The organism is Aeromonas sp. 55A (assembly GCF_051919665.1).
GTDB lineage: Bacteria > Pseudomonadota > Gammaproteobacteria > Enterobacterales > Aeromonadaceae > Aeromonas > Aeromonas veronii.
On sequence record NZ_JBQBEH010000008.1, the window covers coordinates 2,274,229 to 2,329,750 of the forward strand.

The 55,522-nt window shown below is 51.9% G+C and carries 59 protein-coding genes (2 of these 59 running past the window's edge); 41 read left to right on the forward strand and 18 right to left on the reverse strand.

Features of this window, described 5'->3' with window-relative positions; genetic code table 11:
* The 9 genes from ACTG2G_RS14600 to ACTG2G_RS14640 all read left to right on the forward strand — a co-directional run.
* Positions 1-666 carry the 3' portion of a DsbC family protein gene (locus ACTG2G_RS14600; RefSeq protein ID WP_001228924.1) on the forward strand. The gene continues 27 nt to the left of window position 1, outside the view, so only the last 666 of its 693 coding nucleotides appear in the window; the start codon falls outside the window, past its left edge; it ends in the stop codon at positions 664-666.
* Positions 666-3,065 (forward strand): type IV secretion system protein TraC, encoded by a 2,400-nt coding sequence (gene traC, locus ACTG2G_RS14605; RefSeq protein WP_000648043.1) that lies wholly within the window; start codon positions 666-668, stop codon positions 3,063-3,065. The genes ACTG2G_RS14600 and traC overlap by 1 nt, the downstream gene beginning before the upstream one ends.
* Entirely contained in the window at positions 3,058-3,405 is a 348-nt protein-coding gene (locus ACTG2G_RS14610) for a hypothetical protein (RefSeq protein ID WP_001044649.1), read from the forward strand. The genes traC and ACTG2G_RS14610 overlap by 8 nt, the downstream gene beginning before the upstream one ends.
* Positions 3,389-3,901 (forward strand): S26 family signal peptidase, encoded by a 513-nt coding sequence (locus tag ACTG2G_RS14615; protein ID WP_002040537.1) that lies wholly within the window; start codon positions 3,389-3,391, stop codon positions 3,899-3,901. The genes ACTG2G_RS14610 and ACTG2G_RS14615 overlap by 17 nt, the downstream gene beginning before the upstream one ends.
* A gap of 7 nt (positions 3,902-3,908) precedes the next feature.
* Positions 3,909-5,036: a TrbC family F-type conjugative pilus assembly protein gene (locus ACTG2G_RS14620; protein WP_002040538.1), complete on the forward strand. Its 1,128-nt coding sequence runs from the start codon at positions 3,909-3,911 to the stop codon at positions 5,034-5,036.
* On the forward strand, positions 5,020-6,048 hold the full coding sequence (locus tag ACTG2G_RS14625) for a TraU family protein (RefSeq protein WP_000735888.1): 1,029 nt from the start codon (positions 5,020-5,022) through the stop codon (positions 6,046-6,048). Before ACTG2G_RS14620 ends, ACTG2G_RS14625 begins: the two co-directional genes overlap by 17 nt.
* A gap of 2 nt (positions 6,049-6,050) precedes the next feature.
* Positions 6,051-9,743 (forward strand): conjugal transfer protein TraN, encoded by a 3,693-nt coding sequence (gene traN / locus ACTG2G_RS14630; protein WP_000805220.1) that lies wholly within the window; start codon positions 6,051-6,053, stop codon positions 9,741-9,743.
* Positions 9,744-9,974: 231 nt separating this feature from the next.
* Complete coding sequence (locus ACTG2G_RS14635; RefSeq protein ID WP_001132435.1) at positions 9,975-10,307, forward strand: hypothetical protein; 333 nt, start codon at positions 9,975-9,977, stop codon at positions 10,305-10,307.
* Between the two features lie 30 nt (positions 10,308-10,337).
* Positions 10,338-11,000, forward strand: a complete 663-nt coding sequence (locus ACTG2G_RS14640; protein WP_000342215.1) for a hypothetical protein — start codon at positions 10,338-10,340, stop codon at positions 10,998-11,000.
* Positions 11,001-11,090: 90 nt separating this feature from the next.
* Here the strand turns inward: ACTG2G_RS14640 and ACTG2G_RS14645 are convergent, their stop codons facing one another.
* Positions 11,091-11,693: a hypothetical protein gene (locus ACTG2G_RS14645; protein WP_193305293.1), complete on the reverse strand. Its 603-nt coding sequence runs from the start codon at positions 11,691-11,693 to the stop codon at positions 11,091-11,093.
* Positions 11,694-12,060: 367 nt separating this feature from the next.
* Between ACTG2G_RS14645 and ACTG2G_RS14650 the strand changes: the two genes are divergently transcribed.
* The 13 genes from ACTG2G_RS14650 to ACTG2G_RS14710 all read left to right on the forward strand — a co-directional run bounded on the left by ACTG2G_RS14650 (position 12,061) and on the right by ACTG2G_RS14710 (position 22,324).
* Entirely contained in the window at positions 12,061-12,387 is a 327-nt protein-coding gene (locus tag ACTG2G_RS14650) for a hypothetical protein (RefSeq protein WP_005398029.1), read from the forward strand.
* Between the two features lie 15 nt (positions 12,388-12,402).
* Positions 12,403-12,822, forward strand: a complete 420-nt coding sequence (locus ACTG2G_RS14655; protein ID WP_005398028.1) for a single-stranded DNA-binding protein — start codon at positions 12,403-12,405, stop codon at positions 12,820-12,822.
* Between the two features lie 79 nt (positions 12,823-12,901).
* The gene (gene bet, locus ACTG2G_RS14660) at positions 12,902-13,720 is read left to right on the forward strand and encodes a phage recombination protein Bet (RefSeq protein WP_439985575.1); all 819 of its coding nucleotides are present in this window, start codon (positions 12,902-12,904) and stop codon (positions 13,718-13,720) included.
* Positions 13,721-13,801: 81 nt separating this feature from the next.
* Entirely contained in the window at positions 13,802-13,945 is a 144-nt protein-coding gene (locus ACTG2G_RS14665) for a hypothetical protein (RefSeq protein ID WP_015066581.1), read from the forward strand.
* A 61-nt stretch (positions 13,946-14,006) separates the two neighbouring features.
* Positions 14,007-15,023, forward strand: a complete 1,017-nt coding sequence (locus ACTG2G_RS14670) for a YqaJ viral recombinase family protein (RefSeq protein ID WP_439985576.1) — start codon at positions 14,007-14,009, stop codon at positions 15,021-15,023.
* A 209-nt stretch (positions 15,024-15,232) separates the two neighbouring features.
* Positions 15,233-16,192, forward strand: coding sequence for an AAA family ATPase (locus tag ACTG2G_RS14675; RefSeq protein WP_005398022.1), 960 nt, complete (start codon positions 15,233-15,235; stop codon positions 16,190-16,192).
* Positions 16,192-16,959 (forward strand): hypothetical protein, encoded by a 768-nt coding sequence (locus ACTG2G_RS14680; protein ID WP_439985577.1) that lies wholly within the window; start codon positions 16,192-16,194, stop codon positions 16,957-16,959. Before ACTG2G_RS14675 ends, ACTG2G_RS14680 begins: the two co-directional genes overlap by 1 nt.
* 98 nt (positions 16,960-17,057) lie before the next feature.
* On the forward strand, positions 17,058-18,011 hold the full coding sequence (locus ACTG2G_RS14685) for a DUF3150 domain-containing protein (RefSeq protein WP_439985578.1): 954 nt from the start codon (positions 17,058-17,060) through the stop codon (positions 18,009-18,011).
* A 61-nt stretch (positions 18,012-18,072) separates the two neighbouring features.
* On the forward strand, positions 18,073-18,513 hold the full coding sequence (locus tag ACTG2G_RS14690; protein WP_054104229.1) for a hypothetical protein: 441 nt from the start codon (positions 18,073-18,075) through the stop codon (positions 18,511-18,513).
* A gap of 69 nt (positions 18,514-18,582) precedes the next feature.
* Complete coding sequence (locus tag ACTG2G_RS14695; RefSeq protein WP_439985579.1) at positions 18,583-20,238, forward strand: VWA domain-containing protein; 1,656 nt, start codon at positions 18,583-18,585, stop codon at positions 20,236-20,238.
* An 82-nt stretch (positions 20,239-20,320) separates the two neighbouring features.
* Positions 20,321-20,818 carry a RadC family protein gene (gene radC, locus ACTG2G_RS14700; RefSeq protein WP_000797298.1) on the forward strand — a complete coding sequence of 166 codons (498 nt, stop codon included), beginning with the start codon at positions 20,321-20,323 and terminating at the stop codon, positions 20,816-20,818.
* The gene (locus ACTG2G_RS14705; RefSeq protein ID WP_024023025.1) at positions 20,818-21,159 is read left to right on the forward strand and encodes a hypothetical protein; all 342 of its coding nucleotides are present in this window, start codon (positions 20,818-20,820) and stop codon (positions 21,157-21,159) included. The genes radC and ACTG2G_RS14705 overlap by 1 nt, the downstream gene beginning before the upstream one ends.
* A gap of 91 nt (positions 21,160-21,250) precedes the next feature.
* Positions 21,251-22,324, forward strand: coding sequence for a DUF7146 domain-containing protein (locus ACTG2G_RS14710; RefSeq protein WP_024023024.1), 1,074 nt, complete (start codon positions 21,251-21,253; stop codon positions 22,322-22,324).
* 204 nt (positions 22,325-22,528) lie between these two features.
* On the opposite strand, the gene ACTG2G_RS14715 is transcribed toward ACTG2G_RS14710, so the two are convergent.
* Positions 22,529-23,733, reverse strand: a protein-coding gene (locus tag ACTG2G_RS14715; RefSeq protein WP_100654772.1) for an IS3 family transposase whose coding sequence is annotated in 2 segments (ribosomal slippage) — positions 22,529-23,415 and positions 23,415-23,733 — 1,206 coding nt in all. Because the reading frame shifts where the segments join, the coding sequence is not laid out codon by codon here.
* Positions 23,734-23,796: 63 nt separating this feature from the next.
* Here ACTG2G_RS14715 and ACTG2G_RS14720 point away from each other — a divergent pair.
* The 9 genes from ACTG2G_RS14720 (at position 23,797) to merA (ending at position 33,845) form a co-directional block, all read left to right on the forward strand.
* The gene (locus ACTG2G_RS14720) at positions 23,797-24,456 is read left to right on the forward strand and encodes a hypothetical protein (protein WP_439985580.1); all 660 of its coding nucleotides are present in this window, start codon (positions 23,797-23,799) and stop codon (positions 24,454-24,456) included.
* 92 nt (positions 24,457-24,548) lie between these two features.
* Positions 24,549-25,493 carry a thioredoxin family protein gene (locus ACTG2G_RS14725; RefSeq protein WP_024023021.1) on the forward strand — a complete coding sequence of 315 codons (945 nt, stop codon included), beginning with the start codon at positions 24,549-24,551 and terminating at the stop codon, positions 25,491-25,493.
* Positions 25,494-25,495: 2 nt separating this feature from the next.
* Positions 25,496-26,884, forward strand: a complete 1,389-nt coding sequence (locus ACTG2G_RS14730) for a conjugal transfer protein TraH (RefSeq protein WP_024023020.1) — start codon at positions 25,496-25,498, stop codon at positions 26,882-26,884.
* Positions 26,885-26,887: 3 nt separating this feature from the next.
* Positions 26,888-30,457 (forward strand): conjugal transfer protein TraG N-terminal domain-containing protein, encoded by a 3,570-nt coding sequence (locus ACTG2G_RS14735; RefSeq protein WP_109247963.1) that lies wholly within the window; start codon positions 26,888-26,890, stop codon positions 30,455-30,457.
* A gap of 97 nt (positions 30,458-30,554) precedes the next feature.
* The gene (gene merR / locus ACTG2G_RS14740; protein ID WP_439985581.1) at positions 30,555-30,944 is read left to right on the forward strand and encodes an Hg(II)-responsive transcriptional regulator; all 390 of its coding nucleotides are present in this window, start codon (positions 30,555-30,557) and stop codon (positions 30,942-30,944) included.
* An 84-nt stretch (positions 30,945-31,028) separates the two neighbouring features.
* Complete coding sequence (locus tag ACTG2G_RS14745; protein WP_028867974.1) at positions 31,029-31,376, forward strand: mercuric transporter MerT family protein; 348 nt, start codon at positions 31,029-31,031, stop codon at positions 31,374-31,376.
* A gap of 59 nt (positions 31,377-31,435) precedes the next feature.
* The gene (gene merP, locus ACTG2G_RS14750) at positions 31,436-31,711 is read left to right on the forward strand and encodes a mercury resistance system periplasmic binding protein MerP (protein ID WP_028867975.1); all 276 of its coding nucleotides are present in this window, start codon (positions 31,436-31,438) and stop codon (positions 31,709-31,711) included.
* A gap of 9 nt (positions 31,712-31,720) precedes the next feature.
* A complete protein-coding gene (gene merC / locus ACTG2G_RS14755) occupies positions 31,721-32,134 on the forward strand; it encodes an organomercurial transporter MerC (protein ID WP_154622165.1) in 414 nt (137 codons plus the stop codon).
* A gap of 37 nt (positions 32,135-32,171) precedes the next feature.
* A complete protein-coding gene (merA, locus tag ACTG2G_RS14760; protein ID WP_028867977.1) occupies positions 32,172-33,845 on the forward strand; it encodes a mercury(II) reductase in 1,674 nt (557 codons plus the stop codon).
* 105 nt (positions 33,846-33,950) lie between these two features.
* Here merA and eexR read toward each other — a convergent pair whose 3' ends face one another.
* From eexR to ACTG2G_RS14795, 7 genes are read right to left on the reverse strand one after another with little or no spacing between them, the layout of a single operon-like run.
* Positions 33,951-34,382, reverse strand: coding sequence for an entry exclusion protein EexR (gene eexR / locus ACTG2G_RS14765; RefSeq protein WP_040132805.1), 432 nt, complete (start codon positions 34,380-34,382; stop codon positions 33,951-33,953).
* Positions 34,383-34,436: 54 nt separating this feature from the next.
* Positions 34,437-34,970, reverse strand: a complete 534-nt coding sequence (locus ACTG2G_RS14770; protein ID WP_000566752.1) for a FlhC family transcriptional regulator — start codon at positions 34,968-34,970, stop codon at positions 34,437-34,439.
* Positions 34,967-35,266: a flagellar transcriptional regulator FlhD gene (locus ACTG2G_RS14775; RefSeq protein ID WP_000210563.1), complete on the reverse strand. Its 300-nt coding sequence runs from the start codon at positions 35,264-35,266 to the stop codon at positions 34,967-34,969. The genes ACTG2G_RS14770 and ACTG2G_RS14775 overlap by 4 nt, the downstream gene beginning before the upstream one ends.
* Positions 35,263-35,811 (reverse strand): lytic transglycosylase domain-containing protein, encoded by a 549-nt coding sequence (locus tag ACTG2G_RS14780; RefSeq protein WP_040132806.1) that lies wholly within the window; start codon positions 35,809-35,811, stop codon positions 35,263-35,265. Before ACTG2G_RS14780 ends, ACTG2G_RS14775 begins: the two co-directional genes overlap by 4 nt.
* Positions 35,798-36,460: a DUF6475 domain-containing protein gene (locus ACTG2G_RS14785; RefSeq protein WP_007105460.1), complete on the reverse strand. Its 663-nt coding sequence runs from the start codon at positions 36,458-36,460 to the stop codon at positions 35,798-35,800. The genes ACTG2G_RS14780 and ACTG2G_RS14785 overlap by 14 nt, the downstream gene beginning before the upstream one ends.
* On the reverse strand, positions 36,447-37,316 hold the full coding sequence (locus ACTG2G_RS14790; RefSeq protein ID WP_040132807.1) for a hypothetical protein: 870 nt from the start codon (positions 37,314-37,316) through the stop codon (positions 36,447-36,449). The genes ACTG2G_RS14785 and ACTG2G_RS14790 overlap by 14 nt, the downstream gene beginning before the upstream one ends.
* Before the next feature lie 55 nt (positions 37,317-37,371).
* Positions 37,372-37,623, reverse strand: coding sequence for a helix-turn-helix domain-containing protein (locus tag ACTG2G_RS14795; RefSeq protein ID WP_024015942.1), 252 nt, complete (start codon positions 37,621-37,623; stop codon positions 37,372-37,374).
* Positions 37,624-37,740: 117 nt separating this feature from the next.
* Here ACTG2G_RS14795 and ACTG2G_RS14800 point away from each other — a divergent pair, with 117 nt between their 5' ends.
* From ACTG2G_RS14800 to ACTG2G_RS14810, 3 genes are all read left to right on the forward strand, one after another.
* Complete coding sequence (locus ACTG2G_RS14800; protein WP_000854920.1) at positions 37,741-38,388, forward strand: LexA family protein; 648 nt, start codon at positions 37,741-37,743, stop codon at positions 38,386-38,388.
* 256 nt (positions 38,389-38,644) lie between these two features.
* Positions 38,645-40,234 (forward strand): peptide chain release factor 3, encoded by a 1,590-nt coding sequence (prfC, locus tag ACTG2G_RS14805; RefSeq protein WP_439985582.1) that lies wholly within the window; start codon positions 38,645-38,647, stop codon positions 40,232-40,234.
* A 179-nt stretch (positions 40,235-40,413) separates the two neighbouring features.
* The gene (locus ACTG2G_RS14810; RefSeq protein WP_421386740.1) at positions 40,414-40,740 is read left to right on the forward strand and encodes a nuclear transport factor 2 family protein; all 327 of its coding nucleotides are present in this window, start codon (positions 40,414-40,416) and stop codon (positions 40,738-40,740) included.
* A 65-nt stretch (positions 40,741-40,805) separates the two neighbouring features.
* On the opposite strand, the gene ACTG2G_RS14815 is transcribed toward ACTG2G_RS14810, so the two are convergent.
* Positions 40,806-41,282, reverse strand: a complete 477-nt coding sequence (locus tag ACTG2G_RS14815; RefSeq protein WP_235587805.1) for a MarR family winged helix-turn-helix transcriptional regulator — start codon at positions 41,280-41,282, stop codon at positions 40,806-40,808.
* Positions 41,283-41,362: 80 nt separating this feature from the next.
* On the opposite strand from ACTG2G_RS14815, the gene ACTG2G_RS14820 reads away from it, so the two are divergent.
* Positions 41,363-41,821: a carboxymuconolactone decarboxylase family protein gene (locus ACTG2G_RS14820; RefSeq protein ID WP_421386722.1), complete on the forward strand. Its 459-nt coding sequence runs from the start codon at positions 41,363-41,365 to the stop codon at positions 41,819-41,821.
* A 277-nt stretch (positions 41,822-42,098) separates the two neighbouring features.
* Here the strand turns inward: ACTG2G_RS14820 and ACTG2G_RS14825 are convergent, their stop codons facing one another.
* Together ACTG2G_RS14825 and mdtH are read right to left on the reverse strand one after the other, a co-directional pair.
* Entirely contained in the window at positions 42,099-43,034 is a 936-nt protein-coding gene (locus ACTG2G_RS14825) for a bifunctional helix-turn-helix transcriptional regulator/GNAT family N-acetyltransferase (RefSeq protein WP_421386724.1), read from the reverse strand.
* 139 nt (positions 43,035-43,173) lie between these two features.
* Positions 43,174-44,370, reverse strand: coding sequence for a multidrug efflux MFS transporter MdtH (gene mdtH, locus ACTG2G_RS14830; protein WP_005340523.1), 1,197 nt, complete (start codon positions 44,368-44,370; stop codon positions 43,174-43,176).
* 92 nt (positions 44,371-44,462) lie between these two features.
* Here mdtH and ACTG2G_RS14835 point away from each other — a divergent pair, with 92 nt between their 5' ends.
* Positions 44,463-45,356 carry a LysR family transcriptional regulator gene (locus ACTG2G_RS14835; RefSeq protein ID WP_005340524.1) on the forward strand — a complete coding sequence of 298 codons (894 nt, stop codon included), beginning with the start codon at positions 44,463-44,465 and terminating at the stop codon, positions 45,354-45,356.
* Between the two features lie 32 nt (positions 45,357-45,388).
* On the opposite strand, the gene ACTG2G_RS14840 is transcribed toward ACTG2G_RS14835, so the two are convergent.
* On the reverse strand, positions 45,389-47,164 hold the full coding sequence (locus tag ACTG2G_RS14840; protein ID WP_421386726.1) for a M4 family metallopeptidase: 1,776 nt from the start codon (positions 47,162-47,164) through the stop codon (positions 45,389-45,391).
* 347 nt (positions 47,165-47,511) lie between these two features.
* Here ACTG2G_RS14840 and ACTG2G_RS14845 point away from each other — a divergent pair, with 347 nt between their 5' ends.
* On the forward strand, positions 47,512-48,066 hold the full coding sequence (locus tag ACTG2G_RS14845; protein WP_005340529.1) for a GNAT family N-acetyltransferase: 555 nt from the start codon (positions 47,512-47,514) through the stop codon (positions 48,064-48,066).
* Positions 48,066-48,617, forward strand: a complete 552-nt coding sequence (gene rimJ, locus ACTG2G_RS14850; RefSeq protein WP_158109187.1) for a ribosomal protein S5-alanine N-acetyltransferase — start codon at positions 48,066-48,068, stop codon at positions 48,615-48,617. Before ACTG2G_RS14845 ends, rimJ begins: the two co-directional genes overlap by 1 nt.
* 62 nt (positions 48,618-48,679) lie before the next feature.
* On the opposite strand, the gene ACTG2G_RS14855 is transcribed toward rimJ, so the two are convergent.
* From ACTG2G_RS14855 to ACTG2G_RS14865, 3 genes are all read right to left on the reverse strand, one after another.
* Positions 48,680-48,928: a hypothetical protein gene (locus tag ACTG2G_RS14855; protein ID WP_005340533.1), complete on the reverse strand. Its 249-nt coding sequence runs from the start codon at positions 48,926-48,928 to the stop codon at positions 48,680-48,682.
* A 309-nt stretch (positions 48,929-49,237) separates the two neighbouring features.
* A complete protein-coding gene (locus ACTG2G_RS14860; RefSeq protein WP_317114601.1) occupies positions 49,238-50,287 on the reverse strand; it encodes an oxidoreductase in 1,050 nt (349 codons plus the stop codon).
* A 135-nt stretch (positions 50,288-50,422) separates the two neighbouring features.
* Positions 50,423-51,586 (reverse strand): multidrug effflux MFS transporter, encoded by a 1,164-nt coding sequence (locus tag ACTG2G_RS14865; protein ID WP_439985583.1) that lies wholly within the window; start codon positions 51,584-51,586, stop codon positions 50,423-50,425.
* Between the two features lie 238 nt (positions 51,587-51,824).
* Between ACTG2G_RS14865 and rdgB the strand changes: the two genes are divergently transcribed.
* Together rdgB and hemW are read left to right on the forward strand one after the other, a co-directional pair.
* Positions 51,825-52,421 (forward strand): RdgB/HAM1 family non-canonical purine NTP pyrophosphatase, encoded by a 597-nt coding sequence (gene rdgB, locus ACTG2G_RS14870; RefSeq protein ID WP_005340539.1) that lies wholly within the window; start codon positions 51,825-51,827, stop codon positions 52,419-52,421.
* A gap of 90 nt (positions 52,422-52,511) precedes the next feature.
* Positions 52,512-53,657 (forward strand): radical SAM family heme chaperone HemW, encoded by a 1,146-nt coding sequence (gene hemW / locus ACTG2G_RS14875; protein ID WP_421386728.1) that lies wholly within the window; start codon positions 52,512-52,514, stop codon positions 53,655-53,657.
* Between the two features lie 214 nt (positions 53,658-53,871).
* Here hemW and ACTG2G_RS14880 read toward each other — a convergent pair whose 3' ends face one another.
* Positions 53,872-54,111: an alternative ribosome-rescue factor A gene (locus ACTG2G_RS14880; RefSeq protein WP_158114335.1), complete on the reverse strand. Its 240-nt coding sequence runs from the start codon at positions 54,109-54,111 to the stop codon at positions 53,872-53,874.
* A gap of 214 nt (positions 54,112-54,325) precedes the next feature.
* Entirely contained in the window at positions 54,326-54,781 is a 456-nt protein-coding gene (gene zntR, locus ACTG2G_RS14885; protein ID WP_129504718.1) for a Zn(2+)-responsive transcriptional regulator, read from the reverse strand.
* Between the two features lie 415 nt (positions 54,782-55,196).
* Here zntR and purH point away from each other — a divergent pair, with 415 nt between their 5' ends.
* Positions 55,197-55,522: the start of a bifunctional phosphoribosylaminoimidazolecarboxamide formyltransferase/IMP cyclohydrolase gene (gene purH / locus ACTG2G_RS14890; RefSeq protein WP_040067541.1), read on the forward strand. Its footprint extends 1,267 nt past the window's final position; 326 of the gene's 1,593 nt are visible here — the first part of the coding sequence; the start codon lies at positions 55,197-55,199; its stop codon lies beyond the right edge, outside the window.

Genomic DNA, 55,522 nt, shown 5'->3' on the forward strand with positions numbered 1-55,522 from the left:
GCGCTTGCGCTGTCTCCATTGGTTCAAGCTGAACCTGTGTCTGAAGTGTCGCCCGTTGGCAAAATTGACGGCATGGTTTCTTTGCCGGTCACGGGTATGAAAGCGGTCGAAAGCAATGGCCGTATTGTTTTCATGTCAGACAGTGGCCGGTTCGTCATTGATGGCACGCTCTATGATGCCTGGTCGAAAAAGCCGCTTACCAGCCTTGAAGAAATTCGTGAAGCGGGTAACACGCTGGACTTAAGTCGTCTTGGCTTAAAAATGGATGATTTGAATCCACTGACGCTGGGTGAAGGCAAAAAGAAAGTGGTGGTCTTTGTTGATCCCCGGTGTCCGCATTGCCATGAGCTTTTGAAACAAGCCCTACCGCTAACCAAAGAATACACCTTCCAAATACTCCCTGTGCCAGTGCTTGGTCCTGATTCAGAGCGTCAGGTTCGCCAGCTTGGCTGTGCGCGTGACAAAAAAGCGGCCACCGATGCATTGCTGAATGGCCGGATTGGTAACCTAGAACAGGATGATGCCTGCAACTTAGAACCAATGCAGCGTACCTTGGTGACGGCTCAAATCCTGGGCATTCAAGGTGTGCCTTTCATCGTCGCCAATGATGGTCGCATCAGCCGAGGCCGTCCTTATGATCTTTCTGCTTGGTTGGAGGGGCGTTAATGAAAGCCTCTCTGTATTCAGGGCAACGCGCTTCAGAGCTATTGCCAGTATTGGCCTATTCAGACGATGAGCAACTGTTTTTCATGGAAGACCAAAGTGTTGGCTTTGGTTTTCTATGTGACCCATTGCCGGGTGGTGATGAGTCTGTTGCAGACAGGGTTAATGTTCTTCTCAACAACGACTGGCCAAAAGACACTTTGCTGCAATTTGGCCTGTACGCCTCGCCTGATATTCAAACCGACCTTCAGCGCATGATGGGCTTACGGCATCGTCAATCCGATCCATTGCTTAGGGCGTCGATACGCAAACGTGCGGATTTTCTCGATGGGGGCACGGTTCAACCGATAGAAGAATCGACCCAGACTCAGGTTCGCAACTTTCAACTGATCGTCACCTGCAAATTGCCTTTGGAAAGTCCTATACCGACGGAGCGTGAGTTGAGTCGAGCATCCGCGCTTCGGGCTTCTTTCTCGCAAGCGCTGGCAACGGTTGGTTTTCGCGTCACTGAGATGACTGACCGAAACTGGCTCGCGGCAATAAGTGCTCAGCTTAACTGGGGAAAAGATGCTTCCTGGCGCAATCCATCACCAATCCGCAGTGAGGCAGATAAACCACTTCGGGAGCAAGTGTTGGATTATGACCGAGCTATCAAGGTGGATAGCCAAGGTCTGATGCTGGGCGATTACCGAGTTAAAACCTTATCGTTTAAACGCTTGCCTGAGCGGATCTGGTTTGGTCATGCCGCAAGTTTTGCGGGCGATATGATGACGGGCAGTCGCGGTTTACGCGGCAGCTTTTTGCTAAATGTCACCATTCACTTTCCCTCAGCTGAGGCGATGAGATCTCGTTTAGAGACGAAGCGTCAGTGGGCGGTCAATCAGGCCTATGGCCCGATGCTCAAGTTTGTGCCGGTGCTTGCAGCCAAGAAAAAGGGATTTGATGTTCTTTTTGAAGCTTTGCAAGAAGGTGATCGTCCTATTCGGGCCAATATGACTTTGACGCTGTTTTCACCAACGGGAGAAGCGTCCATCAGCTCTGTTTCAAATGCTCGAACTTATTTCAAAGAACTCGGATTTGAGCTGATGGAAGACAAGTACTTCTGTTTGCCCATTTTCCTGAATGCCTTGCCATTTGGTGCTGACCGCCAGGCGATGAACGACTTGTTTCGATTCAAGACCATGGCGACACGGCATGTCATCCCTCTGTTGCCTTTATTTGCGGATTGGAAAGGCACTGGCACGCCGGTGATTAACTTTGTTTCCCGTAATGGCCAGATCATGAGTGTGTCCCTTTATGACTCGGGCAGTAATTACAATTGTTGCATCGCGGCGCAATCGGGATCGGGTAAGTCATTCCTGGTGAACGAAATCATCTCCTCCTACCTATCAGAAGGCGGGCAATGCTGGGTGATTGATGTTGGCCGCTCTTATGAAAAGCTGTGTGAAGTCTATGACGGTGAGTTCTTACAGTTCGGGCGAAACAGTGGCATTTGCTTAAATCCGTTTGAAATCGTTGAGGACTATGACGAAGAAGCGGATGTGTTGGTTGGGTTATTGGCCGCAATGGCCGCACCTACGCAGTCATTAACCGATTTTCAGATGGCAAACCTAAAGCGTCAGACCCGTGAACTGTGGGAGAAAAAAGGTCGTGCCATGTTGGTTGATGATGTGGCAGAGGCCTTGAAAAATCACGAAGACCGACGTGTGCAAGACGTGGGTGAGCAGCTCTATCCATTTACGACACAGGGCGAATATGGCCGCTTCTTTAATGGCCACAATAATATTCGCTTCAAAAACCGTTTCACCGTTCTGGAGTTAGAAGAGCTCAAGGGGCGTAAGCATCTACAACAAGTGGTGTTGCTTCAGCTTATCTACCAAATCCAACAAGAGATGTACTTAGGTGAGCGGGATCGTCGCAAGATTGTGTTCATCGACGAAGCCTGGGATCTGCTGACTCAAGGTGATGTCGGTAAATTTATCGAAACGGGTTACCGGCGATTTCGAAAATATGGTGGCAGTGCTGTAACGGTAACGCAATCGGTCAACGATTTGTATGATAGCCCTACAGGTAAAGCCATCGCTGAAAACTCAGCCAATATGTACCTGCTTGGTCAAAAAGCTGAAACCATCAACGCGCTCAAAAAAGAAGGCCGCTTGCCACTAGGTGAAGGCGGCTATGAATACCTGAAAACGGTTCATACCGTCACTGGTGTCTATTCCGAAATTTTCTTTATTACCGAAATGGGCACCGGGATTGGCCGCCTCATCGTCGATCCGTTTCACAAGCTGTTGTACTCGTCCCGTGCAGAAGATGTAAACGCGATTAAACAGTTAACGCGCAAAGGCCTTTCTGTTGCTGATGCCATCTCTCAGTTGTTGAAGGAGCGAGGCTATGAATAAGACCACGCTTTGGCCATTTATGGCCTCTATTACTTTGTCTATTGCTGGTAGCGGTTTAATGACCAGCTGGCTCTTAATGAAAACACTCGAACCCATCCACAGCCAGTTGGCGTTAAGTACGCCCATTGCGGTCGTGGATTTTGGGGAGGCTGTGCTGTCACTGGGCCCCAATGCCAGCGAACAAGACATCGAATCCAGGTTGCTTCAGACCAATCAGCAAATTGAAAAGCTAAAAGCAGCCGGTTTTATCGTGCTGGATGCCCAAGCGGTGGTGGGTGCTGATGATTCCGTATTTGTGCCATTAGGCTCAAAGGAGGTGTCTCATGCAGATACTCCGTAAAAGAATGCCTTGGCGGCCATACCTCATCCAGTTGACTGTTCTTGCGTTAATCATGGCCTTGGTAGGCACCTACGCCATGATGCGCTACCGAATAGGTATTGATACCCAGCAAGAGCGCTGCCTGCCTGATACCACGGTGTATCTGATTGACCTATGGAATAAAAAGCCCGTTAAGGATGGTTTGTATGCCTTCCACTCAAAAGGACTCGCTCCGTTATATAACGACGGTACTCGGATGCTGAAACGCCTAACAGGGATGCCTGGGGATGAAGTCAAGGTGACGCCTGAGCATGTGATGGTGAACGGTGCTGAAGTCTCAAATGGCATGGCATTAGCCCAGCGTCTTGGTGTGGCGGAAACAGAATTTAGCCGCTCATTGACGCTGCAAGAAAACGAATATTGGTTTTCCGGTGAGGCTGCAACGAGTTTTGACTCCCGCTATTGGAATGCCGTTAAGCGCGAGCAGATTGTTGGTCGCGCTTGGCCGCTTTGGTAGGAGGTGGATGATGAGAAGACTATGCCTCTTATTTTTGTTGGTTGCTCCATTGGCTTGGGTTCAAGTTTCCTGGGCACAAGAGCCTTATCCGTTGTCTGATGAGGACAAAAAGATCGTTGAAATGAGCCGCAGCATTTTACAAAGTGCTGTGGATGGTTCATCTGAATTTATCGAGCCTTTTTCACCGATTGAACAACCTGCGTCGCTCAAACATAACGATGAATGGTTGATTTTTGCGTCGTCTTCACTGGGAGATTCCTCACTGAAGCAGCTATTTAAAGAGGCCAGTGCTACCGGCGCTATTGTGTTGTTTCGGGGAATTCCTGAAGGAAAGACCTTGGGGGCGGCTATCCGTGATTGGCATACGCTGATGACGGGGCTTGATCCTGTTCCTCAGGTTCGAATCGATCCGAAAGCCTTTGTGCACTGGCGGGTGACTAGCGTGCCTGCTATTTTCCGCATAGAAGATGACAAGGTGACTGCAAGTGCACTAGGGGTTTACAGCAAGGACTGGTTGCAGCGTCAAATTGAAACAGGCAATACCGGTTCATTGGGTCAACGCGGTCCTATTCATTCGATTTTAGAACCGGATTTGGTGCAAGTAGCGATGCAGCGTTTACAGTCGATTGACTTGGGCGCGTTAAAGAAAAAAGCCATTGAGCGTTTCTGGTCTCGCCAAACATTTACTGAGTTACCCAAAGCCACGCAGTATCGGATAAGAACGGTTGATCCAACCATCGTCATGCAGCGGCCACTATTGGATGCCAATGGCCGAACATTGATCCCAGCGGGAACGCGTATTAACCCGCTAAAAGCCTTGCCATTTACTCAGCAGCTCGTGGTGTTTAATGCGTCGAACGCTGAAGAAGTGGACGCAGTAGCGCATTGGCTTGAGGGCCAAGATAGGACACTGCGCCGCATTACGCTTATCACCACGCAGCTCGACCGTACTCAAGGCTGGAATCGCCTCAATGCGATAGAAAAGACATTGGACAGTCCGGTTTATCTTCTCAATGCCTCGCTAAAGCAGCGCTTTGATTTGCAAGTCACCCCATCGTTTGTTCAAGCAAAGGGACTCGCGTTTGAAATAGAAGAAATTCCAGCAAAGGAGCTTGTTCATGAAAAAGCTCAATAATACGTATCGTCTGTTGCGGACTCTCGTTGTCATGTTTGTCCTAAGCGCATCTATTCCTGCAAAAGCCGACCTGACCTGCCCAGACGCGGGGTTATTGTCCGGCAAGTTGCTGACGGATGTTTGCTGGTCATGCATTTTTCCTATCCGGGTTGCCGGTCTTCCTCTTGGTTCTGGAAATGTCCCAAGCGGCGCATCAAACAAGTCATTTTGCTTATGTGAAGACAACTTAGGTGTGCCAAGGCCAGGTATTGTTACCAGCATGTGGGAGCCAGCGCGTCTGATTGAACTGGTCAGAACGCCGGGTTGCTCGCCTTCCCTGGGAGGGATTCGTTTACCGTTAGGTGATAGACGACTGCAAGGTGGTCATGGCGAGGGTGAATACGACACCGGTGATCTCGCTTTCTACCATTACCATTATTACGCCTTTCCGCTTTTGGTCATGCTCGATTTGTTCATGGATGGCAATTGCAATGCCGATGGTTACATGGACTTTGACTTGATGTATTTGTCGGAATTGGACCCAACATGGCTGAACGATGAACTGGCCTTTTTTACTCAGCCTGAAGCTGCTGCCGTTGCCAATCCATTGGCTATTTCGGCTTGTACCGCTGACGCTGCCTCATCGACGCTTGGTAAACCCATCGACCAGTTGTTTTGGTGTGCTGGCAGTTGGGGCCATCTCTATCCCTTATCTGGCCACACCTTAGCCATTGGCTCATTAGCAGAAAACACCAGCCATTTAGCGGCGCGTGCAATCGCGGCTCAACACAGGCGTGGTCTTGCTAGGCGAACAATGGGGAACAGTGCGCTATGCCGACCTGTTATCGAACCCATGCTGCCGAAATCCCAATACAAGATGAGTATGTTCTTCCCTGTACCGGAAACTGAAAGTGCGCATGTCATCGGTGAAAGCACCATGAAATGGGGAGAGTGGCGAACGATCCCCGGTGCCGGTGAAGATGCGCTCTACATTTTGTGGCGCTGGCAAGACTGCTGTAACTCGGGAGGTTAACTATGAAACCAACACTTTTTACCCGAGTTTTAGCGGGTGTTTTATCAATCACTATGGCTTGCTTGCCCTTACATGGTGTGGCCGCTGATGTGCAGCGCCAATCCGGCTTAAGCGGACAACAAGAAGGTAAGCAATTACTGCAAAACTGGACGATGCCCGCACTTAACGGCAATACATTGTTGGTGCCGAGTGGCAGTGGTAATGAGTCCATTAACTTGCAAGAGCTATTTCCTGGTATGGATCAGGGCTCATTAGATGTCTTAACGGGCGTTTATGGCTCTGATGCCAGCATGAATCAATTGGGGACGCAGCGCCAAGAGAGCATGGCATCCGAAAGTGGCGCTACGGGTGAGGCGTTTCGCTCGCTACAGCAAATCAAAGACAGGTCTCGGCCAGATATGGTCAATGATCCGCTTTGGGCATTAACTGATGCGGTTCAAACTGACCCCAATCTATTAACCCAAAGCTTCCCCGGCTGTGAGTCTCAAGGTGAAGGCAGCCCAAATTACCAGCAATGTGACAGGCTCAATACAGCGGTTAACAGCTGCACTATTACTCACGATTACACGGCAGGCATCATTGAGCATGTTTCAGGGCCGATGAACCTTCGCTCTTGTGGTGAGGGGTGTCTTGAAGTTTGGATTGGACGAATTGGCGACAACTACTGGAGTGGCCGTTGTAAAGTGTTTGAACAGGCCATCACACTCAAAGTCGTGAACCCCGATGCGATTACCTCAGCCGTTCTTGAATACGCCAAATGGGATGACTACATGCAAGTGTGGCTTGGTGATCAGAAAGTCTGGTCTGGGCCGAACAATAACTTTCCACCAGAAACGGCAGGTCGTTGCGAGCTCAGTACCAGTTGGGAGCGCAATCCAAATACCGATCTCACTGCCAAGCTAAAAGCGGTAGAACCAGGTTTAGAAGTGCCGGTAAAAATTCGCGTATCGGTTACGGGTAGTGGTGAGGGCTATGCACGCATAAAGGTGCGCTTTGATCCAACCAAGGTAGTGATGAATGATAGTTGGTCGCCACAATCCTGTATCGAACAAGCAGCGGATATCCCGACGAAGTTTTCAGACTACAGCATTCAATGCACGGATCAGCCTTCTTCAACCAACGGATGTACGGTGGTCAATGGTGTTTCAGTTTGTGAATCCTACTTTGCCCCTAGCCCTGTGGCTGGCATATCGCCTTTGTGTCGGCGTGTACAAGTCAGTGTGGATGATGAAAGCTATAAGGGGATTGAAAATCAGGCCTGCCAAGTGCTTGAAGCGAATCCTTCCTGTGGATTCATGTCGTCAGAATGTGCCGAGACCAATGATAAAGGTGAATGCATTCGTTTTACCGATACCTATGACTGTGGATTGCAAACCAGCGATCCAAAGTGTGTGGTATCTAACCTTATGCCAAGTAGTTTTGAGGCCTGTGAGCCTACTCAGACGATTACGCCATTTACTGAAACCAAGCATGTACCGGATTACCAGGTGTGCGAGAAGATCAGCACGCTTACTGAGTGTCAGTTAGAACGACGTGTATCCGCTGAAACTCATCAACAAAGCTGGTCTATTGAGCGTGGTTGCTTTAGCTCTGAAACGCTCAGCTTTGTTCCACAGCACAGCAGTACTATGCAAACTGGGAACGCGATACTGAGAATTTTTGATAATCAAAATACTGAGATAAAAATTACCGAGTCGCCATCCAAGGCAAATGGTTGGAAAACGACACTCTCACTGACGGGCAATAAGGAAACGGTGACTGAGACGAAACCGTCCATTAAATACCCTGAAATGACGTGTCCAAAAGGAACCTTGGTTGGTTCATTGTGTAAAGTCGCCAATGGGTCGATTATTTCGTGGCATGAACCTCAGGAAGTTACTCGTTCCAGATGTGAATCCGGCTGGAACAAAGTCGATTTCGATACTTGCAGCCGAGAAGTTCAGAAGTGTTCGGCTCCTGCGAAACTGAGCGCTTCATTGACCTTCTCTGGCAAGTACTTAGAACAGGACGTTGTTCATCAATCAAGTGATCCGGGCATAGACCAATGCTTGATGCAAACGGATCAGTTTACTGCCGTGCAGTGGCAGTGTTTGGATACGGGCACAAAACGAATCGACGGGTTAACGGTTGGTAGTGGCGAGTTGGCCAATCTTGGGAGCCTTTATCCAGCGGTTGTTTCGTCTCCTGTTCATTTAACCAGTCGCGGCAGCTCTGATGGACTGGGACTCTCATGCTGGAGGGCAAGAGCAACCTACAATGCTTCGACTGCTCATCCAGAGTTCAACATGGGCAGCTCAGATAGCTGGGTAGATGCCAATGGTAATACACAAACCATCGTTAATAACGGACAAAACACGACCACCAATACGTGTGCCGCGCTGGAGCAAAACCTGGCCTGCCAGTACGTCAGAACCGAATGCACTGAAGGCGGGGCTGGTCATGAAGGCTTCTGCTATATCCAAAGTTTGGTGTATGACTGCGGACAAAGCGTTGAAGTGCAAAATGCACGAATGGAAACTCAATACAACTGTGAGGGGCCAGTTCGCTGTATGGGCACAGATTGTTTAGAGCCAGAGTCAATCAAGCAGGCTAACTTTGCAGAAGCCGCAGCGATGCTTAATGCGGCGCAGTTTATGACCAATGATATGTCATGTACGGGAGCTGATGGCCAAGATAACGTCGAGTGTACGGTCTTTAAAGGTAATGCTGGCCAGTGCAAAAAAGCCGTTGGTGGCATAGTGGATTGCTGTGAAAAGCCAAGTGGCGTGTCGTTATCGGATTACATCACGATGATAGTGGCGGTTAACAAGCTTGATACGGCAGTCATGGCCATGAATCCGTCTTCGGCAATCTATGGTTCGTGGAATACGCTCAGGGAACCAATCACCAGTACCTGGAGTGCGGTTAAAGAGCCTTTTGTGTCTGCATGGGACTCTCTCATGGGGGCTGGGCCATCAACGGCTGCTGGCGCGGGAGCGGAGCAAGCTGCGACTGGCTTTATGCAGGTGTTGACCAACAAAACGGCTGAGTGGGTAGGCTCTACGTTTGGTTCGGGGGCGCAATCGGCACTGTTTAGTAACGTTGGTGGTGCGGTTGGAGCCGATGGTGTCGTTTCGGGTGGTAACTTTGCCCTGGGGGGCGCTGCGGGCGCGGTTCTGAGTACGGTTATGACGGCCTACATGATTTATTCAGTCACTATGATCCTCATTCAGCTTATCTGGAAATGTGAGCAGAGCGAGTTTGAAATGAACGCCAAGCGGGTATTGAAGAGTTGCCACTATGTAGGCTCTTACTGCAAGTCTAAGTTCTTAGGTGCCTGTGTTGAAAAACGGCAGTCATATTGCTGTTTTACTTCGCCACTTTCACGGATCATTCAAGAACAAGTACGTCCTCAATTGGGCCTTGGTTGGGGCAGTGCCAAGTCACCAAACTGTGAAGGTTTGACCGCGAGTCAGTTAAACCAGGTAGATTGGAGCCAAGTCAATCTCGATGAATGGATAGGTATCTTGTCGATAACAGGCAACCTACCCGAAGTACCGTCACTGGATCTGGAACGACTCACAGGCTCAGGAAGTACGCTAAACGTTGATGGAAATCGTCAGAGTGCCGCAGATAGAGCCATTGAACGGCTAAACGGAATGGATGCACAGAAACTGCGTCAGGAGGCGACGGAAGAAATTTCGGGGAATAATTGAGCGTATCCATCTAAAACAGCTTTGCCAATAATGTTCCATCATGGTTACTTTAATGAGCTTATTGCGCCTTAAGGTAACCAATTTGGCACTTTGGGCCTCTTATACTTTCTGTTCAGCGTGTGCGCAATTTGCTCTTATTTTTTTACCATTTTCAGACTTAGGAGGCTGCTGCAAAAAGGAAAAGCTGATAGTCTGGCACATATAAAATTTATGATAAAAGGAAAATTAATAATGCCTAATTTCGATCAAAACTTTGAAGCTACTCGTTTGTCTATGCTTTCAAAACAACACCCTGACATTGTGAAGGTGTCGGGTGAGGTGGTGTTTCGTGCGGAAGATGACGAAGACCGCCTAAGCGGAACATCTTGGACTCTTGAAGATGACATTTTTGATCAGGTCACCGAATCAGGCTTCAAATTACACTTGCTTGAACTTCTGGATAATTTCATAGAATACCGAGGTCAATGTAACGAGCTGCCGAAAAAGGAAGGGATTGTGCGTTTTGGTGGTGGCACTTTAAATATTGAATGGCTACCTAATGGAACTACCCATCTATCCAAATGATGTTTTATAAGAACCAGCCTGAGTTTTCCTATGGATGATAAATATGTTTCAGAAATAGACTGTCTTGATAAGTTAATGGTTGCATGGTCAGAGGCATTCCCGAAGGATTGGTATTTCAACTACGATGGAGTGATTTCAACTGAGGACTGGGATAGTTGTGGTAAAAAAGTTTTGTTTGTTTTAAAGGAAACAAATGAAGCAAAGCAAAATATTGTCAACGCTATTAATAGGGCTATTGAGGTGAAGGCAAGTGGATGGTGGCGAGGAAAGGTTCTTCGTCGGGTGGGGCGTTGGGCTTACGGACTTCAAAAATATGATGGGGCTGTGCCGTCACTGAGAGATGCTAAATTAAATGAAAAAAATGCAGTTAAGAATATTGCATACATAAATATAAGGAAAACATCTGGAAGTGCGCGAACCGACCAAAAATCATTTGACGCCCATGCCAAAGAATTTGCCCCTTTTGTTCGAAGGCAAATTGAGTTGATTAACCCTGATATTGTTGTGCTTTGCGGCACATATAATCAAGTTAAACGTTACGTATTCCCTGAGCTTAAAAAAGTTAGCGAACGAGTGCATGTTAATGACGGGGTTGTCTTCATCAATGCCTTCCATCCTGCCGCAAGAAAAAAGTCGGCCATGCTTTATCATCAAGTACTCGATAACTACCACGCTTACAAAAATCATATATAACCAATGCTTGAATAGTTATATGCAGCGCAAGCCTTGCGTCGTATCTTGAAAAAGCCCCTTCAAGAGGGGCTGTGTGATGGGAGCCGTTCGCTAGTTGGCGGGAGTATCTGTTTCCTCTTCAGTGATATCGTCATCGGTTGAAGGCACCGCTTGCTCAACTTCTGCTTCTTTACCCTTAGCTTGGGCTGATTTTCGTGCACGAATTTCGATATCAATAATGCGTCGTGCAAGTTTGATAATGCGCTGTTGCCATGCGTAGTTGCCATCAACACGTTGCTTGTTACTAAGCACGCTAGATAACCAGAGTGTGTCCATTGAGATCATCAACGAATCGAGTTTGCGCACTAAGCCGACAAACTGGCCAACCTGAGGCGAGCTGATTTTGGCGTTGAAGGTAATCGGGTCGGTGTAGTCAGGTACTTCATCGATGCCGTTGGACTCCATCAGTTTGTCCAAACGAGCTTGTTCGTTGTCTACCGCTTTAGCGCAATCCTCGATCAACTGGCTAATGATCTGTTCCACTTCATCAATTTCGTTCTCATCGCCAATGATGCGCAGGATGACATCGATTCCGTAAAGCGCACTGACCGTCCGTCTAAAAACACGGTCAACGACACGTTGTGCCTGTAAGCTGTTAATTGTGAATGATTGTTCAAAGATGGGTTTTGAGTAATTGGGTTTTGCTTGGGCCATAAGTTTGCTCCTGATATGACAATAATCAGTCCCTAGCCTAATCCTCTGTGAGGTAATGGCCTTTCAGCTAGGTGGAAGAATTGAGCATCTTTCTAACTATCCTGTCTGGATAAGACGGTTACACTGACTATCAAATATTGCTGATCTGCTTCAGTGATATCTGCGCCTGAGAGCATGAGCTCAAAGGAAGCCCGCCGCTGAGTTTTCTCAGTGGTACTAAGAGGTAGCTAGCCTCTTTAAACAAATAGCCTGCATGTTTTTACATGCTTAACCATGCGTGCCTTGCGGTTCGTCTTTTCACCACCCAACTGGGGGAGTTGTCCCCAGTTGGGGGTGACTCCTTCACAACCAAATTAAGGAGTCACCAATGGAATATATCTTCGGATTTATTATCCAAATCGCAGGCATTATGTTGCTTGCAAAACTGAGCTGGTCGCTTTTGCGATTGCTTGCTCGTCAATGCGTGCGCTCGTTTCGATTTGTACTTACTCAAATCAAGCGATTGCTCACACCAACACCAAAACGTCGTCCAATGGCAGTGCCTAAAGCTCCTGGTATGCCCCGTTTGACATCTGCGTTTTACAAAGAGCCACATCAGTACGACATGGCTTTACTCGAAATACCAACCTATCTGCGTCGTCAGTCTTCTTTGCCCAGCAGGGTAGAAGCGAATGTGTGCACAGAGTTCAACTAAGACGAGGAGAGCATCATGAAAAACCAAGTAACACTCATAGGCTACGTTGGCGCTGAGCCAGAGACGCGAGCCTATCCATCAGGTGATTTGGTGACCAGCATTTCGCTGGCCACTTCTGAGAAATGGCGCGACCGTCAATCCAATGAGCTCAAAGAGCATACGGAATGGCATCGGGTCGTTTTTCGAGATCGTGGTGGATTTAAGTTAGGGCTAAGGGCAAAAGATTTAATCCAAAAAGGAGCGAAGCTTTTTGTTCAAGGGCCTCAGCGCACGCGCTCATGGGAGAAAGATGGCATTAAGCATCGATTGACCGAAGTGGACGCGGACGAGTTTCTGCTTCTGGATAGTGTGAACAAAGCATCTGAGCCATCAGCGGCGGATGATGCAAGCTCCCAAGCTAATTGGGCACAAACTTATCCTGAACCAGATTTTTAACCGAGCAAAAACGCTTTAACCCAGCCGGGAGTACTTTCCCGTCAGGGGCAGACTCCCACTTTGATTGTCGGAGTCCAAAATGGAAAAACCAAAGCTAATCCAACGCTTTGCTGAGCGCTTTAGTGTCGATCCAAACAAACTGTTCGATACCCTAAAAGCAACAGCATTCAAGCAACGTGACGGTAGTGCACCGACCAATGAGCAGATGATGGCGCTCTTGGTGGTTGCAGATCAGTACGGCTTGAACCCTTTCACCAAAGAGATTTTTGCGTTCCCTGATAAACAAGCTGGAATTATTCCAGTGGTAGGTGTCGATGGATGGTCTCGCATCATCAATCAACACGACCAGCTTGATGGCATGGAGTTCAAGACTTCAGAAACCAAAGTCTCACTGGATGGCGCGAAAGAATGCCCGGAATGGATGGAATGCATTATCTATCGGCGCGACCGTTCGCACCCAGTCAAAATCACTGAGTACCTGGATGAAGTCTATCGACCGCCTTTTGAAGGTAACGGCAAAAATGGCCCTTACCGTGTGGATGGTCCATGGCAGACGCACACTAAGCGAATGCTAAGGCATAAATCCATGATCCAGTGTTCCCGCATTGCGTTTGGCTTTGTGGGAATTTTCGATCAAGACGAAGCGGAGCGAATTATCGAAGGCCAAGCAACACATGTTGTTGAGCCATCGGTGATTCCACCCGAGCAAGTTGATGATCGAACCCGAGGGCTTGTTTACAAGCTTATCGAGCGGGCGGAAGCTTCAAACGCTTGGAATAGTGCATTGGAATATGCCAATGAACATTTTCAAGGTGTTGAACTGACGTTTGCGAAACAAGAAATATTTAATGCACAGCAACAAGCAGCCAAAGCGCTCACACAGCCTTTAGCTTCTTAGCGCCACGCATTCATTTTACTAACCCTGGCGGGATTATTCTCCCGTCAGGGGGAAGGTCTCGTCTTTTTTTGGAGATCTTCCATGACTAAATCAGCCTCACTTTTTCGCTTGGTATTGGTTGTTGCCCTTGTCTTAGGTTCGATTCAAGCTGGTAAAGCGGCAATTGATTCGGTTCAAGCAAGTGTTGTTCAGCACCAAACAGCGTTAGCACAAGCTGCAAAGTAACCACTTAACCCTGAAGGGGAGATCTCTCCTTCGGGGGAGTCTCCCCCTCAAAGGAGACAATATGAAGGTTATCGACCTATCACAACGTACTCCTGCATGGCACCAGTGGCGCATTGCAGGGGTTACGGCATCTGAAGCCCCAATTATTATGGGGCGTTCACCCTACAAAACACCTTGGCGATTATGGGCAGAAAAAACTGGATTCGTATTACCGGAAGACCTGTCGAATAATCCAAATGTGCTTCGCGGTATACGGTTGGAGCCTCAAGCAAGGCGAGCATTTGAGAATGCGCATAATGACTTTCTTCTGCCGTTATGTGCAGAAGCCGATCATAACGCAATCTTTCGAGCCAGCTTTGATGGCATCAACGATGCGGGCGAACCCGTTGAACTGAAATGTCCTTGCCAGTCAGTTTTTGAGGATGTGCAAGCTCACCGAGAACAAAGCGAGGCGTACCAGTTGTATTGGGTACAAGTACAGCATCAAATACTGGTCGCCAATAGCACGCGAGGTTGGTTGGTTTTCTATTTTGAGGATCAACTGATTGAGTTTGAAATACAACGAGACGCGGCGTTCTTAACTGAGTTGCAAGAAACAGCGCTTCAGTTTTGGGAGTTAGTACAGACCAAAAAAGAACCGTCAAAATGCCCTGAACAAGATTGTTTTGTTCCCAAGGGTGAAGCCCAATACCGTTGGACATCACTGTCTCGACAGTATTGCTCAGCACATGCCGAAGTGGTCCGACTGGAAAATCACATCAAATCTTTGAAAGAAGAAATGCGAGAAGCTCAGTCGAAATTGGTCGCTATGATGGGTAACTACGCTCATGCCGACTATGCTGGGGTCAAACTCAGCCGCTACATGATGGCAGGTACGGTGGACTATAAGCAATTGGCTACCGATAAATTAGGCGAGCTGGATGAACAGGTTTTAGCCGCTTACCGAAAAGCGCCACAAGAGCGGTTGCGTATCAGCACCAATATTCCAGAGCAGCCCGTTGAAACACCAATCAAAATCAGTCTTGAGCCAGAGAACTTGGTTCTGCCAGGTGACTCGCCGAGCTCATTTTATTTTTAACGTTCACTTGGAGCCGATTTCGGCTCCTTTCTCATGCGCTTACATCGAGTGCATCAGAAAGCAGTTTCACTCGTAGCCAATGCTGGGTACGAATGATAGAGCGAGCTGAACTCTTACATACACAGCCATACCACAATCAACACACCACCCGACGGGGACTTCATTCCCTGTTGGGGCATGGGGCCTCGTCAAAACTGATGAGGTTTACCATGACTGAACAATCCCCATTTTTGGTTCAAGTGAATCAAGCGTTTAATGTCCCGGCTCCTGATGCTTTCGTTCTGGAAGGATTTAGTGCCGACACTACCGATCCAAACATTCCCGTTCGCAAGGACGAGTATGTTTTTAGAAAAGAAGACTTACGTGACGTATTGGCGTTTTTGTCTAACCCAGACGGTGACGGTTTGTATATTACAGGCCCCACTGGATGCGGTAAGACCTCGCTAATTTGCCAAGTTGCTTCTCGATTGAATTGGCCTGTTCAGCAAATTACTGCGCACGGTCGATTGGAGTTGTCCGATCTTATCGGTCACCACACGCTGGTTAATGGCAACATGACCTTTGTGTATGGACCGCTGGCACTGGCTGTAAAGCATGGCCATTTGCTGATCATTAATGAAATGGATCTTGCTGAGCCTGCTGAACTGGCTGGGCTCAATGACATTTTGGAAGGTGCCCCTTTGGTCATCGCACAAAATGGCGGAGAGATCATCATGCCACATACTAAGTTTCGTTTTATCGCTACCGGCAACAGTGCGGGCAGCGGTGACCAAACGGGCTTGTATCAAGGTGTGCTTCAACAGAATTTGGCTTTTCTTGATCGCTTTAGAATCATCGAAGCGACCTATGCAGAGCCTTCTGTAGAGGAAGCCATTCTGGAGAACGTTGCGCCGGGCTTGCCAGAAGTCTTTCGCCAAAAAATGGTGAAGGTGGCTGGTGACATTCGTCGTCTTTTTATTGGGGGCGCGGATGGCGGTGCGGAGCTTAGTATCACCATGTCCACTCGGACCTTGGTGCGCTGGGCAAAGTTAACACTTGCTTTTAAAGGTGCTCCTAACGCAGTGGAGTATGCACTGGTTCGGTCTTTGACGGCTCGTGCTGAGTTGGAGCAACGAGAAGCTATTCACCGTATTGCCGCTGATGTCTTCGGTGACCATTGGGAGGATTGATGATGGAAAAGTGCTTTGCTCTTTACCGTTACAGTCATTCTGATGGGACAGCCAAAGAATGGGCCATTTATGTTGGATCAGATAACCAGGAGATTGAAGTTCGGTTTGGAAAAGCCGGTCAATTGTCGCAGCAGCGATTGATTGACTCGACTGATCCTAACGCTGAAGCAGACCGACGAATCAATGAGAAAATCAACAAGGGTTACCGATTTGTTGGACATGTCGGTATTGATCATCAAGGGCGGCCATTTGAACTCTCAAATGCGCTAGATAGCGTCGCGTGCGCCAATAACGTCAGTTGGGAGTTTCGTACTCGCAAGGACGTCAATGGCCAAGTCTCGCTGGCTCAAAAAGCGTTGTTCGATATGGCAAAGCTGCTTGAAGCCTATGGCTTGGCTGTTATTGATGATAACCAGGTCAGGATTGGAGAATGGTCATTAGGGTTTTGCAAAAGCGGATTACCTAGTACCAATCAAATCAGCATGGTGTCAGGTGAAGGCGCTGGCATTGTTAACACGGATGATGGCCCGTGGCCATTGTTGCTGTTACTGGCCTTTAAGCGTCAATTACCAGCATTGTGTTCGCTCACAGTAGCGAGTCCTGAAGGGATAGAAGTATCCGACCAACTGAAGTTGGAAAAAGATGTATTGCGGTTGCTAGGCAGTGATTTAGAGCGGGTTCGCCCGATAGCTGAAGCACTGGACTTAATGCCTGTGAAAATCGATCTCAACCAATCGTCGCCTGATTCGCAAAATTACTATTTCTGATAGTGGTATTGCCATTAGCGCGCCAACTACTACCACCCAAACGGGGGCCATTGCTCCTGTTGGGAGTGGTGCGTCCCCATCTCGCATGAGGATGCACTATGAGTATTCAAACCCTCGACAAACTTTTGATTTGTCACATCGACTGTTCCATCTGGAGCGGTAGAAAAAAACTAAGGCCTGAAGATTTCAGACTAGCCAATGGCAGCCAACTTCCACCGAAGGATGTTGCCAGCTTAGGGAGTAAAAAAATTTGCGACCCAGAGGCATTGGCGAACTTTGAAAGGCTTAAGAAAGAAGCGCAGCGCTTGTGTGAGCAAGTCGGTGTGCGGTTTTTAGGTGGCTATGCCGTCCCTGAAGACCGAATTGATCAGATTGTTCCAGAGCTTGACCGGATCGGTCAGGAGTTTGCGCAGTGCAAGCAGTTGTTCCTGGACAACTATGATCAGGTGACGTTTGACTGGGTTGCAAAACACCCGGAATTTGCAGATGCAATCCGACGTGCATTATCACCCATCGAAGACGTGGAACAACGGCTTCAGTTCGATTATGCCATCTATCGAATGCAACCGGCTGAACAAGCTGGAGGCTTAGATGACAAGGTCAATGGTATGGGACACACCCTCTTTAGGGAGGTGGCTCGTGATGCCAATGAGCTTTTTGAGCGTTCCGTTGCAGGTAAGAATCAAATCAGTCAGCGAGCCCTTAATCCTCTCAAGCGGTTAAGAGACAAGTTGGATGGTTTGTCCTTCCTGGATCATCGAGTTCAGCCGATGGTTGAAGCGATGGACAATTTATTTGTTCGTCTGCCGAAGACCGGCCCTGTGATAGACAATCTCTATCACGAACTGATGGCGACCATTTTAATTTTGTCTGATCCAGACAAGATGAGAATGCACGGTGAAGGTCAATTGGATATCAGACAACTGATGCCCAAACCTGAACCTAAACCCGCACAGCCAGTTTCTGCTCAGGAAGATAACTTACGTGCAATACCACAACCAACCGTCAGACCAAACCTTGGTTCGACTGTACCAAACTCATTTTATTTCTAACGTCCTTGAGGGCATGTTGCCCTGAAGGGCGCATGTCCTCTGAACTATGTAAGAGGAAATTATGCAATCAACCATCCATACCCCCAGCCAACTGAACCAGTTTGAAGCACATTTTCGTGGTGTGACTGATGCGGTTGAAAGTGAATCGATACCAGAAGTGGCGTGTTGTCGAACGTTAGTACAACGGTCGTACTCAACACATAGTGTCGTGATCCCCAAGAACCCTGTTTTGATCGCAGATGCGGACGCACAAGGAGCTTGGGTAACGGCCATGGTATTTGTTCCAAACATGGCATTGCAGCAAACCGCTTTTGAGCGGGCCTGGCTGCAATATCAACACGAGGTGTCTACTCAGTTACAAGACCAGTACGGTCTGACATTGGATGACATCCTGAGTTTAGACCAGCTTAAAACGTCATTTGAGCAGCACGAGAGTCCAGCTCAATTGGTGGCTTGGTTAGGTCAAAAATACGATCTGGATAAGCTAAAAGCACAGGTTTAAACACTCACATTCCCAGCGGGGAAACGCTCCCGCTGAGGGAGTATTCCCCCTAATGATTAGGAGACTCCCATGAATCACCCATTAAAAAACGCACTGCCAATCGTTGCCGCCGCTTATGGCGAAAAGTTTGGTGTGAAGGTGCTTATTCAAGGACAAGATGCGTTTACCGATGGTGAGCGGATTGTGATCCCAACAGCAAACCCAGACGACCCACACTATCAACAGATAGCTTGGGGTTATCTGGCTCATGAAGCGGCGCATATTCGGCATACCAATTTTGACATGGTGCAGAAGGCGTCGTCCAAACCGATCCGTAAGGCACTTCTCAATATCATTGAGGACGTTCGCATTGAAAACGAATTGGCGAAGGATTATCCCGGAACCCGGCGCAGTATTTCGCAAGTGATTGAGTACATGGTGGACACTCAGCAAATGAGTATACCTGAACAGCTTGAGCCTGCATCTAACTTGCAAGCCTGGTTGTTGTTTCGCTTGAGATGCCATTTTCTGGGCCAGAAAGCGCTGACGCCTTTGTATCAAGCGATTGATGAAAGAGTGAGACAACTCTTTCCTGCCGCAGCGATGAGCCGGTTAAGCGCCATGCTGACAGCAGTGCCTAGCCTGGCGTCTACAGGTGAAGTGCTAAAACTTGTCGATGCCATCGTTGCCATGTTGGAGGAAGAATCTCGTCCACCACAGGATGAGTCGGATGCTGATAGCGGTAATGACATTGGACAAGATGCGAGTAATGGCAGCAATAACAGTAGTGACAGTCAAACCCCGGAAGCAGACTTGTCTGCAATGGTGGATGCTGCTGAAACGGGAGATTCTGATAACTCTGATCAAGCTGACAATTTGCGACAAGCCTTAGAGGCCAGTGCCGCTCAGTTTGAACCCGATACCTTTGCACAAGTGGCAGAAGTGTTGTCGGAACAAGCTGAAGGACATCAGGGCGTCAAACCACTCAGTTTGCCTCAAGCAGAGCAGGCTATGTTGGGTGATGAGGCTATCTTGACCTTATCGGCGTCTGAGTCGGCTCAAATTCGAGCCCGGCTTAGAGGTATGGTTCAGTCCAGTCAGGACAATCGGAATCATGGCAAACGGCACGGTCTTCGAGTTGCAACCCATCGTCTTGCCGCTTCACAAGCAGGTGAGTCGAGATTGTTTATTCAAAGGCAGCCGCGCATTGCGCCTAATGCTGCTGTGCACTTGCTGGTCGATATATCGGGTTCAATGGGTAAACCCATTGGCGAAGGTAATCGAAAGTACTTTCATGTTGCCAATGAAGCCGCTTTGGCTTTGGCCATGGCACTGGAAGGCATACCGGGTGTTGTACCTGCGGTCAGTTATTTTCCTGGTATTCATCAGGAAGTTTCTATCGCGTTATTGCCCAAGCAATCGGTTCGACATCGGGCCGCCTGTTTTGACCAAAAACCACGAGGTTGTACGCCTATGGCACAAGCAATGTGGTTTGCGGCAAACAGTTTGTTAGCGCAAAAACAGAAGCGAAAGCTAATGATAGTGCTAACGGATGGTGACCCAGATGATTGGGCTGCCACGCATGACATTGTTGACCGGTGCAGACGAAGTGGCTTTGAGCTTCTGGGAATAGGGATTCAAACACGCAGTGTTGAGAAATTCTTTCCTCGAAGCATCGTGATTAACGACGTCAAAGATCTGAAGCGTGAGTTATTCGAAGTAACACAACAACTGATAATTCAGTAACCACATCCATTTTACCACCCTGCGGGGACGATTCCGTCCCCGCCTGGGCATGGGTTCGTCTCCGTTTTTTTTGGAGACTCCTATGAAAAACAGAAAGTTCTTAGCTGGCGAAGAAGCCGGTACTTACATCGTTCCTGAGCAAGTGACTGAAGCGGATATCTTAGATATGGCGCTCAAGCTTGCCCGTGGTCGATTGAGTAAAGGTCGAAAAATTGAACAGCCATCGTCGGCGTTCTCATACCTGCAAACACTGATGCACGAGTATGAGCACGAAGTCTTTGGCGTACTGTTTCTTGATACAAAGCATCGCGTTATTCGATTTGAAGAGCTGTTCAAAGGCACTTTAGATGCAGCGAGCGTTTATCCAAGGGAAGTAACAAAACGAGCGCTAGAACTTAATGCGGCAGCAGTGATACTGGTTCATAACCATCCATCGGGTGATCCTGAACCCAGTGAAGCTGATAAACGCATCACTCATCGACTCCGTGACGCCTTGTCACTTGTTGATATTCGAACGCTTGACCATGTCGTGGTCGCATCCGAGGGCTGCGTTTCGCTTGCCGAACGCGGTTATCTTTAATGAATGGGCGCATTGCCCATTCTCCTTCATCACAAAAGCAGTCCTATCAACACACGTCATCACAGCTCGAATTTCTATTTGAGTTTGATGATGCCCCAGTCACTTGGTCTGACACGGAAATCTGGCAGTTACGCGAAGGCATTCTATTGGATGCGATCCGTGTATTGCTGGACGGTCGTGTCAGTACTCGATTGCGAAGGGATGTGTTGTCGTGGATTCAAAATGACGAATTAACGCCATTTTGCTTTCGTGTTTGCGCGATGGCTGCGGTTGTCGATCCTGATGTGCTTCGTGATTCCATCATGTGGCTATTAAGACGACATGGTATCCAGCTTGACTAACGTTCCTGCATTAACCAAACGGCTCAATGCAGGACCCAAGCTGACTTTTACCACCAGTGGTAGGAGTCGGCTTTTTACTTAAGGAGGTTATATGGCGTTACCTTTACAAATTGAAACAGTAAGGCCATATCTTAATGGCCAATGGCTTCAAGTATTAGCGGTATTGGTGCCAGAACTTGATGCCGCCATTGCTCGAAAGGGCCGTCATGTGGCTTGTCCTGTTCATGGCGGTCGTGATGGCTTTAGGCTATTCAAAGATGCTGAATATACCGGAGGTGGCGTTTGTAACACCTGCGGTATCTTTCATGATGGTTTTGAACTGTTGTCTTGGATTAATGGATGGAACTTTGCTCAGTCTATTGAAGCAATCGGCCAGGTTCTTGGTATTCAACCCGGACAAATACAAGCGCCTATTCGGCCAATACCGAGTAACGCAGTTGATTGGAAGGCTAGAAAGCAGGACGAGGACAAAGCGATTATCCATCGCTTGAATCAAACCTGGGGAGAAACGTTTTCTCTTGCAGATACTCGTGCGCAACCAGTTTGGAACTACATGCATCGTCGTGGCATTGTTACCCGGCTTCGTCCTGAATGGGATTCGGTGCTGAGGTATCATCCAAACTTGCCTTACCATGATGAAGATGGCTTGTTTATCGATAGCTACCCAGCGCTGCTAGGTAAAATCGTTACTCAGCAAGGGCGTTCGGCCACGTTTCATCGGATCTACCTAAGTGAAGATGGATTCAAAGCGCCGGTTGAAAAGCCTAAAAAGATGATGCCGATACCAAGTGACAGAACAATCACTGGTGGTGCCATTCCGATAGGTGAGCCTGGTGAGGTATTAGGTGTTTCTGAAGGCATCGAAACAGCTTTAGCGGTTACCAGAGCTACGGGACAGACATGTTGGTCGGTTGTGAATGCAACGCTACTGGCTAGGTTTGAACCACCAAGTAATGTGAAAATGCTGTACATCTGGGCAGATCACGATCTCTCTGAGACCGGCCTGAATGCAGCGAATGAACTCAAGAAAAAAGCCTGGCAAAAAGGCATTCTGACACAAGTTCTGATCCCTCCGATACCAACGTCACTTGGCGTGAAAAGTTGGGATTGGAATGATGTGCTGAATGTTTACGGAGCCATGGGCTTTCCGAAAGTTCATATCTGATCTAAGGGGCTTCGGCCCCTTTTTTTGCGCCTTGCATATTTGAAAAATCATGGAGAATGAAAAATAGATAACCAATAGGAGAAACAAACATGATGGTATTAACCCTGTTAACAAAGCAGATTGATGGTGAGTTTACGGTTTACTGGAAGACCGGCCTTCGAAGAGGTTGGATTTGACCCCATAGGTCCAGACACTTTTTCCCGCTTAGGGTTGTGATACCCGACTGCGCAGAAATTCCCGTGGTGAACGGTATCCCAAGGCGCTGTGCGGGTGGTGCTCGTTATAATGCTCAAACGCGATAGCCAAATTGCCTACCGCTGTTCGGCTATCCGGTTTTGGCATCATCTCGATATAGTCTCGCTTCATCGTCTTCACGAAGCTCTCCGCTATACCGTTACTCTGTGGGCTTCTCACTGCTGTCGTTCTGGGCTCCAACCCGATTTCTCGTGCAAACGCGCGGGTCTCATGGGCTCGATACGCCGAGCCATTATCAGTCAGCCACTCCACCGGTGATGCCGGCAACGAATCCCCAAAGCGACGTTCGACAGACCTCAGCATGACATCTTGCACAGTGTCACTATCGTAACCCCCAGTACTGGCCGCCCAGTCCAACGCTTCCCTATCGCAGCAATCCATGGCGAACGTGACACGTAGTTTTTCACCGTTATCGCAGCGAAACTCGAAGCCATCTGAGCACCACCGTCGATTGCTCTCCTTGACGGCAACACGCCCCTTATGTGCCTGCTGGGCCAATGGTGCAGCTGGTTTTCTTTCCAGCAGCAAGCCATGTTCGCGCATGACGCGATATACCCGCTTAGCGTTTACCACAGGTTGTTCTGTTGCCTCAGACTGACGCCGTAACAGCGCCCAGACCCGGCGATAGCCATAGGAGGGAAGCTCTGCCATCGCCTCCATGATACGGCCAAGTAAGGCTGCATCATCACGCTGGCGATGATGACGACCATCTTGCCAACCCGGTTTTCGATGAACACGAACGGATAGCTGCGCACGCGATACATTAAGAGCCTGGCTCACAGCACTTAATCGTCGTCCCCCGGCAACAAGGGCGCATGCGCAATCCATTTTTTTGCTCGACCATACTCCACGGCTTCTTTGAGGATCTCGTTCTCCATGGTCTTCTTCCCGAGCAGACGCTGAAGCTCTCGGATCTGCTTGATGGCAGCAGCCAACTCGGAAGCAGGAACAACATCCTCACCGGCGGTGATCGCCGTGAGAGACCCTTCTTGGAATTGCTTACGCCATTTGAAAAGCTGGTTTGCGTTGACGTCGTGCAAGCGAGCAACATGAGAGACGGTCATCCCGGGCTCAAAGGTCTGCTGCACGATGGCGATCTTTTCTTGTGGAGTCCGGCGTCGACGGCGCTCGGCCCCTGTTAACACTTCGACCATCTTCTCGTTGTGACTAGTACTGAACATAGCTCCAAGACTACCTCTTAAGTTAAGAGGGGCGAAGTGTCTGGATCTTCAAGGGGCCAATCTAGAGGTGGTGAACTAAAGGTCGATTTAGGTGAGCAATACGACAAGCTAACTGAGCAGCAAAAGCCAATTGCAGCTGAGCTCTATGCGATTCATCACCTACTGTCAGTGAAAGAGGTGATGGGGAGTAACCGAAGCGGTAATGGGCTTCAAATCCGGGTCAGTAAAGGAGCTATCAAAAAGTTACAGAAACAACGCTCAACTCAGCATTCACTTTACAGCCTGACTAGGTTTTTGCTCACTCGATACCAGGAAGCACAGATATCGGTAGAGAAACGGGAAGATTGGCTCTCATATTCCTTCGAAGAATACAGCGTCGATAATGCTACCGTGAGAGAAATCGATGAGGTCATCAACGTTCCGAACATTGGGCCTGTCGTGGTGACTCGTCATGCACTGGAAAGGTTTGTGGAACGGCTTTCAGGCGGTGTACCTAAGCATCCTTGGAAGGCTTTGTGCGCTAAATTGTGTAGCACAGAATTGGCAAAATCTTTATTGCCAGAATGTATAGCTTCAAAGAAAGCAAAAAAATATTTCGTACAGGCAGAGTTTTGGTGTCATGGGAGCTCTGGTATGCACTTTGTGATGGTGCCATCAGCCAAAGCACTTACGTTAGTAACAGTGTTTAATAGATAGTCAGAAACACACACGATTCCTTCATCTATCTGGCCAATCGCTCTTACGGGGATCTTTAGCATGTTAGCTCTGTGAAATTTCTGGAGCTGACAATGAGAACGCCTTTGTTACCTTGGTTCATCCTATGGGTGACCATCCCAATCATTATTTTCTTTCTATTCATCTTGCCCGCCTATGCTAGTGATGGGCAATTCTATCAGCGTGGTCAGGAAGGTTGGTTTTGGTATCAGGTCATTCCCGAGCCAGCCGAGTCTGAAGACCTAATGAAGCCGAAATCTGGTGTTGTGGAGCCCACTAAGGACGGGCTAAAGCCTTTCAGTGCTGCCTGGTTTCGTGAGCACATGCAGTCGTTCATGGACAAGGCAATTGATGAGCCGACGAATGAGAACGTCAGAGCCTATCTGTATCTCCAGCGCGTCATGATGGATAAGGGCTCACAGTTTGCTGATGTTAGTCAGCAGGTGGTCATGGGCGATCCTGTTTTGGATGAAATCAGTCGCAGACCCTTGGCGACCTATGCTGCCAATCGGATGGATCGAGAAGCTGGCGCTCAACGTGATGTAGCTTTAGGTGAAGTAGCGAAGCGGGCTGGTTTGTTCTTTTTCTATCGTTCGGATTGCCCTTATTGCCATGCTCAAGCGCCTATCATCGAATCTATGGCCTTGAACTATGGGTTCGAGGTGTTTGCTATTGCTGTCGATGGCTTGCCTTTACCCGGTGGAGAGTTTCCCAATTACAAAGTCGATTCAGGACAAGCACAATCCTTGTCCGTTACGACTGTCCCTGCCGTGTTCTTAGTTGACCCGCCTAACGTTATTACTCCGATTGGACAAGGCGCAATGAGCCTTGATGAGCTCAATAATCGAATCATTCTCGCAGCCCATCAAGCCGGTTGGATTGACGATCAAACTTACTATGCCACCAGACCTGTTCAACCCGGCGTGTCACTCGCGATGTCAGCCCAAGAGCTTAACGAAAAGATATTACAGGACCCTGAGTTCCTTGTTCGCTATCTGCGTGCACAAGGAGGGTTATAACAATGAAAAAAGTAATCCGAGTATCGCTAATCGCCTGTGCGATTGGTTTTTCATCTATGAGCCAAGCAAGCTTGCAACAGGAGATGAACCAGTTGTTTGGTTCAATGACCAACACCACTGCGCCTGGTGTATTCGAGAGTCAGCGGCGTGGCGTTATATCTGGAGGAAGCGTTGTTGTTCGTAACAGGATCATGAACGAGAACCTCGTCTCTATGGTGCCACCGTCATTCCAAGCCGGTTGTGGCGGCATTGATATGTTCGCGGGAAGTTTGTCATTTGTTAACGCGGATCAGTTTGTTCAATTACTTCGCTCTGTTGCTGCAAACGCCAAGGGGTATGCATTCCAATTGGCGCTCAGTGCTATGTGTGAGAAATGCTCTCAGCACATGGAGACACTGCAAAAGAAAATCCAGCAGTTGAACGAGTATTTTGGTAATTCCTGTCAAATGGCTCAGGGAGTCGTGAACGATACCCTGGCTGCTTTTGGTAAAAAGGGGCAAACAGAAGCCAGCATGTTGAGCTCACTTAAAGGGGCTGGGGACATTTTTACCAGTTGGAGTGAGTCCAATGGTAAGAACCCATATGAGAACGCTTCGAGTGTCGCGGCATCTGATGTAAACAGAACGATTAAAGGTAATTTGGTTTGGCGAGCACTGAAACGTCATTCGGCATCAAGCTGGTTTGCATCGGGGGATGACCGTTTTCTTGAAGCAGTTATGTCGGTGACTGGTTCGATCATTGTTGGTGATCTAGCTAATGCCGCTGATGGCCAAGGTAAAGCCCCGAAACTGACCAGACTGAATGGCAATAAAGTGACTATTGAGCATCTAATTCACGGCGGTAACGTCGCTATGTACCGATGTGACACAGTGACACAAGACGGCTGTCTGAATCCGACAATCACTAACGTGACCCTGACGGGGTTATCAACCCAAGTAGAAAATTTACTTCTTGGTACAGGTTCCAGTAACGGCATTATTTTTAAGTTTGCTCGAAATACAGGAGCTGCTAGCACCACCGAAAAGGCTTTTATGACATCGGCTCCTGCGAGCATTGGCGGCATGATTCGAACACTTTCTGCATTAAATGAAGGGGCCGCTAGGTCGTTTGCTTCACGAACGGCACCATTTATTGCTGTTGAGATGGCGCGAGCATTGGTTGAAGACATGCTCAATGCAGCTAGAAGTACCTCCGGTGTGGAAGATCATGCCTATGCGAAGTTATTAACGGAAGACCTTGAACGTGCACGTCGCCAAATCAATGAGGAGTACGCTGCGTTGCAGCGAAGATACGGCTCAGAGCAAGAATTGCTGGCGCATTTTAACCAGGTGATTCAGACCATTCGCAAACAGCGTTATTACACCGTTAAATCTACGGCACTGGGGGAATAGGTCATGTGGGAGATCTATTCCATCGGGGATTCGGCATTTTTAGAGCAGGTCTTGAACGCTGTCGCGATGATTACTGGTACAGGCGACTTTACTTCAATGGTTCGCATTGGCTTGCTCATTGGGGTATTGATGGTCTCTGTTCAGGCCTTAATGCAAGGCGGTCGTGGCATTAACTTTCAACACGTTTTAGTCTCATGGTTAGTCTTTGCAACCATGTTTGGACCCAGTACCCGAGTGAGCATTGAGGATGCGTACACGGGACAAGTTCGAGTGGTTGATAATGTGCCCATCGGTGTTGCTGCCGCAGGCAGTACGATTTCAACTGTCGGCTTTCAAATCACGCGATTGTTTGAAACGGCGTTCTCAACTCCCGCCATGACGGAATACGGCTTTGCATCCAGTTTACAGTCACTGATTAAAGTGAGAAAACAGGTGATGGATCGCTCGGGGTTGGGTGATGCAAATCGTGTCGGTGGCTCAGATATCGAGCAATCGTGGTTTAACTACATCAAAGAATGCACCTTGATTGGCATCGACATCGGCCAAAAGAACCTAGATCAGGTGCTGAGTGATCCTAACCCGATGACTGCGATTAGGTTTGATTCGCGCATATATGGCACACGCATCATGCTCAGTGGTAGCAGTAGCGATCTGGACTGCACCGATGCCTATAGCCAACTGAAACTCATGACAGAATCAACCTTCATTCCGAGGCTTAAACAGGTTCTGTCAGCCTCATTGGGGACTTCGTCAGCCACTGACACTGATGACGTGATCCGAAATGCACTGAATAACCTTGGTTTGGCTTCGGTTAACACCCAAGAGTACATGACCGCGTCAGTGCTTTTGCCTATTTATGAGCAAAGCGTGACGGGCAAGTATATGGATGATCAAGCTTTCACCGCCGCCGTTATGGTTAATCAAGCGATTGAACAGCGCAATACACAATGGGCGGCGGAGCAGACTCTTTTCCAAAGTATCGTTCGTCCGATGATGACGTTTTTTGAGGGTTTCATTTACGCCATCACCCCTTTGATGGCCTTTGTGATAGCCCTTGGCCAAATCGGGATGCGAATGGCTGGGAAGTACTTGTTAATCCTGCTTTGGATTCAACTTTGGATGCCTGTCATGGCTATCATTAACCTGTATATTCATTTAACCGTTGCAGGGAAAATGTCGGCTCTTGATGCCTTTGCAGGTACAGAAGTGCCATCTTTTGCTGGGATGATGCAGATGGATTCAGTGCTGCAAACCTGGATAGCTACTGGCGGCATGTTGGCGTCGAGTGTTCCGGCAATTTCGCTCATGCTCGTGTATGGCTCAGCAATAACTGCAACCCACTTGGCTGGACGTCTTCAAAACGGTGATGCCATTGATGAAAAGATGGCAAGTCCAGATGTCGCGAAAAATGCCCCGGTGATGCAATCACAGTCAATGTTCCAAAATTCAGCCCTCACTGGTTCTGCTATGACCGGCGCGTCAAACCTACTTAGCAGTTTCTCTGTCGGAAATGCGGTGGGTTCAATGGTCGGCTCTGCAAAAGAATCCATGACTCAGGCAACTCAAGCCTTTAGCCGTCAGGTTGGCAATACCATGAGTCGAACCTTTGGTGAAAAGCTAAGTTACGACAACCTGTCTTCAGTTGGACGTCAGATCGGTTCTTCTAATTCCGCATCTAGCGCCGTTGTTAATCAGGTTACTGATGACCTGCAAACACGGTATGGTTTCGGAGACGATAAAAAAGACGCTGTACGTGGCTTGGTATCGGGCGTGTTATCGGGAGGCCTAAGGGTCGGTGGAGATGGAACCATTACAAATACCGGTGATAAAGAAGTAGCAGATAAAGGGTTCTTGGGAAGATTACTTGGTACAGGGGGGAATGACTCCCCACAAGGTAACTTGCCTGGAGTCGATAAGCCTGAATCCTCAAGAGTGCCAAAAATATCACGGCTACGAGCAGGCTTGGATTTAGGTGGAAACTTTAGTGGCCAAGTTGAGTCGTCAGAAGGCAGTTCTCGATCTACGACCGCAAATACGCTCACTGGGGAGATGCAAAGCTTGGCATCGAGTGATTCACGACGTGCTGAGTATCGCGATGCAATGGTTAAGGACCTTTCAGATTCAAGACGTTCTGGCGTTGAAATGTCGTTGTCTAACCAAGACTATCAGTCACTTCAGAGTTCAGCACAAGACGTTATCACGGCATCAAACCGCTTTAGTGAGCTTGATCAGGCCAGCTACAGTCTATCAGGACAAAGGAACACGGATGGTGCGACGTTAACTCGATTAGCAGCGGATAATCCTGAAGTCATGGATTATTTAGGTCGCTATATGAACCAGCATGTTGAAGCAGGTAACCGATTACGTGAAAACCTTCCAATGTATCAGCGCTTGCTACCTGATGATAATCAGGCGTATGTGGCCGCAGCTATGGAGTCTTTAACCTATAGCAACTCCTCGACGCCCGCTGAACGAGACAATGACTATCAAGCAGCAATGACTGTTATGGCCATGGCTACCGGAGCCGATTTACGATCTATTCAGCCACGCTCTAATGAAGGCTTGTCATCAACTGCACCTACTTTTGGTGGCACTCAAAGCCAAGTTGAATCCGGTGTTCTGGGAGGCTATGAGGATGCTGCAACAGTTCAAACGCAGTTCAATTCGGCTCAATCCGCTTACCAAACCAATCTTTCTGGTGTAGATGGACAGCTGAATGCGCATCAGCAACAAGCCCAGCAGGCCGTAGCTTCTGACACAAGTACCTATCAATCTGGACTCAACAGTGAAGCTGGCTCTCAGTGGCGATCTCGCATTATGGCTGATGATAGCGGAGTCTCAGGTGCTGAAATGTTCTTCAACAGCGCCAGTGCTATCGGTGATTTCAGTGGCAAGCATACTGATGCAGCTCTGCATACCCTGAATCACTTTGGCGAAGACTATGAGAGTTACAAAGAACAAGCGCTTGAAGATCCTGGCTCACGAGGTTTCTTGCACAACGCTACTGTGGCCAGCAAATCAACCTGGGATGGCTTAAAAGCCGCCGTTGATGCAGGAACCTCTTTGGAAAACCCATTGACGGCGTTTAATGATGCATACAGTGGATCGAGTTCGCAGTATGCCTCCGAAGTAAACTGGGGCACTAAGTCTGAAGCCATGTTGGCGGGGGCATTCGGTGCGGCAGTTAACAATCGATATGGTGAGTTTCTAGAGCAGTATGCTGATGATTTTAAACAGGAAGCATACAGCGAAGGGCAGAGAATGGGATTGACCCCGATTCAAAGTCAAGTTTTCGCTCAAGCTTTCAATGAAGGTTTGGCGGGGCGCGTTTTCAATTCTGAAGACTCATCGAGTTGGTCGCCTGAAATGCTTGGTCTAAGGGAGCAAATGCTAAATGAGTATCGTCAAAAGGATGAGAGTGGCGCTTACATCTCTGACAGTGTGTCTGATGAAGATAAAGCATTTGTGGATAAGCAGATTGCAGTGATCTCAAATGCATCCCTTGCGGGAGATTATGCTCAGAACAACTTGATCGATATTAGGGCATATAACCAGGCATCAGGAAATAAATAAAACAAGGAGTAGAAGCTCAAGGCTAACGAAGTTTTATGGCTTAATTACGTAGATAGGGATATATTTCTCCGTACTTAGATACGGAGAAATATATCACATGTACACAATTGGAAAATTAGCCGAACAAGCTAGTATCAATATTGAGACTGTTCGTTATTACGAACGACGTGGTCTTATAGAAAAACCTGAAAAACCGCATCTAGGCTACCGACTTTATCCTTTGGCAACATTAAACCGAATAAAATTCATTAAACGTTCCCAAGATCTTGGGTTCACTTTGGAAGAAATCTCCAATTTACTCAGCCTTAATGACACTCCCTGTATAGAAGTGCAAGAAATGACTTTACACAAGCTTGCAAGTGTGAAAGCCAAAATAGCAGGTCTTCGCCGCTTAGAAACCGTTCTCACAGAATTATTGAATGAGTGTAATTCTAATACTAACCAATCCCACTGTCCCATTATTGATTCCCTACTTCCTGAAGATTAATAATGAGTCAAATTTTATCTTGACTCCGTAGTTGGGTACGGGGTTTAAGCTTGTTTTACTAAAGTACGATAAGTAGAGTGAGTTATGTCAAAAAGTAATCCCAACTTTCCAATCATCGGCGGTGTTATTGCCGCTATTGGCGCTGGTCTTTGCTGCGCTGGTCCTTTCGTCTTGTTGCTGCTAGGCGTGAGTGGCTCCTGGATTGGTAATTTAACCTTGTTAGAACCTTATCGTCCCATTTTTATCCTGCTGGTTTTAGCCTTATTTGGCTTCGCAGGCTGGAAGGTCTATCGCCCCGTCGAGGACTGTGAGCCAGGCACCGCCTGTGCAGTTCCTCAAGTGCGAAAACGTCGGCAGGTGATCTTTTGGTTAACGGCACTGACTGCGTTGGTTTTAGTCACCAGTAATTATTGGATTGTCTGGTTTGCCTGATGACGATTTCTAACCTTTTATTTTGATTAAATCTTTATGGCTTGCTCTTGGAGAAAATTATGAAAACACTCGCCCTAATGTCCCTGTTCGTACTGACCAGCCTGAACGCTTTAGCTGCCCCGAAAACAGTTACTTTGGAAGTCCCAACCATGAACTGTGTGACCTGTCCCTTTACCGTGGAAAAAGCCTTACAAAAAGTCGATGGCGTCAGTAAAGCCGAAGTGACCTTTAAGACCAAACTGGCGGTGGTCACCTTCGACGACGAAAAAACCACGGTAAAAGCACTGACCGAAGCCACCACTAACGCGGGTTATCCGTCAACGCTCAAGGAGTAAAGCATAGAAATGCTAATACGGTTACTGACCCGGTTCGGCGATAAGATTAGCTCATTGGGCGCGCTGGTTTCTGCTATGGGATGCGCCATGTGTTTCCCGGCCATTGCCAGTCTGGGCGCTGCGGTAGGACTGGGTTTTCTCAGCCAATGGGAAGGTCTGTTTGTTAGCACGCTATTACCCCTGTTTGCCTGGATTGCCTTGGTACTCAACGGACTTGGCTGGTTCAGCCACCGGCAATGGCACCGTAGTGCGCTGGGTGTGGCCGGCCCCATTTTATTGCTGTTATCGCTCTATCCGTTTTTCCAGTACGGCTGGAGCAGCTATGTCACCTATTCAGCATTAGGCCTGATGGTTGCCGTATCGCTTTGGGATATTTTTTCACCGGCGAATAAACGCTGTGATGATGACAGCTGTGCTGTTTAACACGACGCAATGCCTGACTACTATTTGAGGAAAACGAATGATCTTACTATCGATAGAAGGGATGACCTGTCCAAGTTGCGTCGCCCACGTTAAAGAAGCACTCGATGCGATCGAAGGCGTTAATAAGGTTGAAATATCTTATGAAAACGCCAGAGCAACGATCACCACGAACGGTGGGGTCAGCGTAACCGTTCTCATTGGAGCAATAGAAGCTCTCGGTTATATCGCAAAAGAATCCACTGGCACTGCAAAAGAAATTACTTCACCGAACGACTGCTGTGACAACGAAAATGCAAGCAACACTGAAAGCAACCAAACTCAACATGTGGCGATTATCGGTACGGGTTCCGGCGCTTTTGCCTGCGCTATTAAAGCCGCTGAAGGTGGTGCCAAGGTCACTCTTATTGAGGGAGCCGATGTGATTGGCGGCTGTTGCGTGAATGTCGGCTGCGTACCCTCAAAAATTCTAATCCGCGCCGCTCAATTGGCTCAGCAGCAACGCAATAATCCCTTTACCGGACTGGAAAATCATGCGCCCCAATTGAGTCGAGCCTTGTTGACTCAGCAGCAGACCGCTCGGGTCGAAGAGCTGCGCGCGGCAAAGTACCAGAATATTCTGGAGACAAATCCTGCGCTTAGTTTACTTAAAGGTTGGGCGCAATTTAAAAATGCCAACACCCTGATAGTCAGAAAAAATGATGGAACCGAGCAGGCAGTTCACGCCGATAAAATCCTGATCGCTACCGGCTCCACGCCAACCATTCCTCCTATTGATGGTTTAACTGAAACACCTTATTGGACCTCTACCGAAGCGCTGTTTGCTCAGGAATTGCCGCAGCACCTGGTCGTGATTGGTTCGTCGGTTGTAGCGCTGGAAATTGCCCAGGCTTATCGCCGTTTAGGCAGTGAAGTCACCATATTAGCAAGACATACATTGCTTTATCGGGAAGATCCCTTGCTCGGTGAAAAACTCACCGGATGTTTTGAAAAAGAAGGCATTCGAGTATTAAACAGTACGCAAGCTACCAAGGTGACCCACGATGGAAGCCAATTTACATTGGAAACTAACGCGGGCGATCTACGCTGCGATCGTTTGCTGGTAAGCACCGGGCGACACGCCAATACTTGCCAACTCAATCTGGGCGCGGTGGGTGTTACGACCAACAAAAAGGGCGAAATCGTTGTTAACGAACGCATGGAAACGAATGTTCCCGGTATTTACGCCGCCGGAGACTGCTGCAACATGCCGCAATTCGTCTATGTCGCCGCGGCCGCCGGTAGCCGTTCCGGCATCAACATGACGGGCGGATACGCCAAACTGGATCTATCCACCATGCCAGCAGTGATTTTTACCGATCCCCAGGTGGCAACTGTTGGGCTCACGGAAGAGCAAGCCAACGCACAAGACATTGAAACCGACAGTCGTGTATTGGAGATGGAGAACGTGCCGCGCGCACTGGCGAATTTCGAGACCGATGGTTTTATCAAATTGGTGACGGAAAAAGCCACTGGCCGCCTGATCGGGGCGCAGATTCTGGCGCATGAAGGTGGAGAACTGATCCAGAGTGCGGCGCTGGCGATCCGCAACCGTATGACGGTGACGGAATTAGCCGACCAGCTTTTCCCTTACCTGACTATGGTGGAGGGTTTGAAGCTCTGCGCCCAAACCTTTAACAAGGATGTCAAAGAACTGTCCTGTTGTGCTGGGTAACGAACTTGAGTTGATCCGTATTCATTGATGGAAATGGCATTTTTCATTCGTAGTACGAAAGTGCCAATCAATTTTTTGAGTATAAGTAAAAAAGCAGTCAATTTACTATGACCTTGTTTTTTTAGGGAGGATAGATGAGCGACCATCTGCAAATTCGTTTACCCAGTACCAATATTTTTTTTCGCTCAGGCTTAGTTCTCGACCGGTATCTTTCAGTTGTCTTTGAAATAAATGGATTAGTCCGCTTAAGCCTAAGAAGGCTAAACCGACACATAAAATTGTCCAACTCGCTTGCCAATATGCGATTGCTACAAGCATAGTGATGATGGCTATAAGTCCGATGGGATTACAGGTCGCTTTGAATCCCAAGTAGCTGAAAAAAACGACGGTGCAAATCAGAAATGGCAAAGCCGCTAACTTGGCAGATGCCGTTAATATTTCTGAGGGAAAAAAATGAGCCGCAGCCAAAGTCGCCAGAAAAAGCCCCAGTGATATAAACCAGCAGCGTGCTGGTAAAGATTTAAGTAATTTTATCATCTTAGTACTCTCAAAGTGCACGGGCGGTGCACAATCAAATCATGCATCAGCATGTTAGTTCTCAAAAAGTGCTCTAGTGGTTTGCTCGGCCATAATCTCACACACAGGACATTTAAGCTGAATGCGCTGTTGAGATACCGTCAAATACAGACTGCCGCATCGACACCGGTGTAAGGATGCAAGCTGTGATCTTAAATCACGAGCTAGAACCCAACCTTCATTGATGGTCAGTTTTTTCCAGGGGATCTCAGCTGGAAGATCTGCCTCTTCTCTTGCAACCAAGTACGCATCGTAAGCCTTCATCAAAGCATCGATATTTAATTTCTTGTAGACATTATCACCACCAATATTGACATAAAGCGCCATCAGCAGGGAGCCTTCAACTAGGGCTCTTCTGCTTTTAACGATGGCATCAGATTCTGGCAATTGACCAGGACAAGGTGACTTGCCAGTCACTTCTTTGTGCAGCCTTCTGATAATGTGGATTGGCAAACCTGTATCGAGCGCGATAATGGTCGTTCGAAATCCGTACTTAATAAGCAGCGAGGCTCGGGTAAACAGCTCACTTTTGGACAGGTTATCAATCATGCATCCCCCTTGTTGTTTAGGGTTGATAATAAATAAGCGATTCTTGGGATACCTGTACCTTTGCTCTTCACCATCTCAATCAGTTGGCTTTGGTTACCCCTTGGTTGAAACAGCATGAATGATGAGGTCGCCACTCGTTGCAGGTCGTCAACACCGGCATTAATCAGTGCATCCACCACGTCGCGTGTAAGTCCAAAGCGCAAGACCGCCTCTTGCGGATCAATGCGCGCCAATTCACGTGCTGCGTGTAGGTACGCCAAATTTAATTGATAGAAGTCTTGTTGATTGGTTGTCATTGACGGACCTCCAGTTCATGTAAAATATTGCGATAGATAGAAAGCACTCTTTGCCCATACCAGCGTGCACGATCTTCGTTCCAACTGTGATAGCGGCCTATGCCAAGCTCTAAATCATTTGGTGAAGACTTGATTGCTTCGGCCAAAATACTTGAGCCGACCGTAAGGTTGGTGATGGGGTCTAGCAGTTCCGCTGCTGAGCTCACCCGATGCCCATGCCAATGCAAATTGATTTGCATAAGGCCAATATCGAGCTGATATTTTTCAGTCTCTTGCAGTGCCTGGTTTAACAGTTGCTCTGCTTCTGTCTTAGATTTGGCGTAGGTTGCGTTTGAACCATTGCGAATTGCGTATGGCCATGGACTGGTCATGTTGAGACCACGATGTGAGGCCGACTCAGCCAAGGCAACGGCGTAGAGCATGACTGGATCAATACCAACGCTTTGTGCTGCTTTTTCCCACTGATAGCCCGGAAACGCATAGACTGAAGTGCTTGCGGACATGGCTATCACTAGGGCAATGGTTTTTGCTTTAATCGTTTTCATTTTTGTCCTCTAATTGATTTCCGAGAAGCGCCTGAATGGCTTTCGGGCTTATTCTTTTTAATGGCACTGCGCTAAAGTCGGCGATGCCTCTCGTATAAACTTGTGCCGCTTTTGACCAGTCGCCTACGGCAACAGGCGCTTGCATATCAAATCCTTTTTGCTGGTTCTGATGGTCTGCAATACCCTGTAATAGCCTTGGGTATTCACCCACTTCGTCCCGTAGCAAGTAAGCCTGGTAGCGTGTTAAAAACTCTTTTTGCTTAAAGGGGTATTCCCTGTCATCAACCTTGCAGAGTTCAACCCATCCACCCATGTCTGAAATCACGCGGTGGATAAGCGCATCGTCAAACATCACGGATGTCCAAGCGCCAACCTGACGAACAGCCTTGTCAACTTTGTTCCAAGCAACCATGGCTCTTGAACCTGAGTTGCCGTCGATATGCTTGATGACGTCAGCGGGCTTTGGAAAAAATTGCCCAGTATCCGGTGATTGAATATGCCGAGTCAGACCGATTCGCACTTCTTCAATGCTATAAGCACGAAGGGCTTCAAATGCGATGGATAGCAATTGTGGTGATACGCTTTTGCCATACATGGCCCAAGCTGCTCCCCAAACTTCAGCAAACTCGCGTTTATCAACCTCCTGCACTTGAACGAACCTCCCGAATACCTGGTCCGGCCCAGCTTTCAGCAATGCGGCGATTGCTTTCTTCAATATTCAATTGGTGATTGCTGCCCTTTAGGCTCGTCGATGATTGCTGTACTTCATCAATGCGAACGTACTCGTCTTCCCATTGCCGGTTTAAAAGCCAGTTATGTGGCATAGGGGTCTTAGTCCGATCTTGATACTGTAATCGGTTGTCTCGTTGCTCTTTCCAGCGTGTTAGCACTTCCAAGGCGAGTTCATGGTCTTCATTGAGGCCCATGCGTAGCCATTCTTCTTTGGCTTTCGCTTTTTTTTCTTTGCGTATTTGTACATCCCAGAAGTCTTCAAACTGTATGTGGTCAACAGTTTTAACTGTTGGTTTATTGCTTCTCTCAGAGTCATCCGACCGTTGAGAGTCCCTTACCGGGTTGCCATCAGGCATAAACAATGATGAAAATTCTTCTGGTAGCCGAGCTTGAAAAGCGGCAAGAGATTTCAAAAGCGATGCCATACCAATGAAGTCGGCAGGTACATCTTTAAGCAACCGAAAGGCTGCCTTACCTTGGTTTGGGTTTTCGATTGGGTTGTGCTTCAGAAAGCTTCGAATCAAAGTCCAACCAGATCCCTCGCAACGAATCAGGAACTGATCTTGTTCTAACTCACTTAACGTCTTGGCAACCTGTTGCTCATCCCAGTTCAAGTCAGAAGCAACGTAACCAATCGGCAGTCGAAAGCAGCCAAGCAAATTACAATGTGGGCATGTAAGCAAATACAGTCCTAGCAACTTCGCTGAGTCACTCCAGGACAAAACATTTTGCTTTAGCCAAAAGCGGGTATAGACCTTGCCATAATCACGCATGGAGGAACTCGCTTTTGTGTTTACGTAAAATGCTGACCATTATTTGCCCTTAATCCTACTGGTTACTGGCTTTCAGCTCGCTTGGGCATTCGGGATAGATGTCCGGTCTTAACTGAGATCGGGTTACCTGTCCTTGCGTAGCTTGTTCGATGGGTAAAACGAATTCAGCGGGAACACGCCCTGATTTATTCAACCAAAACCAGACGTTTTGCTGTTTTGAGTTGATGGCTCTTGCTAATGCTGATTGCCCGCCGACCAAGTCAATGGCACGGCGGAGATGTTTTTGTGTCGTTTTGAACACTTCCATACCGTCTCCTGTTACAATAATAACTGTTACAAGATTGAATGTTACAGTTTAAACTGTAGATAAGTCAACAGTTAAAATTGTTGAAAGACTACAGTTTTATTTGTAGAATGCGGGCTTATGAAAACTTTATCCGAACGACTAAACCATGCCTTGCAGCTTACTGGGGTAACTCAGTCTGAGTTGGCTCGTCGCATTGGTATCAAACAGCAGTCGATCAGCCAGATTTGCTCTGGTAAATCGGCTAGGTCTCGTTACACCATGCAGATCGCGGAGGCGCTTCGCGTGAATGCTCATTGGCTCGCCACAGGTGATGGCGAGATTGGCTTGGGGGTCGGTAATGTAGAAGTCGGGCCTGATATTAAGGGAAGAATTCCTCTCATTAACTGGGTTCAGGCCGGTGATTGGACTGAAATAGCGGAGGGATTTGCCCATGAAGATGCTGAGGAGTGGCGTGAAGTCACTGGGAAAGCACATGAGGGTTGTTTCGCACTTCGCGTAAAAGGCGACAGTATGGAAAATCCAAGCGGAAAAAAATCCATACCTGAGGGGGCAGTGATCGTTGTTGATCCTGAGTTACCTTACTCTTCAGGTTCATTGGTTGTTGCGCGTTTGGATGATTCGAAAGAAGCAACCTTTAAGCAGTTGGTTATTGATGGTGAACAGAAGTATCTAAAACCTTTGAACCCGCAATACCCTGCAATACCGATCAACGGCAACTGCACCATCATCGGTGTAGTACGACAAGCTATCATCGATTTCTGGTAGCGAAGGAATTTGTGGTTTAGCCACAGTTGTTCATTAGCTGAAGAAGCAACGATTGCAAACAGCTACAACTGAGCATTGGTGCACGCTGAGAGTAAATGGTAACCGATTAGATAACCATTGATTGTTTATAAAGTCAAGATCAGCGAAAATAGCGGCCAATTACGATTAACACGACGGATTTGACAAGCGAAGAACTGAAAAGAGAGTACTTCCAAAAGTGTGTACAAATCCGTGTACAAACTAAAAGAATTTATACATGGCAAACCAAGATTTTCTTAATGAAATCAATAAGCGAAGGACCTTTGCTATCATCTCGCACCCGGATGCGGGTAAAACCACCATCACCGAGAAAGTCCTGCTGTTCGGACAGGCCATTCAGCGCGCCGGTACCGTCAAGGGCCGTGGCTCGGGCCAGCACGCCAAATCCGACTGGATGGAGATGGAGAAGCAGCGTGGTATCTCCATCACCACCTCGGTGATGCAGTTCCCCTATGCCGATTGTCTGGTCAACCTGCTCGATACCCCGGGTCACGAGGACTTCTCTGAAGATACCTACCGCACCCTGACGGCGGTCGACTGCTGCCTGATGGTCATCGACGCCGCCAAGGGTGTTGAAGACCGGACTCGCAAGCTGATGGAAGTCACCCGTCTGCGTGATACCCCCATCCTCACCTTCATGAACAAGCTGGACCGCGAAGTGCGCGATCCGATGGAAGTGATGGACGAGGTGGAGCGCGAGCTGAAGATCATGTGCGCCCCCATCACCTGGCCCATCGGCTGTGGCAAATCCTTCAAGGGTGTCTATCACCTCTACAAGGATGAGACCTATCTCTATCAGAGCGGTCAGGGCCACACCATCCAGGAGAAGCGGGTGGTCAAGGGGCTGAACAACCCGGATCTGGATGCCGCCGTCGGCGAAGATCTGGCTCAGCAACTGCGTGACGAGCTGGAGCTGGTGCAGGGCGCCTCTCCCGAGTTCGATCACGATGCCTTTATCGCTGGCGAGATGACCCCGGTCTTCTTCGGTACTGCACTGGGTAACTTCGGTGTCGACCACATGCTGGATGGCCTGACTGACTGGGCGCCGTCTCCCATGCCACGCAAGGCCGAGAGCCGCGAAGTGGTGGCGACCGAGGAGAAGTTCTCCGGCTTCGTGTTCAAGATCCAGGCAAACATGGATCCGAAACACCGTGACCGTATCGCTTTTATGCGTATCGTGTCAGGCACCTACAGCAAGGGCATGAAGATGCGCCACGTGCGTATCGGCAAGGATGTGAACATCTCCGACGCCGTGACCTTTATGGCCGGTGACCGGGAGCAGGCGGAAGACGCCTTCGCTGGCGACATCATCGGTCTGCACAACCACGGCACCATCCAGATCGGCGACACCTTCACCCAGGGTGAAGATCTCAAGTTCACCGGTATCCCGAACTTTGCACCGGAACTGTTCCGCCGCATCCGTCTGCGCGATCCGCTCAAGCAGAAGCAGCTGCTCAAGGGGCTGGTCCAGCTCTCCGAAGAGGGCGCGGTACAGGTGTTCCGTCCGCTGATCAGCAACGATCTCATCGTCGGTGCGGTCGGTGTACTGCAGTTTGACGTGGTGGTTTCGCGCCTCAAGAGCGAGTACAACGTCGAGGCCATCTACGAGGCGGTCAACGTCTCCACCGCCCGCTGGGTGGAAGGGACCGACGTCAAGAAGTTCGAAGAGTTCAAGCGCAAGAACGAGGTCAACCTGGCCCTCGATGGCGGTGACAACCTCACCTATATCGCACCGACCATGGTCAACCTGCGCCTGGCTCAGGAGCGTCACCCCGACGTGGAGTTCCGCCAGACTCGCGAGCACTGATAAGCGCTTGCCCGATAGGCAGACAAGATAAAAAAGACCCCGCCCAGGCGGGGTCTTTTTTTGCATGGCGCTCAAGACGCAGATGGGGGCTGAGCCGCCGTCACCCGTCGACAAGGGGGCAATGCACCCTATAAAAGGAGGCTGTTACATGATTCAGGGAGTGATGCATGTCGGTCTAACTGCCCGTCGAGGCACAATTTCAAGCTTACAACGCCCACGATCTCGAGGCCTTCCTGGCCTGCTTCTCCGAGGCGTTCAAGGGATACCGGATGCCGACGGAGAGCCCGGGCACAGTGGGCAAGAGGGCGCTCAGAGCCTTCTATGCCGAGCATCGTTTCAACAACCCGGCCCTGCGGGCCGAACTGCTGTCGAGAACCGTCATCGGCAACAAGGTGTTTGATCACGAGTTGATCTATGGCCTCTCCCCTGAACCGCTGGAGAGCATGGCTGTCTTCGAAGTGGAGGCGGGCCTTATTAAAACAGCCTGGTTCTACTTCCCCACCTGAAAGGCGCCCTGCGCCCCTGTCTGCCTCGGCCTGACTGCAAACCCCGTCCGGTACACCGGCTGGCGTCAGGCCTCACCCTCCATGCCGCTGGCGAGGTTCGCCAGCCAGCGTTTGACCAGCAGCAACTCCTCCTCGGCCAGCGGGGCGGCCAGCTCCTGCTCCAGCCGGGCGACCCTGGCCTTGGCCTCGGCCAGCAGCGTGGCGCCCGCCGGGCTTAGACTGAGCTGCTGGATACGGCCATGCTGGAGGTGAGGGGTGCGGGCCAGCAGGCCGCTGCGCTCCAGACTGGTCACCATGGGGCTCACCGTCTGGGGGGTGAGCAGGGTGAGGCGGGCGAGCTCGGCGTTGGAGCTGCCGGGGTAGGCATCCAGCATGGTGAGCAGGGCAAACTGGGGCGCCGTGATGGGCAGGTCCGCCAGCGCCCGCTCCATGCGCAGGCGCTGGGCGGCCGCGGCCTGGCGCAGCAGATAGCCGAGGTGACCCGCTTCGCCGCGCTTGCCCTCGCCGGGGGCGGGCAGAGGGATGGGCAACTCTGTACTCAAGGGGGGCTTGTTTATCATGTCAGGGTGCTGATATGTTGTTCGTGCCCTGATATTAAATCATACCCAAGGAGAATACCAGAATGAGCACCCGCATCGATTACCCCGACTTTCGCCAGCTGCTGCCGGCGGCTCACGATGCCTTGATCGCCGCCGGCAAGGCGGTGGGCGAGGCTGGCCTCGACAAGAGCCTGAGCGAGCTGGTGAAGCTGCGCGCCTCCCAGCTCAACGGTTGCAGCTTCTGCCTGCAGTATCACCTGAACATCGCCCGTTGCAGCGGGGTGGGGCAGGCCAAGCTGGATCAGCTGGCGGCCTGGCGCGACGCTACCGTATTCAGCGCCCCGGAGCGAGCGGCCCTGGTCTGGACCGAGAGCCTGACCCGGCTGCCGCCGGACGGTGTGCCCGACGCACTCTATGGCGAGCTGCGTGAGCACTTCAGCGAGGCCCAGATAGTGCATCTATCGGTGACGGTGGCCACCATCAACAGCTGGAATCGGCTTGGGGTGGCGCTGCGTTTCGTGCCGCCTGCCGCCCAGCTTTGAGCGGCAGGCAAACAAAAGGGCGGCATTGGTGCCTAATGCCAGTCAGTTAAGCACTTTTATGACTAAATATTCGAGATATTGAATATCAAAAGTAGCTCCATGATTAAAGAGTCAATTTAGCTCCAACCCTTGCCCTGACTGGCATGCAATAAAAAGAGGGAGGCATCATGCTTCCCTCACTCGTTAGCCCTTATACCACGCGGGTTGGGACTCAAATTCTCTTAACTGACTTGCATTACGGCATTGGTGCCGCCCTTTTTCATCCTGAGTTGATCACTCAGGCCGGTCGCTGGCCATCGTCGGCGCCAAGCGCCAACACCATGCAGATCTCGCAATCCCCGTGGCCGGTGCAGCCAAGGGGGCCGGGCAGGTGTTCAAAGCCCAGTGATTCATAGAGGCTGGTGGCTTCACGCAAGACCTCGGTCGTTTCCAGATAGCAGCGCTGATAACCAAGCGCACGCGCCTCGTCCAGTGCCTGCAACACCAGCCGCTTGCCAAGGCCCAGTCCGCGCAGGGCGGGCATAAAGTACATCTTCTGCAGCTCGCAGACTCCCTCTTCTCCCGCCAATGGTGCGATACCGCCACCGCCGAGGATGGAACCGTCCGGCCCTTCGATAACCCAATAGCGGCTCTTTTCCCCCTGATAGCTCTGGGAGAGGGTGTCGAGATTGGGATCCGAGACCCCATACCCCTTGTCGGCGGTGAGGCCATATTCGGCCGAGACGGCGCGGATCACCAAGGCGATCTGGGCATTGTCCGCCGCCGTGATGGGGCGGATCCGGTAACCACGCTGGCGACGGGCGCGGGAGAGGGCGCTGCGATAGAGCCGCAGCCCTTGCCACAGCTGCTCCCGCTCGGGCAGGCTCAACTGCGCCAGCATCTCTTCCATCGCCCCGTCCATCTCCCGGTGCAACTCCAGCAGCATCCCCTGACCGTTGACGGTGAGGCGGGCCTCCTTGCTGCGGCCGTCGGAGGGGTGCGGGTGCCAGCTGATGAGCTCCCGCTCGGCGAGGCGTGCCAGCGGACGGCTGGCGTTGGATTTGTCGATGTGCAGCTTTTCTGCCAGCTGCTGATTGGTGGCCGGGGCGTTTTCCAGCTCGATCAGCAGGTGAGCCTCGATGGGGGTGAGGGCCAGATTGCCGCACTGCTGGGAGAGCATGCCGAGTTCGCGAACCAGATCGCGCGACAGGGCGCGCAGGGGACGGGGATCCATATTGTGGGTTCCTTTTTAGTTGTGCATGACAACTAAAATAGCGTAAAAGTTGTAATTCGCAACCTTTTGCTGTGATGACTTGCAGAATATGAGATGAGCGGCAGCCCCGTTGATTGGGCTGCCGCAGGTGGGGCGGTCGTCAGGCGGCGGCTCTGATAGCCAGCTCCGGGCGGCGGGAGAAGCAGCGGGCCAGCAGCAACATGGTGGCGACGCCTATGGTGCCCAGCACCAGCCAGGGGAGGGCCGGTTGTCCCTGTTGCAGCGAGAAGTCATAGAGGGAGCCGCCGCCCACATAGCCGGTCATGCCTCCCAGCGCCAGTCCGAGGCGGCTGAAGCCCATGTAGCTGCCGCGGGCTGTGGGGTTGGCCAGCCGGGTCATCAGGGTCTCCCGGGCCGGTTCACAGATGATGATCCCCAGATAGAAGCAGGCCAGCAGTACGAAGATGCCGGAGAGAGTGCTGACAAAGGCGACCAGCCCGATCCCCACCGTCATCAGCAGGATACCTGCCATCAGTCGGCTCTCCAGCCGATAGCGCCGTTCGCTGAAACGGGCGATAGGGTAGAGCAGCGCCAGTGACAGCGCCGTTTCAAGGCTGTACATCCAGCCCACTGCCGTGGTGGTGCCGGAGAGCTGCTTGACCAGAATGGGGAAAATCAGCATCACCTGTACCCACAGCATGTAGTAGCCGCTCAGGATCAGTACCAGTCGGCAGAAGGCGCGATCCGCCAGCACCTGTCCCAACCCTTCCCGCATCGGAGTCGGTTTGACCGAGAGGCGGTAGGCGGGCAGCAGGGTCCAGTTGCAGAGTGCCGCCAGCGTGAAAAGTCCGGCTCCCAGCAGGCAGACGTAGGTGAAGTCAAAGCGCAGCAGCCAGCTGCCGAGCAGGGCACCGGTGACGGCTCCCGCACTCTCCAGCATCATCAGCAGGGAGATAAAGCGGCCCCGTTCATGGGGACGGGTGAACTTGATCACCAGTGCCGCCCGTGGCGGGTCGAACAGGCAACCGCCCAGTCCGGAGAGGAAGCAGGAGAAGATCAGCATGGCGCCGCTGTCGGCCCAGGCCAGGGTGGCAAAGCCGACGGCGCGCAGCAACATGCCGGTGACGATGAGCGGGCGGGCGCCGAAGCGGTCGGCAAGCGAGCCGCCAAAGATCCCCAGCCCCTGCTGGGTCAGCTGGCGCAGGCCGAGGGCCAGCCCCACCAGACCGGCCGCCCAGCCGAGTTGATCGACGAAGCGCAGGCTGATCATCGGCATCACCACAAAGAAACCCAGGATCACCAGTGTGGTATCCAGCGCCAGAAACCAGCGCCCCCAAAACCTCGCCCTATCGACCATAACGCCCTCTCATTCACAGATGCCTTCATTCTGGAGAGGGTTTAGATATAGTGGTAGACGACAACTACCTATATTTCATATCAGGATTATTTATGTCTATGGATCTGGACGATCTGCAACTGCTGCTGGATGTGGCCGAGCTGGGCAGCTTCAGTCAGGCGGCGGCCATTCGTGGCTGGTCACAGCCGCTGGTGAGCCAGCGGATTGCCCAGCTGGAGGAGAGCCTCGGGGCACCGCTGTTTCAGCGTCATCGGCGCGGGGTGACGCCGACCCGTGCCTGCGAGGAGTTTCTCCCTGCCGCCCGCTCGGCGCTGGCCACTCTGAGCGAAGGGCGGTTGGCACTGCAGGGGGCGCCTGCGCTGCCTTGTATCCGTCTCTCCAGCCTGCCATCCCTCACTTCGGTGGTGTTTGGCTCGTTATTGATGGAGCTGGTGGACGAGCCGTTCGAGATCCGCTGCACCACGGATCACTCCGGCGAGATCATGCAGTCGCTGCTGACCGGCGAGGCCGATATCGGCTTTGTGCTCAAGCGCCCGCCGGTTGCGGGCCTGCAGATGGAGCTGCTCTGCTGCTCCCCTATCATCGCTATCGCCTCGCCATTGCATCCGCTGGCCGGTTGTCACGGCCTCACCCTGGAGGATATTGCCGACCAGCGGCTGGCGCCTCAGGTATGGGGGCCGGGGTGTGACGTCTTTATCCAGCAGTTGCGGCGGCTGCGGCGGGCGGCCAGCCCCCTGCATGCGGTGCAGCCCGCCAGTGCGGCGCGGGATCTGGCGCTGGAACACGGGTTTATCACCCTGATGCCGGAGCTGGCCATCAAGCGGGATCTGGAGGTGGGGCGGCTGGTCAGGCTCGATGTGCGCAATCTGCCGCAGGAGCATTGGGATGTGATGATGGCGTGGCGCGGTGGCAAGCGGCCCAATCCGGCCCGGGAAACCGTGTTGGCCACCGCCCGCACGCTGGCGAAACGCTGGCGCAATGAGTAGAGCGATGCGGGACAAGGCCCGCATCGGGTGGATCAGTAGCTGGCCTTGAGGGTTACGCCACTGAACGCGGAAAACCCTGACAGCTGTACATGCCAGGTGCCCGCCTTGGGATTGGTGAACGAGCAGCTTTCGCTATTGCCCCCCTTGTAGGGACGGCAGTCGTAACTGCTGCTGGTGGGGGCGCTGCCAAAGCGGACGTAGAGGTCGGCATCACCGGTACCGCCACTGCTGCTGATCTGCAGCGACCTGGTGCCCGCCGGTACATTCAGGGTGTAGTTGAGCTTGCCACCCTTGCTGGCGGTGAGGTTGCTCACCGGCACGCCGTTTTGCAGCACGTTGTCGCTTGGTGGCGGCGTGCTGCCGCAGCTGGCATCGACCCCGACGGTCTGGAAGGCCCGTGCCACATCCGCCTGACTGTACCCCAGGTCGGCGGTCGCCCGGCTGACGCCGCAGGCTCCTTGCTGGTAGTTGGTGTTGGCGCCCCAGTAGAGGCGGTTGGCCAGCAAGAACACTTCAAATGCCTTGCGGGTGTTCCAGCCGCTGCTGGTGGCGAGCAGGTAGAAGGCGCGGTTATAGACCCCGGAGCTGTGGTGAACATCCATCCCCTCCCGATAATCCGCCGCATGGCCGATGGATCTGCCATCCCGGGTCGGATCCTCGAAGTAGCGCAGGGAGCCGTTGCCCTTGAAGATCTGGGCGCCGACCAGCCAGTCGTTGCTCCCTTTCATGTAGAACTCGGCCGCTTCACCCGCCATATCGGAGAAGGCCTCGTTGATACCGCCGGATTGTCCTGAATAGATCAGCCCGGAGTTCTGCTCGGTAAAGCCGTGGCTCACCTCGTGGGCCGCCACATCGAGGCTCACCAGCGGGTGGAAGGTGGTGGCGCCGTCACCGAAGGTCATCTGGCTGCCATCCCAGAAGGCGTTCTCGTAATTCTTGCTGTAGTGAACCCGCATCTTCAGTTTGAAGGTGAGGGGCGCCGTGTTGTACCAGTTGCGGTACATGTCGAACACCACGTTGCCGAAGTAGTGGGCGTCGTTGAGGGGCGAGTAGGCGCCATTGATCTCCTTGACCCGGTTCTCCGGGCAGGTGAACTGGTGGATGGCACCGCCTGAGGTGGCGTGGTTGAGGTTGATGGTATCGACGTTGGGGCTGGTCATCCGGCAGTTGTCATCGACGATGAGTGGGCCAAAATCGGTGCCGTAGAAATATTTGCCGGTCTTGATGTTGCCCCCCGGGCCGGTGGCATCCTTGTGGTTGATCCCCTCCCAGCGTTTGAGCTCCTCACCGCTCTGGGCATCAAGTATGACGAAGGGGCGGCTTGGCTTGTCACCTTCGGCGATGAAGGATACCTGATAAACCAGCCGGGCCAGCCCGTTCTCATCCTGCATCACGTAGAGTTTGACCTGCTCGTTGCTCCCCTTGCTGCCCGCCTTGGCCTTGCTGGCGGCATCCTGTGGCGAGAGGGTGGCGGCCGGGCTTGCCACATCCTGATCGATCTGGCGCAGCATGCGCCCGCTGGCCTGTTGCAGTTGGCCGTTCAGGCTCTTGTCAGCCACCACCACCTGACCCATTACCGGGATGCCGTTCCAGACCTGCTCGTAGCGGATCCGCTGCTGGCCGTTGGGCAGCTTGACCACCCGCACCTGACGAAACTCGCCATCTTCCAGCTGCAAGGTACCACTCGCGGCACTGAGGCCTGTCATGGCCCGGATGCCGTTTGCCGTTACGTTGATCTCTACCTCTTGCGCCGCCAGTGCGGCGCTTCCCCAGCAGGCCAGCGCAACGGCCAGATAAATTTTATTCATCTCTTCTTTCCTTAAATCGATGAGGTTGATAAACCGACCGAAGGTCGGGCGTTTTGAAGCTAGTGCCGGTGGGGGAAAGTGCCCCCTGTCAAAAGTGACAGCGCAGCACAAAGGGGTAGCAGGATCTGCCAAAGTGCCATTTGGGGGCATTCTTCGGCGTCATGTGGAGAGCATAATCCGGTTTCAGACACCTACCCTCCTCTTTTGAGGGAGGAGAGATCGTGCGCAGTCACCCTCTGCGAAGCCTGCCGGAGGGGGGCTGTAAAAGTGGCTGGCGCGGCCAGTGGCGATTGGCTACATTGGGTGGCTGGTTCGCTATTTGATCACTGATTTGAAAGGAGAATCCCATGTTTTCATGGCAGTTGGACGACGAGCTTGCGCTGCTCTTCTTGCAGCCCGATATGGCGAGCGAACTGTTTGCCCTCTGCAATGACAACCGGGAGTACCTCTCACAGTGGCTACCCTGGCCGCCACTGATCCAGCGCCCCGTTGACAGCGCCCTCTTCATTCGCAGTGCCATCGAGAAGTTCGCCCGTGGCGAGGGGCTTACCACCGCCATCGAGTATCAGGGGGAGGTGGTGGGGGTCATAGGTTACAACAGCATCGATCATGACCTTGGCAAGGTGGTCATCGGTTACTGGCTGGCGGAGCGCTGGCAGGGCAACGGTATCATCACCCGTGCCTGTCAGGCCCTGATCCACCACGCCTTCGAGGAGATGGGGATGGAGAAGGTGGAGATCAGCGCCGCCACCGATAACGAGCCCAGCAGGGCCGTCTGTGAGCGGCTCGGGATGCAGCTGGAGGGGGTGACCCGGCGCGCAGAGCGGCTGGGCAACCGGATTGTGGACCATGCCCACTACAGCTTGCTGCGCGATGAGTGGTTAAGGCAGAGGGAGTCCTGATGGCGCTGCCACATATCAAGACGGCCCGCACCCACCTGACCATACTGTCGCCGGATCAGGCCCCCATGATGCTCGACTTCTACCGGCGCAACCGTGCCCATCTCACCCCCTGGGAGCCGCTTCGGGACGAGCACTTTTACACCCTCTCTTACTGGCATGCCCGGCTGCAGGACAGCTACAGCCAGTTCTTCAACGGCACCGGCGTCAATCTGGTGGCCCTCGATCCGGCTGGCGAGCGGGTGATCGCCACCTGCAACTTCAGCAATATCCTGATGGGGGTCTTCAAGGCGTGTCATCTGGGCTACGCCATCGACCAGCAGCATCAGGGACAGGGGGTGATGGGAGAGGTGCTGTCAGCCGCCATCGACTACCTGTTTCGGGAGCACGATCTGCATCGCATCATGGCTTGCTACATGCCAGCCAATCAGCGCAGTGGCGCCTTGCTGGAGCGGCTCGGCTTCGAGCGGGAGGGATTCGCGCGGGCGTATCTGATGATCAATGGTCGCTGGGAGGATCACATCCTCACCTCGCTGATTAATCCGGCCCCCTGAGCGACAGATAAAAAAACGGGCCCGAAGTTGCCTTCGGACCCGTCTTCGAATGAGGTGCAGGCTTAGTTGGCCTTGGCATCGCTCACTGCAGCTTCAACCTTGGTAGCGGCTTCGGTAGCAGCTTTTTCTACGGTTGCAGTCGCTTCGGAGGTGGCCTTCTCTACGGTAGAGGTGGCTTCGCTAGCGGCTTTTTCTACAGTGGCAGCAACTTCGGCGGCCGGAGCAGCAGCAGGAGCGGCAGCTTTTTCTTCTTTCTGACCGCAAGCAGTCAACATCAGACCCAGGATACCGGCTACCAGTACTTTGTTCATGTGCATTCCCTCAAAAAAAGATGGAGAGATGGTCTGTGCAACCATCACAGCGCCCACCGTTGCCCGGTATTGAAACAAGAAGCCGAGAGGCAGCAGGCGGGCGCAATATAGCCCCATTAGTTACCGATGAAAACGGATATCACAATGACATTTTTTCGTGCCGTGGATAAAAAGCTCCACTGCAACGACTGATATCAATACAAGATGCCGTTAAATGGTGATAACTGCACAATAAAACACCGCTTTGCTGCCATCTTGTGGCGGTTTAACAAGGTCAAGGTTGGTCAAGTGCGGCCGATGACCCGCACCTTAGTCAGACAGCTTCTGACAGGGCAGCCGTTTTCCCTCAAGGTGGCTCTGGCGGGCCAGATCCAGCAGCGCCATCACCGCCAGCGCTTCACTTGCTGGCACCGGGTTGCTCCCTTCGCCCTTGATGGCGGCGCAGACACCGCGATAGTAGGCGCCATAATCCCCCGCCTCACCCACCACGCTCTGCTGCTGTAACTGACCATCGACAATGCGGCTGAGCTGACCGGGTTCGCTATCCATGCCCCAATCCGCCGCCGGGGGCCGCAAGCCCTGCTTGAGCTGATCTTCCTGCACATCCATACCGAATTTCACGAACGAACCCTGGCTGCCGTGAACGATGAAACGCGGCATGGTGGCCGAGACCAGACAGCTGCCATGCAGAATAACCCGCAGAGCACCGTAACCCAGCACCACATGGAAGTAGTCGTCCGCCAGTGCGCCGGGGCGCTGCTCGGCCAGATCGGCCTGTAGCCAGTCCGGCTGGCCGAACAGCTGCAGCGCCTGATCCAGTACATGGGGGCCGAGATCGCACCAGAGGCCGGAACCCGGGCCACCCGCTTCGCGCCAGCGCTGGCGCACTTCGGGGCGATAGCGATCGAAGTGCGATTCGAACTGGGCGATCTGCCCCAGCGTCCCTTCGGCAATCAAACGGCGCACGGTGAGAAAATCCCCGTCCCAACGACGGTTGTGGAAGATGCTGAGCAGTCGCTGCTGCTTTTCGGCCAGTTCGACCAGTGCTTTCGCTTCTGCCAGATCCAGAGCAAAGGGCTTGTCGATCACCACATGTTTGCCTGCCAGCAGCGCCTGGCGGGCGAGGGGGGCGTGGGTGTCGTTGGGGGTGGCGATCACCACCAGATCGACGATCTCATCGCTCAGTACCTCCTCCAGTGAACCGACCCGGCAGCCGGGCAGATCGGCCTGCACCTTGGCGGCATCGCGGCTCACCACCCAACTCAGGGACAAGCCCAGCGTGGTGGAGAGGAAGGGGGCGTGGAAGGTCTTGCCTGCAAAGCCATAGCCCACCAGGGCTGCGTTGAGAGTGTGGCTCATCGGGAGTTCTCCGCTGACATCGAGTGAGTGGGGTTGCCATCGCAGGCAATCTGCCGGATGGCCATGTGCTGTAAAGGCGATACAAACGAGAAGGGGGCCGATGGCCCCCTGAGTGTGCCCATCAGAGCACAGGATTTATTGCAAACACAAGCGGCGACCGCGTCGGGTCATCAGCATCACCAAGGGCGGCAGCAGCAGCCACATATGCAGCGCCAGCTGGCTGAGCGGGTCGTGCATCAGGGCACCGGTCAGGCCAACCAACGCGCCGGAGCCGCTCATCTGGAACAGGCCGAGCAGGGCGGCGGCGGTACCGGCGCAGTGGCCGAACGGTGCCAGCGCCATCCCGGCGGCAGCGCCCAAGATCATGGCAAAGCCGATGCTGGAGAGGAATACCGGCCCCATCATCGCCAGCGGATGTTCGATGTGCATGGCCAGAGTCAGGGTGATGGCCGAGAGCATCAACACCAGCAGGCCGATGCGCAGGGTGCGTCTTGGCCCCACCTTGGCGATAAAGCGCGGCGCCATAAAGCAGGCCAGGATGTTGAGCGCGGCGTTGGCGGTAAACCAGTAGCTAAAGCCGCTCATATCGAGCCCCAGTTTCACCATCAGCTGCACCGGTGCGGCGGTGACATAAGCGAGGATCACCGCCATCGCCAGCATGCACAGCGCCGCGTTGAACAGGAAGCTGGGGGAGCGCAGTACCGGGCTGTAGCGAGACCAGCTGATGAGGACCCCTTCACTGCGGGTCTCCTCCGGGCGGGTCTCCGGCATCCGCCACATCAGCCAGCAACCGACGATGAGCGCATAACCGGCCATAAACCAGAAGTTGGCAGACCAGCCCGCCTTGGCGGTGAGCCAGCCACCGAGCAGGGGGGCCAGCGCAGGAATAAAGCAGATGGCGCCATTGAGATAGGAGATCATCTGGCCGCTCTTTTTCGGGCCGTAGCTGTCACGAACCACCGAGAAGGCGGCAACCGAAGTGGCGCAGGCGCCGAAGCCCTGCAGCACTCGCGCCAGCATCAATTCGCCGAGGCTGGCGGCAAAGCCGGCCCCCAGCGCGCTCAGGCCATAGAGCAGCACGCCGCCCAGCGCGATGGGCTTGCGACCGTAGCGATCGGCCAGCGGGCCAACAAGCAGTTGCCCCAGCCCCATGCTGAACAGGAACCAGGTGATGGTGCCCTGCATCAGGGTTACTTCGGCGCCCAGCTGCTCGGCCATCTGCGGAATGGCGGGCAGGTAGATGTCGATAGCCAGCGGACTGAACAGCACCAGTAGTACGAGTAAAAGTATCAATGGCATCTGTCACCTCTTTAGTCAGCCAGGTTAATGAATTGGGGCGCGAGTCTACTGACTCACAGTAATGAATAGAAATGGTATTTAATCACTTTGGTTATTCCATTATGGAAACATGTATTAAAAAGCTGGTTATTCGATGGCGGCAAATCCCCCGTAACCCCATCACAGCGGGTGTAATTGACGCTTTTACTAAACGCTTGCGCCGCATAGAATGCGCAGATTATTTTTGCGGAGGTGCTCGATGAACAAGCTTGTCCTGGCAACAGGTAACCAGAAAAAGGTGAAGGAATTGGCCGCCATGCTGGCCGATATGAAGATCCAGGTGATCCCGCAGAGCGAGTTTGCTGTCTCCGATGCCGATGAGACCGGCACCACCTTCGTCGAGAATGCCATCATCAAGGCCCGCCACGCCGCCCGTATTACCGGTCTGCCCGCCGTGGCCGATGACTCTGGTCTGGAAGTCGATCTGCTGCAAGGGCGCCCCGGCGTTTACTCCGCCCGCTTTGCCGGTGTGGGTGCCGGTGACAAGGCCAACATCGAGAAGCTGCTCGGCGAGCTGCAAGGTGCCCCCGAGTACCTGAAGAGCGCCCGCTTCTGGTGTGTGCTGGTCTATATGCGCCACGCTGACGATCCCACTCCCATCATCTGTCAGGCGAGCTGGGAAGGGATGATCATCGACGAGCCGCGCGGTCAACATGGCTTTGGCTATGACCCCGTCTTCTTCGTGCCGGATCACGACTGCACCGCCGCCCAGATGCCCGCCGAGCTGAAGAACCAGCTCAGCCATCGCGGTCAGGCGCTGGCCAAGCTCAAAGCGGCGCTGGCTGCGGCGCACTGAGTCACTTCGCCACCTTGTCGGTTACACACGGTCAATTACACATAGTCATCTACAATGGGGGCCTTGAGCCCCCGTTTTATTGGAAGCCCCATGCTGCAACTGCCGCCGCTCTCTCTCTATATTCATGTGCCCTGGTGCGTCCAGAAGTGCCCTTATTGTGACTTCAACTCCCATGCCCAGAAGGGGGAGTTGCCTCACCTCGAATATGTCGCTGCCCTGCTGGAGGATCTGGATCAGGATCTGAAGTGGGCACAAGGGCGGCCGCTCTCCTCGATCTTTATCGGCGGCGGCACCCCCAGTCTGCTGACGGTGGAGGCGATGCAAACCTTGCTGGACGGGGTTCGGGCCCGTATTCCGCTCACTGCGGATTGCGAGATCACCATGGAAGCGAATCCGGGCACGGTGGAGGCGGACAAGTTCGCCGGTTTCCAGCGCGCCGGTATTAACCGTATTTCCATCGGGGTGCAGAGCTTTCAGCAGGAGAAGCTGACCCGCCTCGGCCGCATTCACGGCCCGGAAGAGGCACGCAAGGCCGCGGCATTGGCCCATGCCATCAAGTTGCCTACCTTCAATCTGGATTTGATGCACGGTCTGCCGGATCAGAGTCTGGATGATGCCCTTTATGACCTGCAGCAGGCTATCGACTGCGCCCCGCCGCACCTCTCTTGGTATCAGCTCACCATAGAGCCGAACACGGCCTTTGCCTCCAAACCGCCCAAACTGCCGGAAGATGACACCCTGTGGGACATCTACGAGCAGGGTCACGCCATGCTCACCGCCAGCGGTTATCGCCAGTACGAGATCTCGGCTTATGCCAAAGAGGGCTACCAGTGCCATCACAATCTCAACTACTGGCGCTTTGGTGACTATCTGGGGATCGGCTGTGGCGCCCACGGCAAGGTGACCGATCTCGTGAATCAGCAAATCCTGCGCACTGCCAAGGTGAAGCATCCGAAAGGGTATCTGGACAAGAGTCGCCCCTATCTGGACGAGCAGTGGCAGGTGACGGCAGACGATCTGCCGCTCGAATATTTTATGAACCGCTTCCGCCTGTTTGAACCGGCCCCCAAGGCGGAGTTCGAGGCCTATACCGGCTTGCCGCTGGAACGGGTCGAGACGGTGCTGACCATTGCCCAGAGCAAGGAGCTGATCGACGATCTGGGGGATAGCTGGCAGCTCACCTCCCTCGGCCATCGCTATCTCAACGTATTACTCGAACTCTTTATGGATGAGTGAAAACTGGCTCACGATCTGGCTGCGAAGCCGTGATCAAGGTTCATGCGCTGCTCGGAAGCCTCACGTATATCTATACGCTTCGGTTCCTGCGCTGCTCTTCACCTTGCTGACAGCTTCTCGCAACAGGTCGTGAGGCAGTTTTGGCGAACCGTGTTTCGAGATAACAATCAGGGCGCCAATGGTGCCCTGATTGTTTTGGTCGGTAGAAACCCGCTCAGTAGCAGACGCGGATCATCTGCTGTTGGCCGGGCTCCCACCGCTTGCCAAATTTGGCCTTGCGCTGGTAACTCCCCTTGCCCTTCTTGTTGCGCTCGACTCGGCTGCGAAACAGCGGATCGGAGAGCAGGGCATGCAGATGGTTATCCTTTATCTCGCCGCGCTGATGGGCATAGCAGCCCCCTTGCGCATTTTCCTCACGGGGGAGGGCGGGTTGGTCGACCCGAATTTTGGCCATGATGGCTCCTCTTCTTTTCTCTTGGTGTGTTGATTCTTGTGTCTGGATGGTGGTTTTCGCTGCGAGCGCCTGTTCAGCTGAGCGCCCGGCAACCGGATGCACTGGCACCGGTTAAAAACGCGGCGATTTTGTCACCAAATCGCCGCCGGAGCAATGCGTCGGGCGCGCCGAGTCAGTCACACTGAGCTAGGCACGCTCAGTCAGGCATACCATGTCAGCCGTGAACCGGGTCATGCTGGTCGTGGCTGTGATGCTCGTGATGGGCCGGGGTGCCAGATTCCAGTGTCTCGAGGATGGCGCAGTGCTCCGCCGAGCGCGGCCCGCCGCAGCAGATATTGGAGAGCTCGCGCAGATTGTCGCGAAAGCGGGTCAGTTCGATGATCTTCTGCTCCACCTGGGCCAGCTTGGTGTCAGCTACTGCTTTCACCTCCTGACAGGTGACTTTGGCCTTGTTGGTATCGAGGTCGAGCAGCTCGCCGATATCGGCCAGCGAGAATCCCACCGACTTGGCGCGGATAATAAACTCCAGCCGCCGCTTGTCCTGTTCGCTGTAGAGGCGGTAGCCGGATTCGTTGCGGATCCCCGGTGAGATAAGCCCGTTCTTCTCGTAAAAACGCAGGGTATCTGCCTTGACCCCGCACGCCTTGGCCAGTTCACCGATCCGATACATGCTCTCTCTCCCCTTGAATGTATGCCGCCACAAAAACCGGAATCCACTATCACCCCTTTGCCCATGGATTGCCAGCCAAGGGCATAAAAGGGGCAGATAAACATCTCCTGGCGACCCTTTTTCCCATAAAACACTGAAAGTGCAAACGTTTCGAGAAAATCAAGTGGAAAACGTTTAACGCCGCGCCAAATAAGGCTTTGCTGTTTCAAAAAATCCACCACAGGTCACATTTTTTGTGTAGAATACGCGCCCATAACAGAGCGCCGCACCAAGCGGGCATTTCTTAAAACGCTTTTGCCGGATGTCGGGGCGAGAGTGGTTTGCGAAATCCCCCACTTCCATTTATTTGGGGACTCTCTGTGTTGAGCCTCGCCTCCCATGGAACGGTCCCCGTTATGTTGAGGACGATAGTGTGATGGAACAAGCTCGACCCATTCGCCGTGCACTGCTGAGTGTGTCTGACAAAACTGGCATTCTGGAATTTGCCAAGGCACTCAACGAGCGTGGTGTTGCCCTGCTCTCCACGGGCGGTACCGCCAAGCTGCTTGGCGAGGCGGGTCTGCCGGTGACCGAGGTCTCCGACTACACGGGTTTCCCTGAAATGATGGATGGCCGGGTCAAGACCCTGCATCCCAAGGTTCATGGCGGCATCCTCGGCCGTCGGGATCAGGATGACGCCATCATGGCCCAGCACGCTATCTCCCCCATCGACATGGTTGTCGTCAACCTTTACCCCTTCGC

What these genes read in the sequence shown, in the direction of transcription:
- ACTG2G_RS14670 (WP_439985576.1), top strand. Translation starts at nt 14,007, where the DNA reads ATGAAGGTTATCGACCTATCACAACGTACTCCTGCATGGCACCAGTGG.
- ACTG2G_RS14645 (WP_193305293.1), bottom strand. Translation starts at nt 11,693, where the DNA reads ATGGCCCAAGCAAAACCCAATTACTCAAAACCCATCTTTGAACAATCA.
- bet (WP_439985575.1), top strand. Translation starts at nt 12,902, where the DNA reads ATGGAAAAACCAAAGCTAATCCAACGCTTTGCTGAGCGCTTTAGTGTC.
- ACTG2G_RS14650 (WP_005398029.1), top strand. Translation starts at nt 12,061, where the DNA reads ATGGAATATATCTTCGGATTTATTATCCAAATCGCAGGCATTATGTTG.
- ACTG2G_RS14820 (WP_421386722.1), top strand. Translation starts at nt 41,363, where the DNA reads ATGAGCACCCGCATCGATTACCCCGACTTTCGCCAGCTGCTGCCGGCG.
- merR (WP_439985581.1), top strand. Translation starts at nt 30,555, where the DNA reads ATGTACACAATTGGAAAATTAGCCGAACAAGCTAGTATCAATATTGAG.
- hemW (WP_421386728.1), top strand. Translation starts at nt 52,512, where the DNA reads ATGCTGCAACTGCCGCCGCTCTCTCTCTATATTCATGTGCCCTGGTGC.
- ACTG2G_RS14610 (WP_001044649.1), top strand. Translation starts at nt 3,058, where the DNA reads ATGAATAAGACCACGCTTTGGCCATTTATGGCCTCTATTACTTTGTCT.
- rdgB (WP_005340539.1), top strand. Translation starts at nt 51,825, where the DNA reads ATGAACAAGCTTGTCCTGGCAACAGGTAACCAGAAAAAGGTGAAGGAA.
- ACTG2G_RS14790 (WP_040132807.1), bottom strand. Translation starts at nt 37,316, where the DNA reads ATGCGTGATTATGGCAAGGTCTATACCCGCTTTTGGCTAAAGCAAAAT.
- ACTG2G_RS14705 (WP_024023025.1), top strand. Translation starts at nt 20,818, where the DNA reads ATGAATGGGCGCATTGCCCATTCTCCTTCATCACAAAAGCAGTCCTAT.
- merP (WP_028867975.1), top strand. Translation starts at nt 31,436, where the DNA reads ATGAAAACACTCGCCCTAATGTCCCTGTTCGTACTGACCAGCCTGAAC.
- ACTG2G_RS14840 (WP_421386726.1), bottom strand. Translation starts at nt 47,164, where the DNA reads ATGAATAAAATTTATCTGGCCGTTGCGCTGGCCTGCTGGGGAAGCGCC.
- ACTG2G_RS14680 (WP_439985577.1), top strand. Translation starts at nt 16,192, where the DNA reads ATGATGGAAAAGTGCTTTGCTCTTTACCGTTACAGTCATTCTGATGGG.
- ACTG2G_RS14880 (WP_158114335.1), bottom strand. Translation starts at nt 54,111, where the DNA reads ATGGCCAAAATTCGGGTCGACCAACCCGCCCTCCCCCGTGAGGAAAAT.
- ACTG2G_RS14855 (WP_005340533.1), bottom strand. Translation starts at nt 48,928, where the DNA reads ATGAACAAAGTACTGGTAGCCGGTATCCTGGGTCTGATGTTGACTGCT.
- ACTG2G_RS14860 (WP_317114601.1), bottom strand. Translation starts at nt 50,287, where the DNA reads ATGAGCCACACTCTCAACGCAGCCCTGGTGGGCTATGGCTTTGCAGGC.
- radC (WP_000797298.1), top strand. Translation starts at nt 20,321, where the DNA reads ATGAAAAACAGAAAGTTCTTAGCTGGCGAAGAAGCCGGTACTTACATC.
- ACTG2G_RS14640 (WP_000342215.1), top strand. Translation starts at nt 10,338, where the DNA reads ATGGATGATAAATATGTTTCAGAAATAGACTGTCTTGATAAGTTAATG.
- ACTG2G_RS14775 (WP_000210563.1), bottom strand. Translation starts at nt 35,266, where the DNA reads ATGACAACCAATCAACAAGACTTCTATCAATTAAATTTGGCGTACCTA.
- ACTG2G_RS14770 (WP_000566752.1), bottom strand. Translation starts at nt 34,970, where the DNA reads ATGATTGATAACCTGTCCAAAAGTGAGCTGTTTACCCGAGCCTCGCTG.
- ACTG2G_RS14690 (WP_054104229.1), top strand. Translation starts at nt 18,073, where the DNA reads ATGCAATCAACCATCCATACCCCCAGCCAACTGAACCAGTTTGAAGCA.
- ACTG2G_RS14695 (WP_439985579.1), top strand. Translation starts at nt 18,583, where the DNA reads ATGAATCACCCATTAAAAAACGCACTGCCAATCGTTGCCGCCGCTTAT.
- traN (WP_000805220.1), top strand. Translation starts at nt 6,051, where the DNA reads ATGAAACCAACACTTTTTACCCGAGTTTTAGCGGGTGTTTTATCAATC.
- ACTG2G_RS14710 (WP_024023024.1), top strand. Translation starts at nt 21,251, where the DNA reads ATGGCGTTACCTTTACAAATTGAAACAGTAAGGCCATATCTTAATGGC.
- ACTG2G_RS14665 (WP_015066581.1), top strand. Translation starts at nt 13,802, where the DNA reads ATGACTAAATCAGCCTCACTTTTTCGCTTGGTATTGGTTGTTGCCCTT.
- ACTG2G_RS14725 (WP_024023021.1), top strand. Translation starts at nt 24,549, where the DNA reads ATGAGAACGCCTTTGTTACCTTGGTTCATCCTATGGGTGACCATCCCA.
- ACTG2G_RS14865 (WP_439985583.1), bottom strand. Translation starts at nt 51,586, where the DNA reads ATGCCATTGATACTTTTACTCGTACTACTGGTGCTGTTCAGTCCGCTG.
- ACTG2G_RS14845 (WP_005340529.1), top strand. Translation starts at nt 47,512, where the DNA reads ATGTTTTCATGGCAGTTGGACGACGAGCTTGCGCTGCTCTTCTTGCAG.
- ACTG2G_RS14620 (WP_002040538.1), top strand. Translation starts at nt 3,909, where the DNA reads ATGATGAGAAGACTATGCCTCTTATTTTTGTTGGTTGCTCCATTGGCT.
- ACTG2G_RS14675 (WP_005398022.1), top strand. Translation starts at nt 15,233, where the DNA reads ATGACTGAACAATCCCCATTTTTGGTTCAAGTGAATCAAGCGTTTAAT.
- ACTG2G_RS14825 (WP_421386724.1), bottom strand. Translation starts at nt 43,034, where the DNA reads ATGGATCCCCGTCCCCTGCGCGCCCTGTCGCGCGATCTGGTTCGCGAA.
- ACTG2G_RS14835 (WP_005340524.1), top strand. Translation starts at nt 44,463, where the DNA reads ATGTCTATGGATCTGGACGATCTGCAACTGCTGCTGGATGTGGCCGAG.
- ACTG2G_RS14635 (WP_001132435.1), top strand. Translation starts at nt 9,975, where the DNA reads ATGCCTAATTTCGATCAAAACTTTGAAGCTACTCGTTTGTCTATGCTT.
- ACTG2G_RS14615 (WP_002040537.1), top strand. Translation starts at nt 3,389, where the DNA reads ATGCAGATACTCCGTAAAAGAATGCCTTGGCGGCCATACCTCATCCAG.
- merC (WP_154622165.1), top strand. Translation starts at nt 31,721, where the DNA reads ATGCTAATACGGTTACTGACCCGGTTCGGCGATAAGATTAGCTCATTG.
- eexR (WP_040132805.1), bottom strand. Translation starts at nt 34,382, where the DNA reads ATGATAAAATTACTTAAATCTTTACCAGCACGCTGCTGGTTTATATCA.
- ACTG2G_RS14745 (WP_028867974.1), top strand. Translation starts at nt 31,029, where the DNA reads ATGTCAAAAAGTAATCCCAACTTTCCAATCATCGGCGGTGTTATTGCC.
- ACTG2G_RS14735 (WP_109247963.1), top strand. Translation starts at nt 26,888, where the DNA reads ATGTGGGAGATCTATTCCATCGGGGATTCGGCATTTTTAGAGCAGGTC.
- ACTG2G_RS14685 (WP_439985578.1), top strand. Translation starts at nt 17,058, where the DNA reads ATGAGTATTCAAACCCTCGACAAACTTTTGATTTGTCACATCGACTGT.
- zntR (WP_129504718.1), bottom strand. Translation starts at nt 54,781, where the DNA reads ATGTATCGGATCGGTGAACTGGCCAAGGCGTGCGGGGTCAAGGCAGAT.
- mdtH (WP_005340523.1), bottom strand. Translation starts at nt 44,370, where the DNA reads ATGGTCGATAGGGCGAGGTTTTGGGGGCGCTGGTTTCTGGCGCTGGAT.
- ACTG2G_RS14730 (WP_024023020.1), top strand. Translation starts at nt 25,496, where the DNA reads ATGAAAAAAGTAATCCGAGTATCGCTAATCGCCTGTGCGATTGGTTTT.
- rimJ (WP_158109187.1), top strand. Translation starts at nt 48,066, where the DNA reads ATGGCGCTGCCACATATCAAGACGGCCCGCACCCACCTGACCATACTG.
- prfC (WP_439985582.1), top strand. Translation starts at nt 38,645, where the DNA reads ATGGCAAACCAAGATTTTCTTAATGAAATCAATAAGCGAAGGACCTTT.
- ACTG2G_RS14625 (WP_000735888.1), top strand. Translation starts at nt 5,020, where the DNA reads ATGAAAAAGCTCAATAATACGTATCGTCTGTTGCGGACTCTCGTTGTC.
- ACTG2G_RS14795 (WP_024015942.1), bottom strand. Translation starts at nt 37,623, where the DNA reads ATGGAAGTGTTCAAAACGACACAAAAACATCTCCGCCGTGCCATTGAC.
- traC (WP_000648043.1), top strand. Translation starts at nt 666, where the DNA reads ATGAAAGCCTCTCTGTATTCAGGGCAACGCGCTTCAGAGCTATTGCCA.
- ACTG2G_RS14780 (WP_040132806.1), bottom strand. Translation starts at nt 35,811, where the DNA reads ATGAAAACGATTAAAGCAAAAACCATTGCCCTAGTGATAGCCATGTCC.
- merA (WP_028867977.1), top strand. Translation starts at nt 32,172, where the DNA reads ATGATCTTACTATCGATAGAAGGGATGACCTGTCCAAGTTGCGTCGCC.
- ACTG2G_RS14800 (WP_000854920.1), top strand. Translation starts at nt 37,741, where the DNA reads ATGAAAACTTTATCCGAACGACTAAACCATGCCTTGCAGCTTACTGGG.
- ACTG2G_RS14655 (WP_005398028.1), top strand. Translation starts at nt 12,403, where the DNA reads ATGAAAAACCAAGTAACACTCATAGGCTACGTTGGCGCTGAGCCAGAG.